This is a genomic window from Streptomyces sp. NPDC107454 (assembly GCF_055582885.1).
Map to the genome: position 1 here is coordinate 414860 of NZ_JBVJPA010000008.1, position 55798 is coordinate 470657.

The window sequence follows — 55798 nt, forward strand, 5'->3', positions numbered from 1 at the left end:
CCGGTCCGCTTTTCTCAGCCCGTCCGGCGTGGTGACGGAACCGTGACAATCGGGCGTGAGCTGCACGGACGTGGCGTTCAGCATGATCTATTCGTGGTGTGTATACGTGCGGTGTATACGCCGTGTGTAGAGTGCTCGGCATGTCCATCGGTCACACCCTCCTAGGACTCCTGGAGTCCGGGCCCCGCCACGGTTACGACCTGAAGCGGGCCTTCGACGAGAAGTTCGGTCACGACAGGCCGCTGCACTACGGCCAGGTCTACTCGACGATGTCCAGGCTGCTCAAGCACGGACTCGTCGAGGTCGACGGGATCGAGGCGGGCGGCGGCCCGGAGCGGAAGCGGTACGCGATCACCGACGCCGGGATCACCGACGTACAGCAGTGGCTCGCGACGCCGGAGAAGCCCGAGCCGTATCTGCAGTCGACCCTCTACACGAAGGTCGTTCTCGCGCTGCTCACCCACCGGGACGCGTCCGAGATCCTCGACACGCAGCGCTCCGAGCACCTGCGGATGATGCGCATCCTGACGGACCGCAAGCGCAAGGGCGACCTCGCCGACCAGCTGATCTGCGACCACGCCCTCTTCCATCTGGAGGCCGACCTGCGGTGGCTGGAGCTCACCGCCGCGCGCCTCGAAAAACTCGCCGAGGCGGTAACCCGATGACCCCCGCAGGCTCCCTGCTCACGGCTCACGACCTGCGCAAGGCGTACGGCCCCACCAGCGCCCTCGACGGCGCCGAGTTCTCCATCCACCCGGGCGAGGTCGTCGCCGTGATGGGCCCCTCCGGCTCCGGCAAGTCGACCCTCCTGCACTGCCTGGCCGGCATCGTGACTCCGGACTCCGGATCCATCGTCTACAACGGCCAGGAGATGGCCACCATGAACGACGCTCAGCGCAGCGCGCTGCGGCGCAGCGAGTTCGGGTTCGTGTTCCAGTTCGGGCAGCTCGTTCCCGAACTGACCTGTGTCGAGAACGTCGCCCTCCCGCTGCGGCTCAACGGCACCGGGCGCAAGGAGGCCGAGCGAACCTCCCTGTCCTGGATGGAACGGCTGGAGGTCGACGACCTCAAGAACAAGCGGCCGGGTGAGATATCCGGCGGCCAGGGACAGCGGGTCGCCGTGGCCCGGGCACTGGTCACCAGCCCGCGCGTACTCTTCGCGGACGAGCCCACCGGAGCACTCGACTCCTTCAACGGCGAACGCGTGATGGATCTACTCACCGAGGCGGCCCGCTCGACCAACGCCGCCGTCGTCCTCGTCACGCACGAGGCACGGGTGGCCGCCTACTCGGACCGCGAGATCGTCGTACGCGACGGAAAGTCCCGCGACATGGAGCGGGTCGTATGAGCGCCGCTCCCATCGTCCGGCAGTGGTCCAGAGACCTGGCCATGGGCGCCAGGTTCGCCTTCACCGGCGGACGCGAGGGCTGGATGCGTGCGGTCCTCACGGCCGTCGGGGTCGGGCTCGGCGTCGCACTGCTGCTGCTCACCACGGCGCTGCCGAGTGCGCTCCAGGCCCGCAGCGACCGCGAGAAGGCCCGTACGGACATCACGTACACCGATGTGGGCATACCCGAGGCGTCCGATCGGACCCTGCTCGTCGCGTCCGTCGACGACACCTACCGCGACAAGGACATCCGCGGACGCGAGGTGCAACCCGAGGGGGCCCGGGCGCCGCTGCCGCCGGGGGTGAAGAAGCTCCCGGCGGTGGGCGAGATGGTGGTCTCCCCCGCGCTGGCGGACCTGCTGAAGTCCGACAGCGGGAAACTGCTGCGCGAGCGGCTGCCCTACCGCACCATCGGCACCATCGGGGAGCCCGGTCTGGTCGGCCCGACCGAACTCAGCTACTACGCGGGCGCCGACAACCTCGCCCCGAGGATCGACGGCTCCAGAGTGACCCGTATCGACCACTTCGGGGAGCCCCTCGGACCGCCCGACAAACTGGACCCCGTACTCCTCCTCCTGATCATCGTCGTCTTCGTGGTGCTGCTGCTGCCGGTCGGTGTCTTCATCGCCGCGGCCGTGCGCTTCGGCGGCGAGCGGCGCGACCGGCGGCTCGCGGCACTGCGCCTGGTCGGCTCCGACAGCCGGATGACCCGGCGGATCGCCGCGGGCGAGGCCCTCGCGGGCGCCGTCCTCGGGCTCGCCTTCGGCACGGTCTTCTTCCTGCTGGCCCGTCAACTGGCGGGATCTGTCGAGATCTTCGGCAAGAGCGTGTTCCCGAGCTATCTGAACCCCACGCCCGCACTGGCCGCCCTGGTCGCCGTCGCGGTGCCCGCGGCCGCGGTCCTCGTCACCCTGCTCGCACTGCGCGGAGTCGTCATCGAGCCGCTCGGCGTGGTCCGTGCGGCCAAGCCCGCGCGGCGCCGACTGTGGTGGCGGCTGCTGCTGCCGATCGGCGGACTCGCGATGCTCTACCCGATGATCGGCAAGGGCAACACCAGCGGAAACTTCAACCAGTACCTGGTGATCGGCGGTGTCCTGCTGCTCCTGATCGGCGTGACGGCGCTGCTGCCCTGGATCGTCGAAACGGTCGTCGCCCGGCTCGGATCCGGCTCGGTGTCCTGGCAACTCGCCATCCGCAGACTCCAGTTGAGCAGCGGAACGGCGGCCCGCATGGTCAACGGCATCGCGGTCGCGGTGGCCGGTGCCATCGCCCTGCAAATGCTGTTCGCCGGAGTCGAGGGCGACTACACCAAGGACACGTCGTACGACCTCCAGCGGGCGCAGATGCAGATCCGCCTGCCGTACGACGTCCCGCTCGACCAGGCCCGCGAGCAGTTCACGCGGACCAAGGGCGTACGACAGGTCACCGCGATCGGCACCGGTTCGCTGGGCGACAAGAAGCGGGACCCCGACACGTCCACGACCGTGACCGTCGGCAACTGCGCGTCGCTGCGCAAGCTGGCCAAGCTGCCGACGTGCCGCGACGGCGACATCTTCCTCGTCAAGGGCTCCGACAGCGACCTGGACGCGCTGAAGCTCGCCAAGCCCGGCCGAACCCTCTACATCGATCCCTCCTACGCCGAGAGCTTCAGGGGCAGGGAGGTCGCCTGGACCGTACCGCAGGGCATCAAGCCGGCCCGGACCCGCACGGACGCGACGAACGGTCTGACCGGCGGCGTCCTGTTCACCCCCAGCGCACTGCCGGCCGGGGCCGCGCGGGCGATCGAGGGCGACGCCTATCTGCAGATCGACCAGTCGGCACCGGACATCTACGACATCGTTCGCAACACCACGGCGAAGCTAAGCCCGCTGGCCCACGCCTGGACCTGGTCGTCGACCCAGGAGGACAACCGCTACACCTCCATCCGCACCGGCCTGTCCGTCGGCGCGGCCTGCGTCCTGTTCCTGATCGGCGCGAGCCTGCTGGTCTCCCAGCTGGAACAGCTGCGCGAGCGAAAGAAACTGCTCTCCGTCCTGGTCGCCTTCGGCACTCGACGCCGCACGCTGAGCCTGTCGGTGCTCTGGCAGACCGCGATCCCGATCGCGCTGGGTCTGCTGCTCGCTTCCGTGGTCGGCGTGACCCTGGGTGTGGTCCTGCAGAAGATGACGAAGGTCTCGGTGCGCGTGGACTGGCCGAGCCTGCTGTCGATGACCGGCATCGGCGCGGGAGTCGTCCTGCTGGTGACCGCGCTCAGCCTGCCACCGCTGCTGCGCCTGATGCGGCCGGACGGCCTGCGCACCGAGTGACGGGGCCCGTGGGCCGGGGCGCTCAGGCGTCCCGGTCCCACACCCGTACCGGCAGTGGCCGCAGCGCTTCTCGGAGCGCTGCGGCCAGTTCCTCGTACTCGCCGCCCCGCGCGGCCCCGGCGCGCATCGCCAGCGCGATCCGCCGGGTCGGCGCCGGGTCCGCGAAGTAGCCGGTGAGGAGCTGGTTGCTGCGCGTCGTCTCGACCTTGACGGCGGTGCGCGGCAGCAAGGTGCAGCCGAGGCCGCCGGCGACGAGCTGGACCAGGGTGGACAGGCCCGCGGCCGTGGTGGTGACCGGCGCGTCCTCCCGGCCCGCCTCGCGGCAGATGTCGAGGGCCTGGTCGCGCAGACAGTGCCCCTCGTCGAGCAGGAGCAGGTTGAGCTCGCGCAGGGCTTCGCGGGGGATTCCCTCCCGGCCGCCGAGCGAGTGGTCGAGCGGGGTGACGAGCACGAAGTCCTCGTCGAACAGCGGGAGTTCGGTCATGCCGGGCACGCCGAGGGGGACGGCGAGCAGCAGCAGGTCGAGACGGCCGGAGGTCAGCCCGTCGAGGAGGTTGGCGGTCTGTTCCTCGTGGACCTGGAGGTCGAGGTCCGGGTAGCGGTCGTGGACCAGGTTGAGGACGGTGGGCAGGAGGTAGGGCGCGACGGTGGGGATGACGCCGAGGCGCAGCGCCCCGGTGAACGGCGCCCGTACCGCCTCCGCCTCCTCCATGAGCGCGCCGACCTCGTCCAGTACCGCCTTCGCGCGTACGGCGAGACGCTCGCCGGCGGGTGAGAGCAGCACCTTGCGGGTCGTACGCTCCAGGAGGGTCACGCCGAGCGTCTCCTCCAGGACGGATACCGCACCCGACAGCGCGGGCTGGCTCATGCCGATCGCGGCGGCCGCGTCACGGAAGTGCAGGTGCTCGGCCACGGCGGCGAAGGCGCGCAGCTGGGCGAGGCTCGGCTGACGGCGCCCGCTCCCCTTGGGACTCATGGCTCCCTTGCCGCTCATGGGGCCCCTGGAGCTTGCATTGCCCATCGGGCTGGCCATGGCCGTACCTCTTACTCATAGTCACTGATAGTTGTAGTCGATCAACACGACCGAGTGTAGCTATTTCCGTAATCAATGCAGCGTGTGCCAACATCAGCTTCGTCCAACCCCCGGGAAACGCCCCCAAAAAGGGCTTTTCCCTGCTGCAAGGAGAGCGCGTGCTCACTGTCGGTGACAAGTTCCCCGAGTTCGATCTGACCGCCTGTGTCTCGCTGGAGAAGGGCGAGGAGTTCCAGCAGATCAACCACAAGACCTACGAGGGTCAGTGGAAGGTGATCTTCGCATGGCCCAAGGACTTCACCTTCGTGTGCCCGACCGAGATCGCGGCCTTCGGCAAGCTGAACGACGAGTTCGCCGACCGTGACGCTCAGGTGCTCGGCTTCTCCGGCGACTCCGAGTTCGTGCACCACGCCTGGCGCAAGGACCACGACGACCTGCGTGACCTTCCCTTCCCGATGATGGCCGACTCGAAGCACGAGCTCATGCGGGACCTCGGCATCGAGGGCGAGGACGGCTTCGCCAAGCGTGCGGTGTTCATCGTCGACCAGAACAACGAGATCCAGTTCTCCATGGTGACCGCCGGTTCCGTCGGCCGTAACCCCAAGGAGGTCCTCCGGGTCCTCGACGCACTCCAGACGGACGAGCTCTGCCCGTGCAACTGGACCAAGGGCGAGAACACCCTCGACCCGGTGGCGCTCCTGGCGGGTGAGTAACCCTCCATGTCCCTCGACGAACTGAAGTCCGCCCTGCCGGACTACGCGAAGGACCTGCGTCTCAACCTCGGCTCGGTCATCGGCAACTCGGACCTTCCGCAGCAGCAGCTGTGGGGGACGGTGCTGGCGTGCGCGATCGCGGCGCGGTCGCCGCGGGTGCTGCGGGAGCTGGAGCCGGAGGCGAAGGCTCAGCTGTCGCCGGAGGCGTACACCGCCGCCAAGTCGGCTGCCGCGATCATGGCGATGAACAACGTCTTCTACCGCACGCGGCACCTGCTGTCGGACCCCGAGTACGGGACCCTGCGGGCCGGTCTGCGGATGAACGTCATCGGCAACCCCGGTGTCGAGAAGGTCGACTTCGAGTTGTGGTCGCTGGCGGTGTCCGCGGTGAACGGCTGCGGGCAGTGTCTTGACTCCCATGAGCAGGTGCTCCGCAAGGCGGGCGTCGACCGGGAGACGATCCAGGAGGCATTCAAGATCGCTTCCGTGATCCAGGCGGTCGCCACGACCCTGGACGCCGAAGCCGTTCTCGCGGAGTAGCCTCCGCGTCTCCTCTCAGGTCCCGTTCACCCTGGCCGGGTGGGCGGGGCCTCGGCTTCCCCTGGGGGCACCGCCCCCAGACCCCCAGGTGGGTCCTTCGGCTGCGGGCGGGTGGGGGCTGGTCGCGCAGTTCCCCGCGCCCCTAAAAGCATGGGGCGCCGGGGCGCAGCCCCACCCGCCCGCGGGCGAAGGAACCGTCCGGAGTGGGTGGGGTCGTCAGGGAGATGGGGGATCGTCAGGGAGATGGGGGGCGTACCGGGGCGACATCCATCGCCGTGGCGCCCCGCGGCTCCGGCGCGTGGTGGAGTCCCGGCTCGCGGGAGTACGAACGCAGGTATCCCACCACCGTGTTGGTGACCGCCACCAGCGGCACCGCCACCACGGCCCCGCCGATCCCCGCGACCAGCCCACCCGCGGCGACGGAGAGGACCACCGCCAGCGGATGGACCCGGACCGCGCGGCCCAGGATGAACGGCTGGAGGATGTGGCCTTCGATCTGCTGGACCGCGAGGACCACGACGAGGGTCATGACCGCGGTGAACACGCCCTGGGTGACCAGGGCGACGACGACCGCGAGCGCGCCCGAGGCCACCGCGCCGACCAGGGGGATGAAGGAGAAGAGGAAGATGAACACGGCCAGCGGGACGGCCATCGGGACGTCGAGGAAGTAGATGCCCAGGCCGATGAAGGTCGCGTCGATCAACGCCACTATCACCGTGCCCCGGACGTAGGCGGTGAGCGTCCGCCAGGCGCGCGGTCCGGCACCGGCGACGCCCGGCCGGGCCGCCGCCGGCACCAGCTTCAGCGTCCACTCCCAGATCCGCTTGCCGTCGTAGAGAAGGAAGAGCGTCGAGAACATCGTCAGGAGGATGCCGGTCAGGGCTTCCACTATGACGGTCACGCCCTCCAGCCCCGCCGACGTGATCTGGTCCGTGTTCGCGCCGATCGCGTCCCGCAGGTTCTTGGCGATCTCGTTGATCTGCTTGTCCGTCACATGGAACGGGCTGTTGAGGAGCCACTTGCGCAACTCGTCGATGCCGTCCTGGATCTGGTTCGAGAGGTTGTCGATGTTCTCCTGGACCTGCCAGACCACGAACCAGCCGACCAGCCCCATGATGACGAAGCCGAGGATCGCGGTGAGCGCGGTGGCGAGGCCCCTGGGGAATCCCAGTCTCTTCAGGCGCGCCACGGTGGGCTGCAGGAGCGCGGTGATGAGCAGCGCGGCGACGAAGGCCAGTACGACCAGTTGTACGGCGCTGATCACCCGCATCAACACCCAGAGGGTGCCCGCGAGAACGAGCAGCCGCCAGCCGGCCTCGGCCGCGACCCGTACGCCCCACGGCACGGCCAGGACGGGATCGGGCCGGGTGTCCGTCTCCGGCCCACGGGTGTAGTGGAGGACGGGGGCGGAAACGGCGGAGGGCTCCGAATCGGAATCGGATCCGGGTTCACGTTCGCCGGGGGTGATTTCGGGGGTGGGTTCGGGGCGGGCGTCGGCAGGGGGTGCGGAAGGCTTCGCGTCCGTCCGTACCGTCGTCGTGGCGCCGCGCGGCGACCGGTCCTCGGTCTCGTCGATCAGGTCGAGCGAGCCCCCCGACTCCTTCTCCACCTCGGCGCGGCGCTCGTCCAGCCGCGCACCCAGCTCGGTCAGCCCGGCGCCGAGCCGGCCGAGCAACCCTGGCACTCTCGACATGATCCGTCCTTTTCCCCCGCTTCTCCCCACCACTCCCCCCTGGAGTCGTCGGTTCCGACCGTACATGGCCGAAGCCCCTCACCCTAGGACGGGGAGGGGCTTCGAAAGGTTGAGCGGCCAGAGGTGACGGCGGCTCAGTAGTTGCCGTGAGCCTGCCAGTACGACCAGGCGTCGCAGGGGCTGCCGTAGCGCTCGTTCATGTAGTTGAGGCCCCACTTGATCTGCGTGGCCGGGTTGGTCTGCCAGTCGGCACCGACGGACGCCATCTTGTTGCCGGGCAGCGACTGCACGAGACCGTAGGCGCCGGAAGAGGGGTTCTGCGCCCGGTAGTTCCAGGTGGACTCGTGGTCCACGATGTTGCTGAAGCACTGGAACTGACCGCTGGGGATGATCTGACGCGCGATGGCCTGGACCTCGGCGACGGTGTACGAGGACTGCGGGGCCAGGCTGACAGCGGCGGTGGCACGCGTCTCGGAGCGGCTGGCCGCTTCCGCTGCTTCCTTGCGCGCCTTGGCCTCCGCAGCGGCCTTCTGCTTCGCGACCGCGTCCTTGGCCGCCTGCTTGCGGGCAGCCTCCTCCGCGTCCTTCTTGGCGCTCGCGTCCGCGGCGATGGCCTGTGCGTCGGCCTGCTGCGTCAGGGACGCGGTCTGCACCTGGGCCTGCTGGCCCGCAGGTATGTCCGCGAGCAGAGTCGAGTCGCTCGCCACAGCCTCGGCGTCGTTCGACGGCTGGCCGGTGTTGCCCGAGGCAACACCACTCACGGCGCCGACAGCGGTGACCGCGGTGGCCGAGGCCACTGCGAGTCCCCGGACCGAAATCCGGCTCACACGGTTTCCTTCCAGCATCGCCCGCTTAGGTGACCCTCGCGGACGCAATCGTGCCCCTGAACGCTGGCCTCCCAACTACGGGGTCACGGGAGGCACGGGCCCGGTGGGCAACTCCCGTGACGGAAGTGCCGCGTGGTGCGCGGGCGGCATACGACGACTCTATGGAGTTCTGGTGTTCCTGAGGTGCGGTACCGCTGGGGGTACACGTGTGTCGTATGCGGGGCCTGACAGGACTGAGACTCTGCCGTAACCCGACGCCGCGAGGCAATTCCCCGTTGCGTGTGAAAGCTCACACCCCGTTTGCCTCAGGAGTTTCGCGGAAACAAGCGCGCACGCAGACGCCGCCCGGCTAGGCTCTTCGCCTTTTGCCGGGCGGCGTCAACTACCGTGCATCCACCACGTTTTGACCAACCAGGTCAAGTGGTCACAGATAGGTCAGATCTGTCCGTCCTCCAGCATTTCGGTCACAAGTGCCGCGATCTGGGACCTCTCGGAGCGGTTCAACGTCACGTGCGCGAAGAGCGGATGACCCTTCAGCTTCTCCACGACGGCGACCACACCGTCGTAGCGGCCGACGCGCAGATTGTCCCGCTGTGCCACGTCATGGGTGAGAACCACCCGCGAGTTGGCGCCGATGCGCGACAGAACGGTCAGCAACACGTTCCGTTCCAGTGACTGGGCCTCGTCCACGATCACGAAGGCGTCATGCAGGGAGCGGCCGCGGATGTGGGTGAGCGGCAGGACCTCCAGCATGCCGCGCGCGGTGACCTCCTCGATGACGTCGCGCGAGGTGACCGCCGACAGCGTGTCGAAGACCGCCTGCGCCCAGGGGCCCATCTTCTCGGCCTCGGAGCCGGGCAGATAGCCGAGTTCCTGCCCGCCCACCGCGTACAGCGGCCGGAAGACCATCACCTTCTGGTGCTGGCGTCGCTCCAGCACCGCCTCCAGACCCGCGCAGAGCGCGAGCGCCGACTTGCCGGTGCCGGCCCGGCCGCCCATCGACAGGATGCCGATGTCCGGGTCGAGCAGCAGATCGAGCGCGATGCGCTGCTCGGCGCTGCGGCCCTTGATGCCGAAGGCCTCCCGATCGCCCCGCACCAGCCGGACGTTGCCCTCGGCGGTGACACGGCCGAGGGCCTTGCCGCGCTCCGACTGGATCGTCAGACCGGTGTGCACCGGAAGGTCGGCCGCTTCGGGGACGTACGCGTGTCCCTCCTCGAAGAGGATGTCCACCTGCTCGCCGGACAGGGTCAGTTCGGACATTCCGGTCCAGCCGGAGGAGCCCGTGATGGCCAGTTCCGCGCGGTACTCCTCGGCGAGGAGGCCGACGGACGAGGCCTTGATCCTGAGCGGCAGGTCCTTCGAGACGACGGTGACGTCGTACCCCTCGGCCTGCAGATTGCGGGCGACCGCGAGGATGCGGGAGTCGTTGTCCCCCAGGCGGTACCCGCTGGGCAGGACGCTGGGGTCCGAGTGGTTGAGCTCGACGCGTACGGTCCCACCGAGATCCCCGATCGGGATGGGGGCGTCGAGACGACCGAACCGCACCCGGAACTCGTCGAGCAGGCGCAGGGCCTGCCGGGCGAAGTAGCCGAGTTCCGGATGGTGCCTCTTGGCCTCCAGTTCCGTGACCACGACGATCGGAAGCACTACCTCGTGCTCGTCGAAGCGGCTCAGGGCGTTCGGGTCGGCCAGCAGGACGCTGGTGTCGAGAACATAGGTGCGCCGGTCTGGCATACGGCGCTTTGTGCTGGTCACCACGGAAGGACGTACCCCCTCGGATGAGGTCGGGGAGCGACGGAGAAGAGCTGGACCGGTCCTGGCCGCATTGCGCGGGCCGGAGACCGGCCCTCCGTCTCGTCCGTACTGACCGCACGGTCGGGCTGGTGCAAAGGGCCTCCCGGGCGGACGGCCCCGTGCCGTCCGCTGAGATACGACACCCGTGGTTCGGGCGTCGACCTGCATGGCTTATGCCCTCGAACATGCGAGGCCATGCAAGAGCATGTGGCCACGCGTTCGTTAACTCCGGATGACGCGCACCCCTCGCATCCCCCTGGGTCAGCCTCCGTAGCGGCGGTGTCGCGCCGCGTAGTCACGCAGGGCGCGCAGGAAGTCGACCTTGCGGAACGCCGGCCAGAAGACTTCGCAGAAGTAGTACTCCGAGTGGGCGGTCTGCCACAGCATGAATCCGGACAGCCGCTGCTCGCCGCTGGTGCGGATCACCAGGTCGGGGTCGGGCTGGGCACTCGTATAGAGGTGCTTGCCGATGAGGTCGATGTCCACCGACTCGGCGACGTCCTCGATCGAGGAGCCCTTGTCGGCGGCGTCGAGGAGCATGGAGCGCACGGCGTCGGCGATCTCCTGGCGGCCGCCGTAGCCGATGGCGACGTTGACCACTATCCCGTCGACGTGCGCCGTGGTCTCCTCGGCCTCCTTCAGCGCGGTCTGCATCTGGGAGGGCAGGATGTCCGGCGTGCCGACGTGGTGCACGCGCCAGCGGCCGTCGGCGGCGAGGGTGCGTACGACGCCCTCGATGATGCCGAGCAGGGGGACGAGCTCCTCCTCGGGGCGGTCGAAGTTGTCGGTCGACAGCAGCCAGAGGGTGACGACCTCGACGTCGGTCTCCGAGCACCAGCCGAGGAACTCCTCGATCTTGTCGGCGCCGGCGCGGTGCCCCTGGGCGGCCGTGCTGCCCGCCGCCTTCGCCCAGCGCCGGTTGCCGTCCATGATGACGCCGATGTGCTTGGGCACCTGGTCGTGGTCGAGGTGGCCCTCCACCCTGCGTGTGTAGAACCTGAGCAGCAGCCGGCGCAGGTTGTCCCGCAGGTTCACGTGTTGTCAGCCCCTCCGTGCGGATCGGACAGGCGCGGCAGAGCGGCCTCGCTCAGCGCAACCCCTGTCCATATGACGGCCCCCGGGGGCGAAGCCTACCCCCGCGAAACCAACGGCCCGGCAAGGGCCTGTCTCGTCGATCACGCTGGAGGAAAGCAGCGGCGCCTCGTCGATACCCGTGAACGGGGTGGGGGCGCTGCGTCACCGAGGCCGGTCGCCGAGGTCAGGGGGGCGCATGGGGGCGCAGGCCGAGGCGGTGGCGGGGTGGGGGGTGGGGGCACAAAAAACGGGCCGGTCCGTGGGGGGGAGACGGACCGGCCCGAGGGGGGGTTTCCACCATAACCCTTCGTAAGTGATGCTGCGTGCATCGGCGTGCCACAACTACTCTCCGAAACCGGACGACGACACCACGGTGGCCCCGGAACCTCTCATTCAGGGCGTGACCATGGCCGAATCACAGCGGATTCAAAGGGAATGGAGAGGTAAACGGAGAGATCCGGAGGGTTTGCGACCAACTGGGTCTTCCCTGCCGACTCGCCCCCACGTACTCCGGGAGAGTGACGCGCCGCCGTGTCGCCGGCTTGACGGCGCCGCTAACTTCGCACCCATGGCCATGCTCACCACGCCGGGGATCCCCGCACCGGTGCCGCTTGAGGTCGCCGCGTCGGCCCGCGCCCGGCGCCGTGGACTGCTCGGGCGCGACGGGATCGACGGGGCCCTGCTGCTCTCGCCGGCCGGTGCGGTGCACACCCTGGGGATGCGGTTCGCGATCGACGTCGCCTATATGGACCGGAAATTCCGCGTCCTGGCGGTGCGGACGATGAAGCCGGGGCGCATGGGGCGCCCCCGTCCACGCTCCCGCCACATCCTGGAGGCGGAGGCCGGGGCGATGGAGCGATGGGGCGTACGGCGCGGGGCGCAGATCACGGTGCACGACCGGTGATGCGGCGTCAGACGGGGCGCAGCACCGCGCAGCCCCCTCCACTGCGCGGTGCCACACGCGCAGCTTTGCTCACGCGAATTACCTTGGTCTGAACTTACGTGAGGCGAACCGCCCGGACGACCCACCACCGATAACGATGTGGAAACCCTGTGCAGATGTCCGTCATGCGGACGGACATCTCGCCCATGACCGATCGCATCAGGGTGTTTTCGGTCAATCGGTTCCCGGGCGCTTCAGCGGACAGGATCTGACCTCATTCCCGCCTACCTTCGCCGCATGACCCTGAAGATCACATGGAACGAGGCGAGCGCGCGCCGCATGGAGCGCCAGTCCCTGGCCGCCGCGGCGCGCGGCGGGACTCCGGTCGCCGACGTCGTCGGCGCGATGCTCGGCGCGCACGCACAAGTCCTGTCGGCGGCCGAGGTGTCCGTGGGCGTACGCGCCGACGGGGTCACGCGGGCAGATGTACGCGCCGCGCTCTGGGAGGACGGCTCGCTGGTGAAGACGTACGGACCGCGCGGCACCGTACATCTGCTCCCCACCGCGGAACTCCCGCTCTGGACGGCAGCGTTGACGGCGATCCCGTCCGGCCGCAGCCCCTCCGCGCCCGCCGTCCGGCTCACCGAGGAGCAGGCGGACGAGGTCGTGGCGGCGATCGGGGACGCCCTGGACGGCGCGCGGCTGACCATCGACGAGTTGAGCGACGAGGTGGTGGCGCGCACCGGGTCCTGGGCCGGGGACCTGGTGATGCCCGCGTTCCAGGGCATGTGGCCGCGCTGGCGGCAGGTCATGCACCGGGCGGGTCAGCGCGGCGCGCTGTGTTTCGCCCCGAACCGGGGCCGCAAGGTGACGTACACCCGGCCCCCGCACTTCGAGCCGCTCGCCGCCGACGAGGGGCTCACTCTGCTCGTGGGGCGCTATCTGCGCGCGTACGGACCGGCGACGCCGGGGCAGTTCGCCAAGTGGGCGGCGGCTCCGCGCGGTTGGGCCACGGAGCTCTTCGCCTCGCTGGCGGGGGCGGGGGTCACCGAGGAGGTCGACTTCGAGGGGCCGGCGTGGGTCGCGGCGGGTGACACGGAGTTTCCGGGGGCGCCGGTGCGCGGGGTGCGGCTGCTTCCGTACTTCGACGCGTACGCCATCGCCGCGGGACCCCGCGAGGTGCTCTTCCCCGGGGCGGCGTACGCGCGTGCTCTCGCGGGCGGTCAGGCCGGGAACTTCCCCGTGCTGCTGGTCGACGGTGTGGTGGCCGGGGTCTGGCACCAGCGCCTCCGGGGACGGCGTACGACGGTCACCGTGGAGCCGTTGGAAGGGCTGACGGCGGAGCGGGAACGGGAGTTGGCGCAGCAGGTGGAACGCGTGGGTGAAATCCTGGAGGCGAGGGCGGAGTTGGTGGTGGGGAAGGTGACGGCGGGCCCGCACGCCTGAGCCCGGACGTGCGCCCCTCGTCAGGCGGAACGACGCGGCTTGCGCGCCTCGATCAGGAAGCGGGCGCTGTGGGCGACGAACGGGCCCTTCGCCTCGATCCGCTCGTGCAGGGCACGCAGCTCGGTCCGGTACCGGTCGACGGTGAAGCCGGGGACCATCCAGATCACCTTGCGCAGGAAGTGGACGACGGCACCGATGTCGTGGAACTCGATGCGCAGCCGCTCCGCGCGCAGGTCGACGACGTCGAGCCCGGCGGCCTCGGCGGCGGCGCGGGCGCGGTCCGGGTGCCGGCCGTTCCTGACGTCCTGCGGCAGCGGGCCGAGGAAGTACTCGACGAGTTCGAAGACGCTCGCCGGGCCGACCTGCTGGGAGAAGTACGTGCCGCCGGGGCGCAGGACGCGCGCGATCTCGGACCAGTGCGTCGTGACCGGGTGCCGGCTGGTGACCAGGTCGAAGGCGCCGTCCGCGAAGGGCAGCGGGGCGTCTTCGGGAGAGGCGACGACCACGGCGCCGCGGGGGTGCAGCAGGGCGGTGGCCTTCGCGACGTTCGGGGGCCAGCCCTCGGTGGCGACGGTGAGCGGGGGCAGCGTCGGAGCGGAGGCCAGCACCTCACCGCCACCGGTCTGGACGTCCAGCGCGGCGGACGCCTGCGCCAGCCGCTCCCCCATCGCCCGCGCATACCCCCACGAGGGCCGCTCCTCGGTGGCACGCCCCTCGAACCAGGAAAAGTCCCACCCCTCGACGGACACCGCCACGCCCTCGTCCACGAGGGCTTCGAAGGTACGGGTGGTGGTCATGGGGGGATCTTCTCAAGGGGGTGGTGGGGAGGCGAGGGGTTTTTCTTCGGGCAACGGGGTTCCGGGCCGGGGGCCAGGGTGCTCGTCGCCCGTGCCTTCACGTCCCGGGGAGTACGAGCAGGTTGTGCTCGTCGTCGCCGTGGTGGACGGTGCCGTGGTGTTGGAAGCCGTGGTGTTCCAGGAGGCGTATGGACGCGGTGTTGCCTGTGAAGGGGTCGGCGTACAGGGGGCGGTTCCTCTCCAGGTCGAGGAAGCGGGCCAGGGCCTTGGTGCCGATCCCCCGGCCCCAGTACGGGCGGCCGAACCAGTAGCCGATGAAGCGCCGCTCGTTCTCCCACCAGGAGACGAGGTTCCCCGCCGGTGCCCCGTCCACGGTGACCGTCTGCACGAGGACGGTGTCGTCGCCGAGGATCCTGGTCCTCCAGTGGGACATGAACGCCTCCCGCGGCCGGGGCTCGAACCTCGACCGCCGGGCCGCCTCGGGGTCGTGCTCGTAGGCCAGGAACAGGTCGAGGTCGGCTTCGACCACATCCCTCAGTCGTACGTCGTCTTCGCTCATACCGCCGAGTGTGGCAGCGGGCACTGACAACGACCGGCCTACCCGATGAGCGGCCGTACTTCCTCCGCCGCGAACCGTACGAGGGCCTCGGGGTCCGGTTCGTCGGCGGTCGGCTGGAGGACCACGGTGTCGGCGCCCGCCTCCGCGAGGCGCTGTACGGCCTTGGCGACCGCGTCCGCGTCCCCGGCGACGCCGTGCTCCGGCAGCGGATCCTCACCGTTCGCCTCGATCTCGGCGCGCAGCCGGGCCGCCGCGTCCGCTCCGGTGGCCGTGTGGAGGTAGACGACCACCCGGTGGTGGTCGGTCCGGCCCGCCGACTCCCGCCCCTCGTCGATGAGCCGGCGTGCCCGCCGTACCCCTTCCGGCGCGGTGGCGGCGGTGAGGACGGTGCCGTCGGCGGCGGCCCCGGAGAGCCGGAGCGAACGCGGCCCGGTGGCACCCGCGAGCACCTCCGGTGCCCCCGTCGGCGGCCAGTCGAGGGCCACGCCGTCCAGCTTCACGTACCGGCCGTCCGTGCTGACCCGCTCGCCCCGCAGCAGCGCCCGCAGCGCGTCGAGGTGCTCGCGCAGCAGCGTCACGGGCGACTCCGCACGCGCCCCGACCTGCCCCATCCAGTCCTGTACGCCGTGCCCGACGCCCAGGATCGCGCGCCCCGGGAACATCCGGTGCAGCGTGGCGGCCTCCATCGCGGTGACGGCGACGTTGCGCAGCGGGACGGGCAGCAGGCCCACGCCGACCCGGACCCGTTCGGTCCAGGCGAGGGCTGCCGCCGCGGCCGAGATGCCCCCTTCGAGGAAGCAGTCCTCCCACAGCCACAGCTCCTCCAGGCCCGCGTCGTCCGCCGCGCGCGCGACGGCCCGCAGACGCTCGGGGGGCAGTTGGGGCCGGAACACGACGCCGAGAACAGTCATGGAGCCTTCCTACCCACGCCCCGGCGCACGGACAACACCGTTACGCCTCGGCACAGGCGGGGGCGGCAGCCGTGGCGGTGCTGTCGCGTTCGTAGCGCAGGAGTACGACCCCGTTGCCGAAGACCCGTGACTCGGCGAACCGGAGACCGGTCGGGGTGCCCGACTCCGGGAACAGGCGTTTACCGCGGCCGATCAGCACCGGATGGACGTACACCCGGAACTCGTCGACCAGGTCGTGCCGCAGGAACGCCGCCGCGAGGTCGGCGCCGCCGAGGCCGAGGTCCCCGCCGGGCTGTTCCTTGAGCGCCCTGACCTCGTCCGGTACGACGTCCCGGACGATCGTGGTGTTCCAGTCGGCCCGCTCCAGCGTCCGCGAGTACACGTACTTGGGGATGTCCCGCCAGATCCCCGCGAACTCGACGACCTCGGCCGTACGGTCCGGGATGTCCGGATCATGGTCGGCCGTCGGCCAGAACCCGGCCATCAGCTCGTGTGTCACGCGGCCTTCCAGCAGACCACCGAGCTTGCCGACCTCCTCGTTGAAGTGGCGGTGCAGCTCCGCGTCGACGCGGTGCCAGTCGATCTCGCGGTTCGGTCCCTCGATGAATCCGTCCAGGGACACCGACATCATCAGGACGATCCTTCTCATCGCATCCTCGCCGGGGTCGTTGCCGGGCCATTCCGGGAGCATGGTGACAGGAGGCTCAGCCAGTCGGCCAGGCCGCGCCGGACCGTGTCACACCCTTGGAATGCAGCCGAGTCGGGGCGCCCACTCCTCCTGTCCCGCACGGTGATTGGCTGATTCCGGCCACTTACCCGGCACCCAGCGCAGTGCCGCCTTGATCCCCGTTGGCCCGAATCTGCCAATCACCCGGCTCCTCAGGCAGCGCGCTCCTCGAAGCGGAACTCGGGGGAAGTAGGTGACGTCGGGTGCACAGCATGGAACCCGCCCGCCCCGCCTCTCCCTCAGCTTGCGTTGGAGCTCGACGTCGCCCCCCTCGGGAACGTCACCTCCACCCGGCGGTTCTTCCGGCGGCCCTCCTCCGAGGTGTTGTCCGCGATCGGGTAGTCCTCGCTGTAGCCACGCACCTCGAACGTGACGTCCGTCGAACCGAGCGCCGCCGCCAGTTCGTCGTGGACGATCTCCGCGCGCTTCTTGGAGAGGACCAGGCCGTGGGCGTACGAGCCGAGGTTGTCGGTGAACCCGAACACCCTGACCGTCGTCGCCTTCTGGTTCTTGATCTCGTCCGCGATCGCCTGGATACGGGACCGGGCGTCGGGGTTCAGCTTCGAACTGTCCTTGGGGAACAGCACCTCTGCCTGCAACGCGAACGTCACGTCGGAGTTGGTGTCCTCGCGCCGTTCCTCGCCGCCGAGGTCTTCCACGACCGACTTGATGTCCAACACCTTGGCGGGCGCGAGCGTGGCGCCGTCGGCGAGCTTCAGGCCGGGGCTGGTGGGGTCGACGGTGGGGGGTGGGGAGGTGGTGACGCTGCCCGGCGGGGCACTGGGACCGGTGCCGTCGGCGTGCGCCGGGCCACCGGTGAGGCTCAGCGCGGCCAGTACGGCGAGGGCCGTGAGCGTGGTCGCTGCGCTGCGGGGTGGGAGGGCCATGGTCACTCGCCGCCGGAGATCTGGATGGAGGCGGGGGGCATGGAGCCGACCTGGAAGTCTACGTTGGTGGTGTCGGCGGGTGGGGCTGGGAACTGGGCGAACCAGTCGGCAGACTGACCCGCTTCGACGCCACCTCCGTCGAACTTCGTGCAGAGGCACCGCCCCTGGGTGTCCCGCAGGACGAGGTACTTCTTCTTGCCCTTGCTGTCGGTCAGGGAGGCACCGGCGAGGGACGCGCCGTTCCCACTCAACTCCCGCTCGTCGCCACGCCAGTTCGACGCGATCCAGAACTGGCCGCCGCCATTGGACACCTTGCCGCTCACGGTGACATATCCGCCCTGGTCACGGACGGCCGAGGTGACGGTGAGCGTGATGTCGCCGCCCTTCACCTCCGCCAGTGCCGCCGCCTGGCTCGGTGTCGAAGACGACTGCGCCTTGTCTCCGCTGCCGCCCTTGCTCGACTGGGAGGTAGAAGTCCCGCTCGGCTTGTCACCGCCGTCTCCCCCGCCGCAACCGGACACCGTGAGGAGCAACCCAGTCGTGATGGCCACTGCGGCCAGTGTCCGTCGGCCCTTCATGGTGTGCCGGAGATCCATCGGTACGGCTTCCTCTCACTCGGCCAGATGCACAGAGAACAGCACGGACGCGTCCGGAAGGTCGACCGGATCGAACTTTCCGGGGTCGATGTCGACGGTCTGTCCGTCACAGTTCAGTTCCACGGGCTTCTTGGGATCCGCGGCCGGATCGAAGTCGCAGCGCGGCTGGATGACAGCAACGGCATGGGCCGTCGCGTGCCTGTCCTCCGTACCGGGAATGATCGACTTGCCAACCGTGTACCGGGTCTCGATATCCACTCGGTAGCCCGGAAATCCGTTCACCGCGGTCGGGGTAAAACCCTGCACGGTCGAGTCGTTCTCGGCGGCCAGCCGATCAGCCGCGGCCGCGGCTCCCGCGCCCTTGAACAGGTCGCCCTTGAGCCAGTCCAGCCAGTGGTCCGTGCCCACGGCCCCCGCCAAGCCCTTCATCAGCTCGTCGCGGGAGTCCCGTGCGGCCGCCAACGCCGCAGCGTCCGCCGCGGATTGAGCACCATTCCGGGCGGACGCTGCTTGGGCGAACACGAAGAAGGCGAGCGCAGCGAAGAGCAGAATCCCCGTCAACCAGATGTAGATGGGGAGGGTCTGCCCTCGGTCGCTGCGGGCCGGCTGGATCAGCCGCCGCCTCCGGTGACCTGGGTGACTGCCGTCCGAATCGCCCCCGAGATCATCCCGTCCAGGCCGATCTGGTCGATCAACGTGAAGATCCCCGCAATGATGATCATCAGACCGGCATACTCCACGAAACCCGCGCCGACGTCCCGCCCGCGGCCCCGCATCCGACCGGCGACGGTCTTCGCCCAGGCCTCCACCCGGACCCCCACCCTCAGCGTCCAGTCCCTCGTCACCATGGCCCCTGTCCTCCCGCCCGACGCCACCACTACCGACCCGAGCACCGTACGTGAGACCGCGCCTACTCCGGGTGGGCCCAGGGGCCCAACTTGCCGTGGGTGGAGTCATCGGCTCCACCCCTCACGTGCCGTGCCCAGCCAGTGGGCGATCGCTTCGCTGCGTGAGGAACTGTGCAGCTTTGCGAAGATGCGGTTGATGTGGTTCTTGACGGTCTTCTCGCTGATGAAGCAGGCGGCAGCGATCTGCTGATTGCTCATGCCGGACGCGATGAGATCCATGACCTCCACCTCCCGTGAACTCAGGCCGAAGTTGAGCCGGTTGGGCACGCGGCGGTGGAGCCTCGCCGCGAAGCCTGACCGGGCCTTTGACGACTGTCCCACAGCCAGTTGCAGATGCGAAGGAAAATCGTTCGGTTCGTACGAAACACCGAGTGAATCCGGGACAGGCGCGGAAGTTGAAGCCGCGTGCCGTACCTCCCGTACGGCGGAGATCAGTTCGGCCGCCGTGAACTCGCCGTGGACGAGATAGCCGACCGCGCCCCGCCGCAACGCCTCGGCCACGACCTCGGGTTCGCGGCTGTAGGTCAGCATCATCACGGGGGCGAGCAGGGAGAGGGCGGGCAGGGCCGTCAGGCCGTCCGTGCCGGGCATGCGGACGTCGAGGAGGACGACGTCCGGGCGCAGTCGGGTGGCGGCCGCGATGGCCTCCTGGCCGTCGGCCGCCTGCGCGACGACCGCGAGGTCCGGGTGGCCGTCGAGCAACGCGGCCAGACCGGCCCGGACGACCGGGTTGTCGTCGGCCACGAGTACTCGGAGGTTCGGGCCGGGAAGTGCCTGGTCAGGCATGTGCGGCCTCCTCTTGGGGGGTGGGGGGACGGTGGGGGACGACGGAGGATCGCGGGAGGGTCAGGTGAATCTCCGCGCCTCCTTGCGGGGAACGGTTCAGGTCGATACGGCCGCCCAGCGACGCGGCTCGCTCGGCCATGCCGAGCAACCCGAAGTGGCCGGATCTGGTCAGGTCGTCGAGGGTCGGGTCGTCGAGGGCGACGGGCGGGGGCAGACCGACTCCATCGTCGCGTACGCGTACGGCGCACTCGGCTTCGGACACGTCGAGTTCCACCGTCACCCGCGTCGCGTCCGCATGGCGGTGCGCGTTCTCCAGCGCCTCGGACACGATCGCCAGGACGTGGTGGGCGGTGGCGTACGGGAGGATCGGGCGCTCGCCGCGGTGGTGGAGTGCCGTGGGGAGGCGGGTGCGGGCCTCGAAGGCCCTCACCCGGGTGCCGAGTTCGGACAGGACATCCGTGTTCGCACTTGTGAGGTCCGTGTGGCGGCGCAGGTCGGAGAGGAGGTCGCGGGACTCCGCGGCCGCCCGGCGGGCCGCGCCCGCGACCATCGTCGCCTGCCGCCCCAGCGTGTGCGGGTCCGCGTCCCCGGCGGCGGCCGAGGCGGCGAGGGCCTCGGCCGCCAGGGCCAGGCCGTGCAGGGTCTTCGCGACCGAGTCGTGCATCTCGCGGGCCAGGCGGGCCCGTTCGGACTCCACCGCCTCGGCGACGGCCAGGCGGGAGTTCGCCTCCGACAGCGCCTGGCTCGCCGTACCGAAGCGGAACATCAGGTTGCGCAGGGTGACGCCGATGATGCCGGCGCCGACGCAGAAGCCCGCGACGAGGAGAGTGCTGGCGCCGGACCCCGGGTGGTGCTGCCAGGCCCTGTACACCGTCACCAGCACGATCAGCTGCAGGCCGGTGAAGATGCCCGAGCCGCGCCAGCCGTACAGCAGGCCGGCCAGAAGCGGGGTGCAGACCGTCGCGTACGCGAGGGGGGACGCGGGGGACGCCGTCAGGAGCAGGACCGCGCCGAAGGTCAGGTCCACGGCCATCAGGGTGGGGTGAGCCAGGAGACGGGGGCCGAAGCGGTCCCAGTCCCTGAGCATGGCGTACGAGCCCATGACGCCGAGGACGGCGGCGGCCAGGACCGTGTAGCGGGGCGGGCCGTTCACGGCGTTGGTCATCGCGAAGGGGGCGCCGATCGCGATCGCGGCGAGGCGGACGCCGAAGGCCTGACGGCACAGTGCCTGGAGGGCGTTGAGCTGGAGGCGGACGCTTCCGGGGGCCGGGGCGTCGTCGGCCAGGTAGCCGTCCTCGGTGCTCGCGAGGTGCCGCCGCTCCCACAGCCGGGTCAGCCACGGCGGGGGCTGTGACAGCCACCGGGGGAGCGTCCAGGGCGGTGACGGCCTCGGCAGGGGAGTACGGCGGCTGGTCATCAGCGGCCCAGGATCGAACCGAAGTTCGTGCCCGACCCCAGGAACATGCCCGTGGCGATCAGGATCATCGTCGCCGGGAGCATGAAGACGAGGGTCACCATCGTCGCCTTGGGGATGGTCTTGGCGGCGCGGCGGCGGGCGTTCTGCGCGTCCGTGCGGCGCATGTCCGTGGCGAGTTGGATGAGGGTCTCGGCGATGGGGGACCCCAGTTCCTCGCCCTGCTGCAGCGCCGAGACGAACTGCGCGACCTGCTCGGAGGAGTTGCGCTTGCGCAGTTCGTCGAACGCCTGGCGGCGGCTGACGCCCATGTCCATCTGGCGCAGTGTGATGCGCAGTTCGTCCGCCCAGGGGCCCTCGTACTTCTCCGCGACCCGGTCCAGCGCCTGGCGGAAGCCGAGGCCCGCCGAGACCACGACCGCGAGGACGTCGAGGAAGTCGGGGAGTGTGCGGTCGATGACCTCCTTGCGTTCGCGGACGGCCTGCCAGATGAGGGCGTCGGCGGCGACGAGCCCGAAGGCCAGGGTGAGGACGGCGAAGAGAAGTTGGCCGTTGGAGAGGAAGACGAGGCCGAGTACGACGCCGAAGACGCCGTACACCGCGCGGCGGGCGGCGTAGCGGTTGAGGGTCAGACCTCCGGGATTGCCCGCCATGTCGATGCGGCGGCGTTTGGCCTCGACACGGCGGGGGCCCATCAGGCGCAGGATGGTGGGCGCGAAGCGCATGCCGAGGCGGTCGACGGCGGACTCGGCCGTGGAGACGCGGGTTCCGCCGACCTCCAGGGCGAGCGCGAGGTCGCTCGGGAGTTTGGCGTCGGCGCGGATCATGCGGATGCCCAGCAGGGCGCCCGCGACGGCCCCGGCCGTCAGGAGGGCGAGCAGCAGCGCGAGCAACGTGACCCCTCCTCTCTCAGACGTCGATCTTGCCGAGGCGGCGGATGACGAAGAAGCCGACGGTGTAGAGGCCGAGCGAGATCAGGACGAGGGTCTGGCCGAGGCCGGAGCCGGTGACCCGGGCGAGGGCCCCCTCGTTCGAGGAGTTGATCAGGAGCAGCGAGCCCAGACCGAGCATCGGGACCGTGAAGGCGGTGGCGTTGACCTCGGAGAGCATGGTGCGGACCTCGCGGCGGGTCTCCTTGCGGTCCTCCAGGGTGTGGGTGAGGTTGCGCAGGGAGCTGACGACCGAACCGCCCGCCTTGTTGGCGAGGACCAGGGTCGTGACGAGGACGATCAGCTCACGGGACGGGAGGCGCTCGGAGAGTTCACCGAGGGCGTCGTCGATGCTGCGCCCCAGCATCAACTGGTCGGCCACGCGGGCGAGTTCCTCGCCTGCGGGGGCTTCGAGCTCCTCAGCGGCCATCGCCAGTGCCGTCCGCAGGGCCAGTCCCGCGGCGGCCGCGTTGGCCAGCAGGCGGGCCACGTCGGGGAGTTGGCCGATGAAGGCCTCGATGCGTTTCTGACGCTGCCAGTTGAGGAAGATGGCCGCGCTCCACACGCCCACAAGCGCGGCGATCGGACCGAAGAAGGGGGCCAGCACCGACGCGGCGATCAGCCACAGCGCGACGACGACGGCGGTGACGTACATGGCGAACTCCCCCGCCGTCACGTCCAGGCCCGTCGCCGACAGGCGCAGGTGGATCGTCCGGCCGAGGCGGGTGCGGCGCAGTCGGCGGTCGATCGCGGCGAAACGGCGTACGCGGCCGGCCGCGGTGCGCAGCGGGCCGCCGCCGGAGAGGCGGTCGACGAGGGCCTGACGCTGGGCACGGCCCGAGGCGTACAGGTGGACGCCCGCGACGGCGAGGGTGCCGCACAGCACGGTGGCGCCGAGGGCGAGGAGTGCGGGGTCGTTCATGGCTGCCTCCCTTCGGGGGCGGGGCTGGTCATCCGATGGCCCGCCTCGTGTCGAGTACGTCGAGGACCTCGGCCACGCCGAACGCGGGCGGCAGCGGTTCGCCTGCGACGTACAGCTTCTCGGCGACCTGGCGCGGCAGCGGAAGGTGCTCGAAATGGCCGTGTACGACACGGTCGGGGCCTGCGGGGCGGGGGACGAAGCGGGTGACGGGGACGACGCGGAACTGTTCGCGGCCGTGCGAGACGACCAGGGCTGTCTCGGTGACCTTGCGGGAGCCGTCGGCGTGGCGGGTGAGCTGGACGACGACGTCCACGGCCGAGTTGATCTGGTCCTTCAGCGCCTCGAAGGGGATCTGGACCTCGGACATCGAGCCGAGCGTCTGGAGCCTCATGAGGGCGTCCTCGGCGGAGTTCGCGTGGACGGTGGCCAGGGACCCGTCGTGGCCGGTCGACATCGCCTGGAGCATGTCGAGGGTCTCGCCGCCGCGGACCTCGCCGACGATGATGCGGTCGGGCCGCATACGGAGGGAGTTGCGGACCAGGTCGCGGATGGTGATGTGGCCCTTGCCCTCGACGTTCGGGGGGCGGGACTCCAGCCGGATGACATGTTCCTGCTGGAGCTGGAGTTCGGCCGAGTCCTCGATGGTGATGATGCGCTCGCGGGACGGGATCAGGCCGGAGAGGGCATTGAGCAGGGTCGTCTTCCCGCTGCCGGTACCGCCGCTGACGATGACGTTGAAGCGGGCCCGCACGAAGGCCGCGAGCAGCATCAGCATCTGCTCGTCGAGCGAGCCGAGGCCGATGAGTTCGGGCAGGGTGTACGCGCGGGGGAAGCGGCGGATGGTCAGGGTGGGGCCGGTGAGGGCGAGCGGCGGGATGATGACGTTGACGCGCTCGCCGGTGGGCAGACGGGCGTCGACCATGGGGTTCGACTCGTCGACGCGGCGGTTGACCGTGGAGACGATGCGCTCGATGGTCTGCATCAGCTGGTCGTGGGAGGCGAAGCGGAGCGGGAGCTGTTCGACCCGTCCCGCCCGCTCCACGAAGATGGAGTCCGGCCCGTTGACCATGATCTCGGTGATGGACGCGTCGGCGAGCAGCGGTTCGAGGACGCCGAGGCCGAGGGCCTCGTCGACGACCCGCCGGATCAGCTGGGAGCGCTCGGCGGAGGACAGGACCGGGCCCTCACGGCTGATGATGTGGCCGAGCACGCGCTCCAGGCGTACCCGGCGTTCGGCTGCCGCCAGGCTCGACATCTCCGCGAGGTCGATCTCCTCGAGGAGCTTGGCTCGGTAGACGGCGACGAGGTGTCCGTCCTCGCGGGCGGGGCCCGACTCGTCGGGGGTGGAGAGTCGGCTGCGCAGGCTCATGGATTCAGCTCCTCCCGGTCATTCGTCGGCTGTCCGTTTCCGGTTCAGTTGTCGGTGGGCATGGTGGCGTGGCGGGTGACGGTGTAGGGGCCGAAGAGGGGGATGACTCCGGGGACACTCACGGTGACCGTCGCCGTGGTGACGTCGGCGCCCTCGTCGGGCCTCACGTCCGGATTGAGCCAGCCGCTCACCGCGGCGTGTCCGGCCGCCGAGCCGTCGCCGCCCTGCGAGGCGACCCGCGCCGCCGCCCGCGCCGCCGTCCCCGCCTGGTTGATCCCGTACCCGATGAGGCCGAGCTGGATGGCGGCCATCCCGATGACGAGCAGGATGGGCAGGAACCCGGCGAACTCCAGCATGGAGACGCCCCGGTCGTCGCGGAACCGACGCCTCAGCCACCGTAGGGGCCTCATCCGTTGTTCCCCTCCAGCGCGGCGCCCGCGTTCCCCTTCACGCGCCACCCGGCGTCGAAGCCGGGGAAGAACAGGGGCACTTTGACGTCGACGGTGGCCTTCATGACCGGGCCCGCCGGGCCGCAGTTGATCGTGGCGCCCTGCCAGGAACCGGGCAGATGCTTGGACCCTGCCGTCTGGCACGCCCCGGACACGTCACCCTTGACCGCGTACGCCGCCGTCGCCGCCCGCGCCGCCTCGTCCGCCGCGTTCCCGGCCAGCGAGTACGAGTACCCGTAGAGCACGCACTGCCACAGGATCGTCATCACGACGAGCAGGATCGGGAACATGCCGGCGAATTCGAGGGTGACCGCGCCCCGGTCGCCGCCCTTGCGCCGCAGGGCCAGTGCGCCCCGGTCCGACGAGGACTTGCGGCGCCTGCCGCCACCCCCGCCGGTCTCCTGGGCGACCACCAGCCCCAGCTCCCCCGCCAGCGCCCACAGCGCCTGCTTGACCGTCGAGCGGGTGTCCAGGTCCTGGAGGCGCCCCGCGTCGACGACGGACTGGAGTTCCTTGAAGGCGGCGGGGACGGGGGTGCGGGCGACCTTGGTGCCGGTGACGCGTTCGACGAGGGAGGGCTGGATCTCCGTGGCGCGGGCGAAACGGTTGACGACCGTGGTCGTCTCCTCCGCCTTGCGGATCTGGAGGCGGTCCCACATGCGGACCATGCGTTTGGCGGCGCGCACGGCGACCACGTCGGGGGTGACCAGGAGGAGGGCCCGGTCGGCCATCTCGACGGCCGCGGCGGTCGCGGAGTTCATCTGGGCGCCGCAGTCGACGACCACGATGTCGTGGCGGGAGCGCAGGGCGCCCAGGACCTGGCGGGTCACCCGGTCGGTGACCTCCTCGCCGCGTTCGCCCTCGGCCGGGGCCAGCAGGAGGCCCACTCCGCTGTCGTGGGTGTAGACGGCGTCCTGGAGGACGCGGGGGTTGATGTCGCTGATCCCGGCGAGGTCGGCGATCGACCGCCGGAACTGGACGTCCAGGTACGAGGCCACGTCCCCGGACTGGAGGTCGAGGTCCACCAGCGCGACGCTGCGCCCCGACGCCTGGGCGGCGAGGGCGAGTTCGACGGCGGTGACCGTCGCTCCGACGCCGCCCTTCGCCCCGGTGACCGTGACGACGGTGCCGCCGGGGCCCGCGTACAGCTCGGGGGTGCCGCTGCCGAGGTGGCGGCGCATGCCGAGCGACCACCCGGCGGCGGCCTGGACGCGTTCGGCGAGGGCGTCGTAGCCCAGCGGGAGGCCGATGATGCCGCGGGCGCCGGAGTCCATGGCGGCGGTGAGGACACCGGTGCTGGTGTCCGCGGTGATGAAGACGACGCCGATCGCGGGGAAGCGCATGACCACGTCGCGGATCAGGTCCAACGCCGGTACGGGACCTATGCGTTCGTGGACGAGGACGACTTCGGGCAGTTCGTCGAGGGACTCGGCGGCGAGCCGCGCCAGGGTGTCGAGGAGCGCCGTGGAGTCGGGGACGGGCGGGGCCGGCTCGGCGTCCGCGAGCTGGCTCAGCAGGGTGGCGAGCGCGCGGGCCGAGTCGACGTCACTGACGGCCGGGAGGATACGGATGGTCATCGGCACAGCCCCGTGGGCGTGGACCTCATGCGCGGCCTCCTACTTGTCCTCGTCGAGGGTGTACGTACGGTCGCCGGGGGCGACGGTCGCGTCGGAGCCGCCCGCGACCAGGGCGAGGCGGACGTGTTCGGCGAACGACTCGGCGTACGCGACGCGTTGGGCGTCGGCGGTGTCGAGCGCGAAGGTGATGGGGACGGCCTGGGTGGCGCTGTTGCGCCGGTCGTTGCTGGACTGGCCGGGGTCGAGGGCGGTGAGCTTGCCGACGTCGATGACGCGGGCGTTCGCCACGATGACCTTGGACTGGTCCTTCTGCTTGTCGTTCTCGGCCTTGAAGGTGGCGTAGATGTTGACCCGGGAGCCGGGGTCGATCTTTCCGGCCACACCGGTCGCCGCGTCGATCATGATCGCGATCTCCTGCTGGCCCGCCTCCAGCGCGGGCCGGTCCACGATCATGTCGGTCTGGAGCAGGGAGCCCTTCTCCAGTTGCGTGACGGCGATCTTCCCGCGGATCTGGCCGAGGTTCGTGACCGCCGTGCTCGACAGCCAGCGCTTGGGCATCGAGACCTTCTGGAACTGGTCGGCCGACAGCTCCTTGTAGGGCGCGATGTCGTCCTTCAGGCGGTACGCCGCCACCTCCGGGCCGACCTTGGAGTTCACGTCGCGGATCACCGAGAGCACTCCGGCGAAGGCGCCCAGGGCGCACAGGACCGAGAGGACCAGCAGGATGACGCCGCGGCGCTGGCGTGAGTTCATGACGCGGACAACCTCGATCGTGGGGCGGGGACGGGCGGGGTCGAGCGGTCGTGCCTGGCGTGGTTCAGCGTGTGTTGTTCGACGTGTCGATCAGCGTGTTGTTCGGGCGTACGGACGTGACTTACGTGGCTCCTCGGGGCAGAGCGCGTACTGAGGATGCTGCCCGCACAGTGGCCGTCGGAAGCTCGGGAGGCGGGGGCAGCGGCGCGGCACAGAACCCGCAGCGGTCACCGATGAGTTCGAGACCGCACCAGTGGCACTCCTCCCGGCGGACGGACGACACGAGCTGGTAGAGCACCGAGACGTCGTACAGACCGGCGGCGAACTCGGCGAGCTTGGTGGTGCCCCACCAGCGGGCCGACTCCTGTGGTAGCGGTACGGTCGCGACGCCCTGCACACGCCAGGCGGGCGCGAGGGTCGCGGTGACCCAGTCGGAGGGCGGCTGGCCCGCGGCGACAAGCAGCCGGGTGCCGAACTCGGGCCCGGGGAGCTCGTCCTGCCCGATCCGGGCCAGCTGCGGACGCGGATGGGACAGTACGGCGAACTGGGCGCCCGGCACCCATGACTTGGCGTGCGACTTCAGCGTCACCGGGACCCGGTCGAGCTTGGCGACCGAGCCGAGCAGGGCCCCGGCGTAGATGTAGTGGGCGAGCAGCCGGGCGGCGGAGGCGAGCACGCCCGGGCTGAAGTCGCAGACCGACAGCTGCCGCAACTGCTGGGCCAGCAGGGCGACTCCGAGCGGCGGCAGGTCGATGCCGAGCAGGGCGATGCGGTCGCTCTCCAGGACGGAGCGGACGGTGTGCAGCCGCCGGGTGACCGCGTCCTCGACCGAGGCCGGGTAGAGGGCGATGACGTACCCGTGCTGCTCGATGAGGGCGTGCATGCCCGTGAGGGAGCTTTCGAGACTGTCGAGGGGCTGGACCACGGCGGGTGGGGTCTGCCGGTCGTGCGGCGGGAGCACCAGATCGGGACTGGTGACGGCTATCGCGGTCGGCACGCTGCACACACCCCGTTCACTGTGGCGGGGTGGTCGACCACCGCCTCAGATGGCCCCTGTGACGTCCTCTTGCATCAGCACCATATCCACGGCATGGCCGCCTCAACACCGAATCTTCCAGATCAACTCACGGAAGGTACGGGCTTGATCAACGGAGAGTGAGACGAATATGCCACAAGTCGCCCACCCTGTGGGCCCGTTGAGGCGTCCGGTCACCCCTGTCACCCACCAGAGGTCTTGACAACCCAATTGGTCTGGACCAACTTGTACGCCAGCAACGTCGACGGTGGCCACCGTTCCGCACCCCGCTCCTCCTCCCCCCTCTTCTCCCCTCCCCTCACCGGAGGTCCCAGTGGACCGCGTCATACGTATGCCCCGACCGCCCCGACGGAGATGGGCGGGCGCCCTCGCCGCCGTCGTCACCGCCTCCGTCCTCTCCCTCACCGGTCTGGCGGGCCAGGCCCAGGCGGCGGACGTCAACAACGCCAAGAACGGCGGCTACGAGTCGGGCCTGAGCAACTGGACCTGTACGGCGGGCAGCGGTACGACCGTCTCCTCGCCGGTGCACGGCGGCTCGGCCGCGCTCAAGGGCACGCCCGCCGGGCAGGACAACGCCCAGTGCACCCAGGCCGTCGCGGTCAAGCCCAACTCGACGTACACGCTGAGCGCGTGGCTGCAGGGCGGGTACGCCTACCTGGGCGTGACGGGCACCGGCACCACGGACGTCTCGACCTGGACCCCCGACTCCGCTTCCTGGAAACAGCTCTCGACCACCTTCACCACGGGCGCGTCAACGACCTCGGTGACGGTGTACACGCACGGGTGGTACGCCCAGGCCCCGTACTACGCCGACGACCTCTCGGTCTTCGGCCCCGACGGCGGCGGAGGCGGCGACCCGGCCCCCACGGTCCCGGCGGCACCCACCGGTCTCGCGGTCTCCTCCACCACGTCCTCCTCCGTCTCCCTCTCCTGGAACACGGTGTCCGGCGCGACGGGCTACAACGTCTACCAGGCGGGTACGAAGGTCCAGTCGACGACGGGGACATCGGCGACCGTCTCGTCCCTCGCGGCCTCCACCTCGTACTCCTTCCAGGTCACGGCGACGAACGCGGCGGGTGAGTCGGCGAAGTCGACGGCGGTGACGGGTACGACGACGGCGTCCTCGGGCGGTGGTGGCGGCACCCTGCCCAAGCACGCCGTCACGGGCTACTGGCAGAACTTCAACAACGGCGCGACGGTCCAGAAGATCTCCGCGGTGCAGTCCCAGTACGACATCATCGCGGTGGCGTTCGCGGACGCGACGGGCACGCCGGGCGCGGTGACCTTCAACCTCGACTCGGCCGGGCTCGGCGGCTACACCGTCGACCAGTTCAAGGCGGACATCAAGGCCAAGCAGGCCGCGGGCAAGAAGGTCGTCATCTCCATCGGCGGCCAGAACGGCACGGTGTCGATCAGCGACTCCACGTCCGCGACGAACTTCGCGAACTCCGTCTACTCCCTCATGCAGACGTACGGCTTCGACGGCGTCGACATCGACCTGGAGAACGGCCTCAACGCGACGTACATGACGCAGGCCCTGAGGTCGCTCTCCGCAAAGGCCGGCTCGTCCCTCGTCATCACCATGGCCCCGCAGACGATCGACATGCAGTCCACGTCGAACGCGTACTTCCAGACGGCCCTGAACATCAAGGACATCCTGACGGTCGTCAACATGCAGTACTACAACAGCGGTTCGATGCTGGGCTGCGACGGCAAGGTCTACAGCCAGGGCTCGGTCGACTTCCTCACCGCCCTCGCCTGCATCCAGCTCCAGGGCGGTCTGGCCCCCTCCCAGGTGGGCCTGGGCCTCCCGGCCTCGACGAGCGGCGCGGGCAGCGGCTATGTGTCTCCGACCGTGGTGAACAACGCGTTGGACTGCCTGGCCAAGGGCACCAACTGCGGTTCCTTCAAGCCCTCCAAGACCTACCCGGACCTGCGCGGCGCGATGACCTGGTCGACGAACTGGGACGCGGCGGCGGGCAACGCGTGGTCGAACGCGGTGGGGCCGCACGTGCACGGGCTCGGCTAGAAAGGCACCCTTCGGCCGGACACGGTGCCGGCCACCCCGCACAGGGGTGGCCGGCGCTCGCCTGTCGGCGTTGGCACGTCGAACGCACCCACGCCTGGCGGAACGTCTTCCACCGGCCTGCCCGTCTCCACCCGCGTCGAGGAATAGCCGCGAGCCCGCCCCGCGTTGCCGCGAGCATGACGACGAATGCGCCGCGGCCCGAGGTCCTGCGATACACCGCCTTCTCCAGCGACCCTGACGGCGGAAACCCGGCCGGCGTCGTTCTGGATGCCACCGGCCTGGACGACAGCGACATGCTGGCCATCGCCGCCGACCTCGGATACTCGGAGTCCGCGTTCCTGACCGCGCCCCCGGAGGGCCTCGGCGGCCAGGAGGGACGGGCGTACAGCATCCGTTACTTCAGCCCCAAGGCCGAGGTGCCGTTCTGCGGGCACGCCACCATCGCGACCGCCGTCGCGCTCGCCGGGCGGACAGGCCCCGGGGAGCTGGTATTCGCGACGCGCGCCGGCGCCGTGCCGGTGGAAGTGGCCGAGGAGGGCGGGAGCGTCAGGGCCACACTCACCAGTGTCGAGCCGCACATCGACGAGATCGCCGACGCCGACCTCACGGAGGCGCTCGCCGCGCTCGGCTGGCCGGCCGCCGAACTCGACCCGGCCTTCCCGCCCCGTATCGCGTTCGCCGGTGCCCGCCATCTCGTTCTCGCGGCGGCGACACGCGCGCGCCTCGCAGATCTCGCGTACGACTTCGCGCGCCTCGAAGCCCTGATGCACCGCTTGGACCTGACCACGGTCCAGTTGGTGTGGCGAGAGTCGCCCACCGTCTTCCATGTCCGTGACCCGTTCCCCGTCGGCGGCGTCGTCGAGGACCCGGCAACCGGCGCCGCGGCCGCCGCGTTCGGTGCGTACGCCCGTGAGCTCGGCCTGGTCCCCGAGGACGCCGTCCTCACCCTGCATCAGGGCGAGGACCTGGGCCGACCGGGCGAACTCACGGTGACGCTGCGCGCGGGTGACCCGCGCGTCCGCGTCAGCGGCACGGGAGCTCGCATCGGCTAGAGCGCCGGCCATGACGGCTGGGCAGACGCAAGTCTCCCCAGCCGTCACAGAGGATTGACGGCGCTCGCGATCCGTATGCGGCCGCGCTCGCCCGAAGGCAACGCCTACGTCGCCATGGTCGGCGCCGAAGACACCTGCCTCACCGGCACCCGCGAAGCGCTCCGCACCATGATCCTCGACATCAAGGCGGGCAGGGCCGACCACCTCCTCCGAGCCGCCGGACGGCTACCCCATCGGCCGGTAGTAGCCCAGCACCCACGCCAGCTGTGCGAACCACCCGCGCAGCAACTCCCGCGGCTTCGCGTTCACCACGCACTCGTAGACCCTGCTGTCCAGGTGGACCACGGCGACCATCAGGGCCTTGCCGTTGGGGCTCGCCTTGTAGTGGACGCTGCGGATCTCGGCCCAGGGGAAGTCGACCGTGATGTCGTACATCTCGAAGGCCACACCCGACACGTCGACAACGACCGAGTTGTGCTTGTCGACCGCCAGGAACTCCGGTCCGGGCGCCGAGGGCTGGGGCGGCTGCGGGGCGTACTGCGGCGGGGGCGGGCCGAAGCCCGGTGGGGTGGAAGCGGGCGGCTGGTCTGTCACTCCGGCAACCTATCCGAACCTTCTCTCCGTCCCTTGAAACATTTCCGGGGGGCCGGCGCATCAATGAAGTGAAGGCGGCGGGACCGAAGACACGGGGGCGGGATGAGACAAGTCCGGGGGGACGACTACGCCGAGTTCGCGGCGGCGCGGGCGGGGCATCTCTACCGTTCCGCCTGTCTGCTCACCGGCGGGGACACCCACCTCGCCGAGGACCTGGTGCAGGAGACCCTCGGTCGCCTGTACGTCCGCTGGTACCGGGTCTCTCGCGTCGGCAACCCCGCCGGATACGCGCAGACCGTCCTCACCCGCACCTTTCTCGCCCACCAGCGGCGCCGCAGCAGCCGGGAGCGCGCCACGGACGAGTTCCCCGACCTTCCCGACCCGCGCGCGGCCGACACCGACACGCCCCTGCGGCTGACCCTGGTCGAGGCACTCGGCCGGCTGTCCGCCAAGGACCGGGCCGTGGTCGTGCTGCGCTACTGGGAGGACCGCAGCGTCGAGGAGACCGCCGAGGCCATGAACGTCAGCTCGGCCGCCGTACGTACCCGCTGCACCCGCGCGCTCGCCCGGCTGCGGCTGCTGCTCGGGGACGCCCTCGGCGAGCGCGCCACACCCTGACGCCGCCCCGGCGCCGACGACCGTACCGAGACTTCCGATCCACAGCTCCGACCCACAGCTCCGACCCACAGCCCTTACGGAGAGCAGAGAGGGTGATTCGCCATGCCCGTTGACGACCACGACCACGACCGGGGCCCCGACCCCGAGGACCGTTTCGAGGAACGGCTCGGCGAGGCCCTGCAGCACGCGGGCGGGGCCTACGAGACCGACCGGCACGCCCTGGTCTCCGCCGGCCGGACGCGCGGCCACAGGCTGCTGCTGCGGCGCAGGGCCGCCGTCGTAGCGGGCGTGGCCTCGGTCGCGCTCGTGGGCCTCGGCGGGGCACTCCTCGTACCGGGCGGCGACCACGGGCGGCAGTCCGTGGCCACCGGCGCCAGGACCCCCGTCGCTTCGGCCACCCCCAAGGCGTCGTACACCGGCGACCAACTGATCGGCATCCTCGAGAAACTGCTCCCCCAGGGCGAGTTCACCTCGGCGCAAGCACGCGGCACGGACGACGAGCTGCCGCCGTACGCACAGGTCGTCTACAACGACGGCAAGGGCAAGGCGGCCATCGCCGTCGGCTTCGACCGGGTCCTGCCGGGCAGCGAGCAGGCCCGCCAGACCGTCGAGTGCCCGGACAAAGTAGTGACGCCTCACGACAGTTGCGTCGCGACCAGGCTGCCCGGCGGCTCGGCGCTCAAGATCGTCCAGGGGTACGAGTACCCGGACCGCCGCGCGGAAACGAAGCTGTGGACGGCGGACCTCGTCACCCCCAAGGGTCAGCACGTCGGCGTGAGCGAATGGAACGCCGCCGCCGAGAAGGGCGCGCCGGTCAGCAGGGCCGAACCACCCCTGTCTCCGGCGCGGTTGAAGACCCTCGTCACGGCCGCCGCGTGGCTGGGCGTCGTCGACGCGATCCCGGTGGACCCCAGGGCCCCGACGGCGCTCCCCGCACAGCCCTCGGGCATCGACGGCCGCGCGGTCACCTCCACGCTCGTCTCGCTGCTCCCCAAGGGCGTCAAGGTGGTCGCCAAGAGCGGCCCGGACAGCGGGTACGGCTATGTCGTCGTCGACGACGGCAAGGGCAGGAGTCTGGTCCAGATCAACGTGCAGCCGAACATGTCGGACGTCGAGCACCAGCTCTTCGGGGCGGGCACGGAGACGCTGGCCGACGGCACGAAGGTCGTCACGCACAAGAAGCCGGGCGAGAAGGGCGGCGCCGGCGTCGTCATGTGGACCGCCGACACCATCAGGACCGACGGGTTCCGTGTGGTGGTCAGTGCCTTCAACTCCGGCAGCCAGGAGACGGCCGCGACGCGCCCCGCCCCCGCGCTCACGACGAAGCAGCTCCGGGCGATCGCCCTCAGCGCGAAGTGGCGCGGCCTGGGCTGAGTTCCCTCACCTCCTTCCCACTCGGGCCCCGTCGGGCGGACCTGCCGACGGGGCCCGAGGCATGACCGGTTTCCGCCACCGGCCCTTTAGCGACTCTTGACCTGACCATGCCAAACACTCACCATGAGCGCCACACCCGCATTCCGTACGTCGCACCGGTTCCACCCCCCACACTCCGCCAAGGAGACTTCATGCGACTTCACCGACGCGGCAGGCGCACCGCCACCCTGGCAACCCTGTTCGCACTCGCCCTCGCCGCCCCGATCACCGCCACCGCCACCGCCACCGACGCCACGGCGACGGGAGCGAAGGCCCCCGCACCCTCGGCCGACGACATCCGCCAGTACGAGATCCACCAGAGCACCACCCCGGTGACCCGCACCGCCATCCAGCGGACCGGCGTCACCGTGGACGAGGCCGACGAGGAGACCGTCGTCGTCTCGGGCCGCGCCGACCAGGTCAAGGAGCTGCGCCGACTCGGCTACGAGGTCTCCCTGTTGGGGTCCGCGCCGAACCGGTCGAACGGCGCCGGTGACGTCCGCCTCCTCGACTTCCCCTCGGCCGACGCGAAGTACCACAACTACGCCGAGATGAACACGGAGATCGACCAGCGGCTCGCGGCCTACCCGAGCATCATGAGCAAGCGGGTGATCGGGAAGTCGTACCAGGGCCGGGACATCGTCGCCATCAAGGTCAGCGACAACGTGGCCACCGACGAGAACGAGCCCGAGGTCCTCCTCACCTTCCACCAGCACGCCCGCGAGCACCTGACCGTCGAGATGGCGCTGTATCTGCTGCGCGAGCTCGGGGCCGGGTACGGCAGCGACTCCCGGGTCACCAGCATGGTGAACAACCGCGAGATCTGGATCGTCCCGGACCTCAACCCGGACGGCGGCGAGTACGACATCGCGACCGGTTCCTACCGCTCCTGGCGCAAGAACCGCCAGCCCAACTCCGGTTCCTCGTACGTCGGTACGGACCTCAACCGCAACTGGAACTACAAGTGGGGCTGCTGCGGCGGCTCCTCCGGCTCCACGTCCTCCGAGACCTACCGCGGCGCCTCCGCCGAGTCCGCGCCCGAGGTGAAGGTCGTCGCCGACTTCGTGCGCGGCCGGGTCGTCGGGGGGAAGCAGCAGATCAAGGCCGGGATCGACTTCCACACGTACAGCGAGCTCGTGCTGTGGCCCTTCGGGTACACCAACGCCGACACCGCGACCGGCATGACCGCGGACGACGCCGCCGCGTTCAAGGCCGTCGGCCAGAAGATGGCGGCCAGCAACGGGTACACCCCGGAGCAGTCCAGCGACCTGTACATCACCGACGGGTCGATCGACGACTACCTCTGGGGCAGTCAGAAGATCTTCGACTACACCTTCGAGATGTATCCGACATCCAGTTCCGGAGGTGGTTTCTACCCGCCCGACGAGGTCATCGAGCGGGAGACCTCACGGAACCGGGACGCCGTGTTGCAGTTGCTGGAGAACGCGGACTGCATGTACCGGTCGATCGGGAAGGCGACGCAGTACTGCAGTTGACCGGGGCGGTGCGGTGTGGGGGGAACTGCGGGCCCGTTGTGGCCGGTCGCGCAGTTCCCCGCGCCCCTACGGGGCGCTCTCCTCACCGTCTTCGAAGTAGGCGTCCAGGACCGCGTCCAGCTGGTCCTCCCACTCCTTGAAGCGCGCCCGGGCCGTCGCCTCGATCTCGATCGGGTACCAGCGGCGGTCCGGGGTGTGGACCGTGATGGTGAACCGCTTCCCGAAGCGGGGCGACTCCGTCTCGACGGCGCCGATCTCGTCCCAGCGGAACTCCGCCTCCTGGTCGTCCAGACGCAGCCGTACGCCGCTGTGGTCGGCCTTGATCGAGGCGCGCCGGTCGGACGCCTCGAACACCGGCCCGTCCGGGTCCGGTTCGGGCTCGGAGTCCGAGTCGGGTTCGGATTCGGAGATGGCCTCCTCTTCGGGTCCGGCGGGCGCCTCCTCGGAGACCTCGTCCCCGGGGGCGGCGTCCTCGACAACCGCCTCCTCGGACACGGCCTCTTCGGAGGCGGTCTCCTCGGACTCGGCCTCCTCGACGGCCGCGTCCTTGGGCTCCGCCTTCGCGGGTGACGTGAGCCCGGGGATGTACGCCGGGTTCACCGCGGCGGCGTCCAGGGGCTGGCTCTTCGAACCTATGCGCTGCTCCACAGCGGGCAGTATGGTCGAAGATCCTGTGTCGGACACAGCCAGCCCCCAAGTTGGCAACGCGACTGTTGCACGAAGACGCCCCGTACCTACACGAACAGGCTCACCACCGCCGCCACCGCGAAACCCGCCACCGACAGCACCGACTCCAGGACCGTCCAGGTCTTGAGGGTGTCCCGTTCGGAGATGCCGAAGTACTTCGCGACCATCCAGAAGCCGCCGTCGTTGACGTGCGAGGCGAAGATGGAGCCCGCCGAGATCGCCATGATGACCAGGGCGACGAAGGCCTGGGAGTGGTCGCCCTCGGTCAGCAGCGGGGCCACGATGCCGGCCGTGGTGACGATGGCGACCGTCGCCGAGCCCTGGGCGACACGCAGGACCAGGGAGATGAGGTAGGCGAGGACGATCACCGGCAGGCCGACGTCGTTGAAGGTGTCGGAGAGGGCCTGGGCGACCCCGCTGCCCTTGAGGACCGCTCCGAAGACCCCGCCCGCGCCGACCACGAGCAGAATGTTGCCGACCGGCTTCAGCGAGGCCGTGGACACCGTCTCCAGCGACTTGCGGGACCAGCCGCGGCGGATGCCGAGCAGGTAGTACGCCAACAGCAGTGCGATCGTCAGCGCGACGAAGGGGTGGCCGAAGAACTCGATGACCGAGCGGCCCGTGGAGGGGTCGAAGGCGATCGAGGAGAAGGTCGCGAGCAGGATCAGCACCAGCGGCGTACCGATGATGGCCAGGACCGTGCCGAGCGGCACCGGCTTCTCCTGCGGCGCGACCCCGGCGGCCCGCTGCTCCTCGGCCAGCGCTGCCCTCGCCTCGTCGGCGGCCTCGGCCATGTCCTGCGGTACGGGGACGAAGATCCGCCTGCCGATCCACGCGGACCAGACCCAGGCGGCGAGCACGGCGGGGATGCCGCAGACGATGCCCATGAGGATGACCCAGCCGAGCTGCACGTGGAGCAGTCCCGCGGCGGCGACCGGGCCCGGGTGCGGCGGCAGGAACGCGTGGGTCATGGAGAGACCCGCGAGCAGCGGCAGGCAGTAGAGCAGGATCGACTTGCCGCCGCGCTTGGCGGCCGCGTACACGATCGGCGCGAGGACGAAGATGCCGACGTCGAAGAAGACCGGGATACCGAAGATGAGGCCGGTGAGGCCCATGGCGAGGGGCGCCCGCTCCTCGCCGAAGAGGTTCAGCAGCCGGGACGCCAACACCTCGGCCCCGCCGCTGACTTCGAGGATCGCGCCGAGCATCGTGCCGAGCCCGATGATGATCGCGATGTGGCCGAGGGTGCCGCCCATGCCGGACTCGATGAGGGAGACGGCGTCGGAGCGCTGGACCGTGCCGAAGAGTTCGGTGACGGAGAGACCGGCCGCGAGGCCGACGGCTATGGAGACCGCGAGCAGCGCCACGAAGGGCTGGAGTCTCGCCTTGATGATCAGGACGAGGAGCAGGGCGATGCCGAGCGCGGCGACGGTCAGCAGACCGGCGGTGCCGTGGATGAGGGCGATCAGGCCGCCGGTGTGGGGTGGGGCCGGCGGTGCGGTGGCGGCGAGCAGGGGCAGGGGCGAGGACATGAGCGGGGGACCTCTGCAGTCGGGTAAGTGGGGCATGCGGCTTTCGGGCAGGGGGGATCGCGGCACGGCGTCCCATGGGGGACGCCGTGCCGTGATGACGTACGGGGTGCGGGAGTTCGAGGGGGTCGCTCAGCCCAGTACGGCGAGCGCGTCGATCTCGATGAGGAGGCCGGCCGGCAGGCCGACGTAGACCGTCGTGCGGGCGGCGGGGGGCGCGGTGAGGCCCTGCTCCTCGAAGTAGGTGTTGTAGATCTGGTTCATCTCGGCGAAGTGGTCGACGTCCGTGAGGTAGACGCGGATCATCATCGCGTCGTCCCAGCTCGCGCCGCCCTCCTCGAGGATCGCCCGGACGTTGGCGAGGGTCTGGAGGGTCTGTTCACGCAGGGTGGGACCGGCGGGCGTGGGCGGCTTGCCCTCCTCGGCCGGGAGGAAGCCGACCTGTCCGGCGACCTGGAGGATGTTCCCCTTCTTCACGCCGTGCGAGAACTTCGCGGGCGGCGTGGTGTGGGTCTTGGGGGTGAGGGCGGTCTTCTCGGTCATGGACGTCGGGCACTCTCTTCCTTGGCTGGGGGCTTGCCGGAGTACTCGTGGCTGATGGCGTCGGCGGTCCGGCGCACCAGCGGGAGCAGGGTGAGGAGTTCGTCGGCGGTGACGACGACGTTCGGCGCGGAGACCGACATCGCGGCGACGACGCGTCCGTCGGCGCCGCGGATGGGGGCCGCGACGCAGTTGATGGACTCCTCGTGGCCACCGAGGTCGGTGGCCCAGCCCTGTTCGCGCACCGTGGCCAGCTCCTTGAGGAAGGCGGGCGCGCCCGGGGTCGAACGGGCCGTGTACATGGGGTAGTCGAGCTTGTCCGCGAGGGCGCGGCGCTCGGGCTCGGGGAGATCGGCGAGGAGGAGTTTGGCGACGGCGGCGACCGTGATGGCGACCGGCTTGCCGATCCGCGAGTACATGCGCACCGGGTAGCGGCTCTCCACCTTGTCGATGTAGAGGACCTCGTTCTCCTCGTACACCGCGAGGTGGACGGTGTGCCCGCACGTCTCGTTGAGCCGCACGAGATGGGGGTGGGCGATCTCGCGGACGTCGAGGTTCTCGACGGCTTCCTGGGCGAGGGCGAAGAGGCGGGCGCCGAGGCGGTAGCGCTGGTCGGACTGGCGGTAGACGAGGCCGTGCTCGTGCAGGGTGCGCAGGAGGCGGAGCGCGGTGGACTTGTGGACGCCGAGGCGGTCGGCGACCTGGCCGAGGTCGGCGGGGCCCTCGGCGAGCAGCGGCAGGATGCTCAGCGCTCGGTCGACGGTCTGGCTCATGGGGTACGTACCTCCTCCTGGGCCCGCGTGACGGCTTCGGTCCAGCCGGGGCCGAGTCGAAGTGTCTCCCACGCCTCGTCGTCCAGGGCGGCCAGCCGGTCGGCGTGGTCGCGGGAGGGGGGCGCGGCGAGGTCGCCGTGGACGGTGAGGGCGGCGGCGGCCATGAGGTGGCCGTGCCTCAGCCGCTCCCGGGCGGGCAGTGCGCGCAGAGTGGCGGAGAGGAACCCGGCGGCGAAGGCATCGCCCGCGCCGACGGCCGCGATCACGTCGACGCGCAGGGCGCGGACGAACGTGGCGGTGTCGGGGGCGTCCTGGGCGGACCCCGACACCGCGCGGCCCGCCGTGGCCCTCTCGAACACGGTCGCCCCGTCCCCGCCCTGCTTGACGACGAGGACGGCCGGTTCCGGCAGCGCGTCGCGGATCGCCCGCGCCCCGCGCAGCCCCCAGGCCGCGCGGGCCTCGTCGTCCCCGACGAACACGATGTCCGCGCCGCGCGCGAGGTCGAGCAGGACGCGGGGTCCGTCGGCGTCGCGCCACAACCCGGCGCGGTGGTTGACGTCGAAGGAGACGAGGGGGCGCCGCGCGCGAGGCGCGGTGAGTTCACGCATCAGGCCGAGGCAGTCCTCGGAGAGCGCCGCGGTGATGCCGGACAGGTGCAGTACGCGGCCCGAGCGCAGGGCGTCCACGTCCACGTTGTCCACGGTCATCGCGGAGGCGGCGGATCCGGCCCGGTAGTACGCGACCTCGTGGGCGTCGCTCGCCCGGTCGCCGGCCGTGCGGAAGTAGACGCCCGTCGGGCGCGCGGGATCCCGTCGTACGGCGGAGGTGTCGACGCCGTACGCGGCGATCGCCTCGACGAGGTGGTCGCCGAACCCGTCGGTGCCGACCCGGCCGACCCAGCGCGCGGTGTGCCCGGCCGCGGCGAGCACGCACGCCACGTTGGACTCGGCTCCGCCGATCCCCCGTTCGAACGACGGCACATCGGCGAGGCGCCCGGGCCGGGTGGGCAGGAACGTGACCATGGACTCGCCGAGCGCGACGACATCCACGACGTCCGGGGCGTCGACAGGTCCGTTGGGGGTCACGATGTCTGGGGCTCCTCGTTCTCGCGGCCGACGGGACTCAACGGCACCGTTGACCCTGCGTTGGCTGGGATGTTAGACAGCAGTAAGCGACATACGCAATGAGCGTTGCACATGATGCAACACAGTGCAGCACCCTTGAAGGGATGGCCCCCATGACCGCCTCCGATGCCGCCGCCCGTCCGGCGGCGGACCGTCTCGCCGCGGACCGCGTCGACCACCGCTTCAAGGGCCTCCCCCCGGACGCCGAGGGGCTGACCGTCGGCGAGCTCGCCGCTCAGCGCCGCGACCTGTTCACCGGCGGCTTCACCACCCCCGTCCTCGCCCTGTCCGCCGAACGCCTGACGCACAACCTCGAACTGATGGAGACGTACGCCGACCGCCACGGCCTCGTCTTCGCCCCGCACGGCAAGACCTCGATGGCCCCCCAGCTCTTCTGGCGGCAGATCGAGCACGGTGCCTGGGGCATCACGCTCGCCGTGCCCCACCAGGTGTGCGTGGCGCGGGAGTTCGGGATCGAGCGGATCTTCCTCGCGAACGAACTCGTCGACGCGGCGGCGCTGCGCTGGATCGCGTCCGAGCTGGCGGCCGACCCGGACTTCCGCTTCGTCTGTTACGTCGACTCGGTGCGCGGCGTCGAGCTGATGGACGCGGCACTGCACGGCTCCACCCGTCCGGTGGACGTGGTCGTCGAGCTCGCCGCCGGCGCGGGGGCCCGCACCGGGGTGCGTACGGAGGCCGAGTGCGCGGCGGTCGCGGACGCGGTGGCCGCGACGCGGACCCTGCGGCTGGTCGGCGTGGCGGGCTACGAGGGCGAGGTACCGGGGGCGGACCCCGAGCGCGTGCACGCCTGGCTGCGGCGGCTGACCGCGCTGGCGGTGGACTTCGACAAGGCGGGCCGGTTCGAGGGACTGACGGAGATCGTCGTCAGTGCGGGCGGCAGCGCCTGGTTCGACGCCGTCGCGGACGTCTTCTCCGAGCTCCCCGACCTCTCCCTGCCCGTACTGAAGCTGCTGCGCTCGGGCGCCTACGTCTCGCACGACGACGGCCACTACCGCCGGCTGACCCCCTTCACCCGGGTCCCCGAGGAGGGCGCCCTGCACCCCGCGTTCCGCCTCTGGGCCCAGGTCGTCTCCCGGCCCTCCCCCGAGCAGGCCTTCCTCAACGCGGGCAAGCGGGACGCGGCGTACGACCTCGATCTGCCCGAGGCGCAGGTGGTTAGGCGCGGCGGTGCCGAGCGGCCGGCGACGGGTCTGACGGTGACCGCGCTCTCCGACCAGCACGCGTGGCTGCGCACGGACCCGGAGGCGGACGTGCAGGTCGGGGACTGGGTGGGCCTCGGGCTGTCCCACCCCTGCACGTCCTTCGACAAGTGGCAGCTGATTCCGCTGGTGGAGACGGACGGCACGGTCGTGGACTACATCCGTACGTTCTTCTGAGAGGCCGTTGTGACGAACGTTTCCAGGAGGCCCCTGTGATGGATCTCGTCATCCGCGACGCGGAGGTCGTCGACGGCACCGGAGGCCCCTCGTACCGCGCCGACGTGGGCATCGAGGGCGGCAGGATCACCACCGTGCTCAAGGAGGGGGCGGCGGCCGGCTGTCTGCGGCCTCTCGCCCGGCGGGTCCTCGACGCCGAGGGCCTTGCCCTCTCCCCCGGCTTCGTCGACATGCACGCCCACAGCGACCTCGCCCTCCTGCGCGACCCGGACCACAGCGCGAAGGCGGCGCAGGGGGTGACCCTGGAGGTCATCGGCCAGGACGGGCTGTCGTACGCGCCGGTCGACGACCGCACGCTCGCGGAGGTCCGGTCCACGATCACCGGCTGGAACGGACCCGGTGACGACATCGACTTCAGCTGGCGTTCGGTGGGCGAGTACCTGGACCGGCTCGACCACGGCTTCGACGGCGAGGGCATCGCGGTGAACGCCGCGTATCTGATCCCGCAGGGCACCGTCCGGATGCTCGCCGTCGGCTGGGAGGACCGCCCGGCGACGGCGCGGGAGCTGGAGCGGATGCGGCGGCTGGTGGCCGACGGGATGCGCGAGGGCGCCGTCGGTATGTCCTCCGGCCTCACCTACACCCCCGGCATGTACGCCCAGGACGCCGAACTCACCGAGCTGTGCCGGGTGGTGGCGCAGTACGGCGGCTACTACTGCCCGCACCACCGCTCGTACGGGGCGGGCGCCCTCGCGGCGTACGAGGAGATGGTGGCCCTCACCCGCGAGGCGGGCTGCCCGCTGCACCTCGCCCACGCCACCATGAACTTCGGCGTCAACGAGGGCAGGGCCCCGGAACTGCTGGCCCTCCTGGACGACGCCCTCGCCGCGGGCGCGGACATCAGTCTCGACACGTACCCCTACACCCCCGGCTGCACCACGCTCGTGGCGATGCTGCCGAGCTGGGCGAGCGAGGGCGGCCCGGAGGCGATCCTCGCGCGCCTGAAGGACGAGGAGACGGCCGAGCGCGTCCGGCACCACATGGAGGTGATCGGGGCCGACGGCTGCCACGGCGTGCCCATCGAGTGGGACACGATCGAGATCTCGGGAGTCACCGACCCGTCGCTCGCGTCGTACGTCGGCAGCACGGTCCGCCAGTCCGCCGACCGGCTCGGCGACAGCCCCTGGACGACCGCCCGCCGCCTGCTCCTCGACGACCGGCTGGGCCCGACGATCCTCCAGCACGTCGGCCACGAGGAGAACGTCCGCGCGATCATGCGCCACCGTGTGCACACCGGCGGTTCGGACGGCATCCTGCGTGGCGACAAGCCGCACCCGCGCGCGTACGGCACGTTCCCGCAGTATCTGGGGAAGTACGTACGGGAGTTGGGCGTCCTGTCCCTGGAGGAGTGCGTCGCCCATCTCACCGGCCGCCCGGCCGCCCGGCTGCGGCTGCCCGACCGCGGCCTGGTCCGCGAGGGGTACCGCGCCGACCTCGTCCTCTTCGACCCGGCCACGGTCGCGGCGGGCTCGACGTTCGAGGAGCCGCGCAGACTCCCCACGGGCATCCCGTACGTCCTGGTCGACGGCCGGTTCGTGATCGAGGACGGGCGGCGCACGGACGTACTGGCGGGGCGGGCGGTCCGCCGGACTCCCCGGTGACCGCCCGCCGCCGCACAGGGGTCACGGCTTGGGCAGGGTGCATCCGCTCGCGCTCAGGTTGAGCTTGTTGCCGGTCGTGAAGCACGCCGGGATCTGATAGGTCTCCTCGGCGTAGTTGATGCCCGGGTGAATGGTGACGTTGCCGCTCGCGTCGACCTCGCAGGGGTTGTTCACCGTGCAGGTCTCGCCGTCCTCGTTACCGGTGTTGTTGACGGCGACGACCTTGCCGGTGGCCTGGTCGATGACCGGCGAGCCCGAGGTGCCGCCGATGGTGTTGCAGGCGGAGGTGTAGCGAATGGAGTCCTTCCAGGTCCAGTCGCCCTCCTTGAGGCGGTACGCGAACCCGTCGATGCTGCAGTTGTAGAGCCGCTTCCAGTATCCGGAGGCGACCGTGATGGCGGTGCCGACGGTCGGGTGCGTGTCCTGCACGGTCAGCGCGCTGATGCCGTACGAGTTCTTGATCGTCGTGTAGGTGCTGGTGAGCTGGTAGATCGTGACGTCCGTGTCGGTCATCGTCGAGTACGCGACCTTGCTGGCCCGCAGGGTCGCCACCCGGGTGCCGGCGGAGTTGAGCAGGCCGAAGGTACGGCTGGACGCCTGGCCGACGATCACTTCACCGGGCTCCGGGAAGCCCGTCTCCAGGCAGTGGCCGTTGGAGAGCACGAGCGCCGGGTCGCTGTCCGCGGAGTTGGGGAAGCGGATGACGGAGCCGGAGCAGTTGCTGAGCGCGACGGTCCCGGCGAGGCTGACGGCCTGGAGGGTCGGCGCCGCCGCCTTCGTGTCCGCCTTGACCGCGGACACGGACGTGGACGTGGACGCCGCCGCGGGTGCGGGTGCCGCGACCGCGGGTGCCACGCCCGCCCCGGTGATCACCAGGGCGAAGAGCGCGGCGACGAGAGGCTTTCTCATGTGGGGGTCCCCTCTTGCGACTTGGGCGACCGGAGATCTTCCGGCCACTTCCAGTTTTGTCATGCGCATTGTCAATCGGGGGGACGGGAGGGACAAGGAGCGGTTTCCGGCCATGGGCATGCCGGAGCGACGGGACGGGGCTTGTCGTATACGCGGGCGGGCCGACGGGGGGGAGAACCGCCTCGGGGCCTGCCGCGGCCCGGACAGCGGCCGTCGGGACCGGCGGCTACTTCGGGCGCTTGGTGGCGCCCCGGCCGTGGCCCGGGTTGCCGTTGGCGGCGCCGCGGCCCGTGGTCGCGGTGGGGCTGGTGAGGGAGGTGGCGGGAGTGGTGGAGGTCCCTGCCGACGGGGACGGCGGCGCCGTCGTGGACGGCGTCGCCGAGGTGGACGCGGACGCGCCCGGAGAGGTCCGCTCGGCGCTCGCGCCGGAGGCGGCGGGCGAGTCGCCCGGCGTCGTCACCGCCGCGCCGGCGGTCGAGCCACCCACCGATGCCTTCGGCTCCGGGGACGCGGACGCACCCCGGCCGTCACCTTTGCTCCGCCCCGAGGGCGAGGAGCCCCCGGACGGCCCGGAGTCGAACAGTCCCACGACCACCGCGCCGAGGACGACCGCGCACACCGCGCCGCCGGCCACCGCCACCCGCCGCCGCGGGATCCGCTCCCGGCGGCGCCGCGAGCGGTCACGGCGCCCGGCCCCGGCACGCACCAGGGCTCCGTCGTCGCTCTTCCCCGCACCCGGCCCGTCGTCATCGGCCGTCCGGACACCGGGCCCGTCGTACGCACCCGGCCCGTCGTACGCGTCCTGCCAGCCGTGCGCCGCCGCCGGATCCGCGTACGCCTCGTACGCCGGAGGCGCCTCACCGTCGCCGCTCGGGAGGTACACCCTCGGCTCGGCCTCGGTCTCACCGTTCTGCCAGGACATGGGCGCGGATTCTATGGACCGCAAGGGCTTACGACACAACGCGAGGGAAGAAAGCGACGCAAAACGCCACGTCTCACGTGGTGGAAAACACCCCCCGCCGAGCGTTACGCGGCCGTAAGCTCACCGTCATGCAGGTGATCCAGTCGACCAAGCTCGCCAACGTCTGTTACGAGATCCGGGGCCCGGTGCTCGAGGAGGCGATGCGGCTGGAAGCGGCAGGTCATCGGATCCTCAAGCTGAACACCGGCAATCCGGCCGCGTTCGGTTTCGAGTGCCCGCCCGAGATCCTGGAGGACATCCTCCGGAACGTGTCGACGGCGCACGGCTACGGCGACGCGAAGGGTCTGCTCGCCGCCCGCCGCGCCGTCGTGATGCACAACCAGACCCTCGGCATCGAGACCGACGTCGAGCACGTCTTCATCGGCAACGGCGTGTCCGAGCTGATCGTGATGGCGATGCAGGGCCTGCTGGACGACGGCGACGAGGTCCTCGTACCGGCGCCGGACTACCCGCTGTGGACCGCCGCCGTGTCCCTGTCCGGCGGCACCGCCGTGCACTACCACTGCGACGAGCAGTCGGACTGGATGCCCGACCTCGCGGACGTGGAGCGCAAGGTCACCGACCGCACCAAGGCGATCGTCATCATCAACCCGAACAACCCGACGGGCGCGGTGTACGACGAGGCGATGCTGCGCGGGCTCACCGACATCGCCCGCCGCCACAACCTCCTGGTCTGTTCGGACGAGATCTACGACAAGATCCTCTACGACGGCGCCACCCACACCCCGACCGCCTCGGTCGCGCCCGACCTGCTCACCCTCACCTTCAACGGCATGTCGAAGGCGTACCGGGTGGCGGGCTACCGGGTGGGCTGGATGTCGATCTCCGGCCCCCGCGCGCACGCCGACTCCTACATCGAGGGCCTGACGATCCTCGCGAACATGCGCCTGTGCGCGAACATGCCCGGTCAGCACGGCGTGGTCGCGGCGCTCAGCGGGCGGCAGACGATCAACGACCTGGTGCTGCCCGGCGGCCGGCTGAAGGAACAGCGGGACGTCGCCTACGAGCTGCTGACCCAGATCCCGGGCGTGAGCTGCGTGAAGCCCAAGGGCGCGCTCTACCTCTTCCCGCGGCTCGACCCGAAGGTCTTCAAGATCAAGGACGACCGCCGGATGGTCCTCGACCTGCTCCGCCAGGAGAAGATCATGGTCGTCCAGGGGACCGGCTTCAACTGGCCCGAATCGGACCACTTCCGGGTGGTCACCCTGCCGAGCGTGGGCGATCTGACCGACGCGGTGACCCGGATCGGGAACTTCCTGGACGGTTACAGCCAGCCGTGACACTCACACAGGGTGCGCGGAACGACAAGATGTGCGACATGGCTCAACTTTAGACGAAATCCAAGCTAGGATGGCTTCCTGAAAGAGCACAGGAGGCCGTCCCCATGTACGAACCGATCCGCACCAAGTCGGTCCACACGACGGCCGGTACCCCCTCCGGCTTCCCCCACCGGTCGCGCGAGGAGGAGCTGGACATCCAGCTCGCCGGACACCTCGCGGCGCTCCTCGCGGTGACCGACGAGATCCGCGCGATCGAGCCGTCCGCCGACCTGGACGCGGCGGCCGAGCGGCTCGCCGGGCAGGTGGCGCGGCTGCGGGAAGGAGTGGCGCCGGTCCGCGCGTCGTCGGCCGCCGCCGTACGCGAGCCGCACGTCGTCGCTCTCCACCAGCGGGCCCACGCCCTCGCCGGCCGCGCCCTCGTCGTCGCCGCGTCCCGCGCGGACACCGCGGTCGCGATCCTGGCCGCCGAGCGCATGGACGCCCACGCCCCGGCCGCCGAACCCCGCGAACTCGCGGCTCACTGAGAGCCCGCGTCCGAGCCCCCGGGCTCCCCTTGTACGGCCCCGGTCCGCGCGCACCCGCAGCGACGTGCGGACCGGGTGCCACACACCCGTCGGTCAGCCGAGAGCAGTGGCCGTCGTCTGCAACCCGAGCGTCGCGAGCAGCGCCAGTTGCCGTGCCGCCTCCGTGCCCGGCGCGGCCGGACAGATCGTGATCCGCAGGTCCCCGCCCGGCACCGCGAGCGTGTCGCAGTCCAGGACGATCGTCCCCACCTCGGGATGGCGGACCGTCTTGGCCTCGCCCGTGTGGAACCCGACCGTTCCTGATGATCTCGAAGGTCTCGTTGGCTCACCCCTCCATGGTGCTCCCCCGGCGCCGCCACAGCCTGGTACTGGCAGTCCCCCGACACGGCCGGCTCGAAGCTGCCGTTCCGGTTGCATACCGGGATCGGTCGGACACCCTCCGTTCACCCGGCACGACCGGGAATGTTGGGTTCCGGGAGCACTCTCCTCGGTGTGAGACGCATCGCGGGAATCGTCCTGGCGGTCCTGCTGATCGGCGGCGTGGTAGCAGCCGTCGTCGCAGGCCGCGAAGGTCAGGACAAGGGCACGGCAACGAAGACCGTGCAAGGAGTGATCGGATCGGAGAAGGCGGAGTTCTTCGCCGATCCCGACGTGGTGAAGGCCCTGGCTGCCAAGGGCTTCACCGTGAAGACGGAGACCTCCGGGTCCTGGGCCATGGACGGCCTGGACCTCAAGGGGTACGACTTCGCCTTCCCCTCCAGCCAGGCCCCGGCCGACGAGCTGGCCGCCAAGTTCCACGTACGGAAGCCGCTGCCGCGCCCGTTCTACTCGCCCCTCGTGGTCGTCGCGCACCGCAGCGCCGCCGAGGTCCTGGCGGCGAACGGGCTCGCGACCGTCGGCAAGGGCACCGGCACGCTCAAGATGGCCGCCTATCTCAAGGCCGCCGGGCAGGACCGGACCTGGCAGCAGCTCAAGGGGGCCGCGGCGCACGGCGAGCTGACCGGCACGCTCTTCATCGCCAGCACCGATCCGAACACCTCCAACTCCGGCGCGCTCTACCTCGCCGCCGCCTCGTACGTCGCCGACGGCGGCCGGGTCGCTTCCGACACCGCCGCCGTCGGACGCACCGCGCCCCTCATGCACAAGCTCGTCAGCGTCCAGGGCGCCCAGCAGTCCAGCACGGACGCGGCGTTCCGTGACTTCATCAGCGGGGCCGGGAACCCGCTCGTGCTCGTGTACGAGTCGCAGGTCGCCGCGCTGCTCAACCAGGGCCAGGACGTCGGTGACCTCACCGTCCTCTACCCGGACACCACGGCGAACAGCGACCACACCGTCGTACCCCTCACTCCCGAGGGCCGCGCGCTCGGTGACCTCCTCAGCAGTGACCCGACCCTGCGCAGGCTCGCCGTCAAGCACGGGTTCCGGCCGCAGGGCGCGACCGGGGAGTTCACGGCGGCCACCGCCGCCCACGCCACCTACCTCAACCAGAAGCTGACCGGCGTCCGGCAGGCGCCCGTGCCCGCCTACAAGGTGCTGCACGAGATGGCGCGCCGGGCCGGGAACTAGGGGGAAAAACAAGTGACGACCGAAGACACCTTCACCCTCACACCGCCCGAGGCCGTCGCGCCCGTGCCCCGGGAGAAGGCGGGCGGGCTGGTGCCCGTCGACCCGTCCGTACAGGACGAGATGGCCCGCCGGGCCGCCGAGTACGTCGGTGGCCTCGCCGCCCTCGACGCCCGCTCACCCGAGTTCGCGGGCAAGGTCGGGGAGATCGCGGGCCTCGGCGCGAGCGAGATGCGGGGCGCCGCCGCGCAGTCCAACCGCATGCTGGAGCGCACCCTGCGCAGCCTGCCCGACAAGGGCGGGGACGCCCAGTCGCACGTGGCGGGCTCGCTGGTCGAACTCCGCCGTGTGGTCGAGGACCTGGACCCGCGCGACCTGCCCGCGAGCAAGGGGCGGAAGTTCCTGTCCAAGCTGCCCGGCGGCAACAGACTGCGTGACCACGTCGCCAAGTACGCCTCCTCGCAGACCACCCTGAACAAGATCGTGGGCTCGTTGCGCGGCGGCCAGGACGAACTGCGCCGCGACAACGCCGCGTTGCAGACCGAGCGCGTCCGCCTCTGGGAGACGATGGGCAAGCTCCAGGAGTACGTCGTCCTCACCCAGGCCCTGGACACGGCGGTCGAGGAGCACATCGCCGCCGCCGAGGCCGTGGACCCCGCGCAGGCCGACACCCTGCGCGCCGACGTCCTCTTCCCCGTCCGGCAGAAGCACCAGGACCTGCTGACCCAGCTCGCGGTGTGCGCGCAGGGCTATCTGGCCATGGACGTGGTCCGGCGCAACAACGACGAGCTCATCAAGGGCGTCGACCGCGCCGCCACCACCACGGTGTCCGCACTGCGCATCTCCGTGATGCTGGCCTCCGCCCTCGAGAACCAGCGCAAGGTCGTCGACCAGGTCAACGCCCTGCGCGGCACGACCGAGGACCTGATCCGCGGCAACGCCGAGATGCTCGCCACCCAGAGCGGGGAGATCCAGCGCATCGCCGCCGACCCGGCCGTCGGCGCGGAGACCCTGCGCACCGCCTTCCAGCAGATCTACCGCACCCTCGACGCCATCGACACGTACAAGGTGCAGGCGACCGAGTCGATGGCCGCGACCGTCGAGTCCCTCACGTCCGAACTCCAGCACGCGAGCGCCTACTTGGAGCGCAGCCGCTCGCGGGGCGCCCTGGAAGGAGGCTCCGCGTGAGACGTCGCACGGCCTATGCCCTCGTGTCCCTGCTCGCCGTCACGGCAACCGCCGCGGTCACCGGCTGCACGGCGCAGGACCAGAAGCAGCACTCCGACAGCAACGCCCCCGAACCCGGCACCCTGCGCGTCCTCGCCTCCAGCGAACTCAGCGACATGGCGCCGATCCTCGAACAGGTCCGCAAGGACACCGGAATCAAGGTCCGTCCCACCTACATGGGCACCCTCTCCGCCGTCGACCTGCTCGCGAAGGGCAAGGTGGACGGCGCGTACGACGCGCTGTGGCTGTCGTCCGACGACTATCTGCGGCTGCGCCCCGAAGCGGCGAAGAAGGTCGTCTCGGAGACGCCGATCATGTCGAGCCCGGTGGCGATCGGGGTGAAGCCCGCGACCGTGAACGCGCTGGGCTGGAAGCCGCAGGACGTCACCTGGTCGCAGGTCGAGCAGGCCGTCGCGGACGGGAAACTGACGTACGGCATGACCGACCCGGCCCGCTCCAACTCCGGTTTCTCCACGCTGATCTCGGTGGCCTCGGGCCTGTCCGGGGCGCAGTCGGCGCTCACCGACGCGGACGTGGCGAAGGCGACCCCGCGGTTGAAGGAGTTCTTCAAGGGGCAGAAGCTGACGTCGGGGTCCTCGGGCTGGCTGGCGACGGCGTACGAGCGGCGCGGCACCGTGGACGCCCTGCTCAACTACGAGTCGATCCTCACGGGCATGAAGGGGCTCACGGTCATCCGCCCGCGCGACGGCGTGGTGACCGCCGACTACCCGCTCTCCTCGCTCGCCTCCTCCAGCAAGGACACCCGCGAGAGTGTCCGCCGCCTCACCGAGGCGCTGCGCGCTCCGGCCGTACAGCGGGAGATCACGCAGCAGACGCGGCGCCGCCCGGTCGTCGCCTCCGTCGCCCCGGCGGCCGGCCTCGACACCGGCCGCCGGCGTGAACTCCCCTTCCCCGGCAGCCGGTCCGTCGCCGACCACCTCCTGGACTCCTACGAGAACAAGCTCCGCCGGCCCTCCCGGACCGTCTACGTCCTCGACACCTCCGGCTCGATGGAAGGCGGCCGGCTCGACCGGCTGAAGAAGGCGCTCACCGGGCTGACGGGCGACTTCCGCGACCGCGAGGAGGTGACGCTGATGCCGTTCGGCTCGAAGGTCAAGAGCGTCCACACGCACGTGGTGCGGCCCGAGGACCCCAGGGCCGGTCTCGACGGCATCCGCAAGGACACCGAGGCCCTGAGCGCCTCCGGCAACACCGCGATCTACACCTCGCTGGAGAAGGCGTACGAGCATCTGGGCGCGGGCGGCGACACGTTCACGTCGATCGTGCTGATGACGGACGGCGAGAACACGAGGGGCGCCGACCCCGAGGACTTCGACGGCTTCTACGGCCGGCTGCCGGGCGGGCAGAAGGAGATCCCGGTCTTCCCGATCCTGTTCGGCGACTCCGACCCGGGCGAGCTCCAGCACATCGCCGACCTGACCGGCGGCCGCCTCTTCGACGCCCGCAAGGGCTCGCTCGACGGCGCCTTCGAGGAGATCCGTGGCTACCAATAGGAACCCCCTGAAGTATCTGGAGTCCCGCAAGAACCTCACCGGCAGCGCCTGCGGGCTCGTCGGTCTGGCCCTCACCTTCGCGGGGGTCGCGGGCCCGTACTGGCCGATCGTCGTCGCGGGGCTGTACGGGGCGGGCGCCCTGATCGCCCCGCCGGAGCGGCCGTCGCTGCCGGACTTCCCCGACCCCTCCGCCCAGCTGGAGGAACTGCGGGGTGACTTCGGCCGACTGCGGGAGTACCTGGGCGGTGTGGAACTGCCCCCGGCGGCCGCGGGCCGGCTCACCGAACTGACCGAGCTCCTGACCGCGCTGCTCGATCCCGGCTGGGTCGCCGAGGTGCTCGCGCAGGACCCGGAGGGCGTGCACGCGCTGTCCCGTGCCCTACGGCAGGACATCCCCGAGGCCGTCGACACCTTCGTACGGACCCGGTGGTGGACCCGGCTGGCGCCCGGCACCGAACCGCCGGAACGCCACCTGGAGCGCCAGCTCACCCTGCTGTACGAGGAGGCGGACCGGCTCGCGGTGGCCCTGCGGGAGGTCGAGGCCCGGCGCCAGGAGTCGCACACGCGCTATCTGGAGGACCGCGGCCGCTCGCAGTGATCAACTGCCGCCCAGGTGATTCGCGACGACCGCCAGGGCCACCACCAGCGCGACCAGCAGGGCGATCTTCAGTGCCGGGCTCAGGCGTCCGTCCGGCCGCTCCTCCTCCCGCGGCGGCGGGTCCGGCAGCGGGAGTGGCGCGGGCCCGTTGAACACGTCGTGGCCCGTGGTTGCCGCCCGCGTGCACCACGGGCAGGACGTCAGATGGGAGCCGTACGCGTGCAGTGGGCGCAGCGCGCAGATCCGCACCTGGGAGCGCTCCTTGTTCAGGGCACGCAGCCAGGCCTCCGCGGGGGGCCGGGCGGCGGGGGCGAGGACACCGGGGCCGAACGCGGCGCGGGCCAGGGTGAGCAGGTCCGGCGGCAGGACGGAGGGGTCGACGGTCCCGCGCGGGATGACGACCCGCTCGGGGCGGACCACGTACGAGCAGCTGGCGGCGATGTTGTCCTTGACGGTCGACTCGGACGCGCTGTCGTGCGGGACGCCCCCGAAGGGGTGGTTGCCGGCCGTCAGGAGCTGGTAGACGAGGACCGCGAGGGCGAAGTCGTCGGTGGCGCGGCCGGCCGGGCCGCCCGCCTGGCGCTCGGGGGGCGAGTAGTCGGTGGTGTGCATCAGGCAGGGGAAGAGTTCCCCGGTCGCCGGGTCGGTGAAGGCGATGGAGTCGCAGTCGAGGAACGTGACGAAGCCGTTCGCGTCGACCACGACGTTGCTGCTGGAGAAGTCGCCGATGACGAGCTTGTCGTGGTGCATGCGGGCGGTCATGAACGCGAGGTTCCAGGCGACACCGAGCAGGAAGCGCCAGTCGGCCCGTTCGGGGAAGAGCTTGCGCCGCTGGGCACGGGTGAACAGGCCGATCAGCTGGATGTGCCCGGGTTCGCCGAAGCGCCGCATGGCATAGCCGAGGAGCTCCCCCCGCGCGCCGCGGGCGAGGGCCGTGGGCCAGGCCAGTTCGGGCGGCTGGAAGGCGTTGGTGGGGCGGGCGGCCAGCGGGGACATGGCCAGCATCCGGGTCAGCCGGCGCTCCTGCTCGGGACCCGGTGGGTCACGGTAGAGCTTGACGACGATCCCGTCGTCGCCGACCACCGGGAAGACGGCCGCCTGGCCGCCGCCCTTGAGAGGCAGTTCCGCGAGGGTGACGGGCTTGCCGTCCAGGAACACGGTCAGGCCACTCATGGGCGCGCCTTGCGGACGGCCCGCAGCAGGGTCTTGTCGTCGGCGTTCAACGCGGTCAGCCGGTCCGACCTCAGCAGCGCGGCCAGTGCCTCGTGCGCGTTGTCCGACACCGGTCCCGGAGCGTCCAGGGAGCGGAAGACGGCGTCGGCGAAGGACGCGTTGGGGCTCGACGCGCCGCCGGCCGAGCGGTTGAGCGCCGCCTGCGCGAGTCCGTCGGTGGACAGCAGCACCCCGTCGATCCCGGGGTCGCAGACACAGTCGGTCCGCACCCAGCGGGCCGCGTCCGGTGAGGTGAGGAACACCGTCTCGTTGCTGTACTCGCTGGCCTCGGCGGCCTGCGGCAGCAGATGGAACTGCCGCTCGCCGTCCTCCGTACCGGCGCGTACGACGACGAAGCCGTCGCCCAGGGTCAGATGGCCCAGCCAGCCCGGAGTGAGCACCACGACGGTGAGGGTGGTGGCGAAGTCGGGGGCGTCCGCGCCGGTCGTGTCCAGAAACACCTTGCTGACGTCGTGGAAGGCGTCCACGAGCAGTTCACGTACGGCGGTTCCAGGTCCGCTGTCCGCCGCCGCGGCCGCCCGCCGTCCGAAGTGCTCGGCGGCCAGTTCCACCGCGAGCAGGGAGCCCTCGTCGGAGCGCGGCCGGCTGCCCGCGCCGTCCGCGACCGCGAGCACCACCACCGACGGCGACTGCGTGTACGCGCAGGCGTCCTGGCAGGGCAGGCCCTGGCGGCGGTGCCGGTAGCCCTCGACGCTCATGCCGTGCACGCGCCATGGCGACTCCCGCTCGCCCTTCCTCGTCCCGCCCCTGGCCGCCATCGGTCAGGATTCCCAGGCCGGACGCTGGGTCTTGAACTGGCTGAAGATCTTCTCGAAGACCTCGTCGCCCGCGCCCTTCTGCTCGGCGTTCGCGCTGGCGGACATCATCTGCAGCAGCTCGCGGAAGGGGAAGCCCTGGAGGCGGGCGTGGAACTTGGGCGCGAAGGCCTGGAGGACCTGTTCGCCCATGTCGGTGATGCCGCCGACGCCTATCGCGTAGAGCCGGAAGCGGCGGGCGCGCTGTTCCTCGGCGAGGACGGGGATCAACCGGTGCCAGGAGTCGGTGAGGTGGCCCGTGCCGTCGGTCGGCAGCCCGTCGGTGACCAGGCAGATCTGCGGCCGGTAGTACTGAAGGCCGGAGGCGCGCAGCTCGGCCTTGCGGGCGGCGACGATGTGCATCGACAGCTCCAGCGCCTGGGTCATCAGCGTCACCCCGGCCGCGGTGAGCCGGGGCGGCCGGAAGAGGTGGGCCGGCACGAAGGGGCTCACCGGGGCGCGCGGGTCGAGGAGTTGGGGTCCGCGCCAGGCGCCGACGCCCTGGCCGCCGAAGGTGATGACGGCGACCTCGACGCTGTAGCTGAGGCTGACGTCGTCGTGCAGTTCCCGGGTCCACTCCATGAGCGCGTTGTTGAGCGTCTGGACCGGCGCCCCCGCCATGGAGCTGGAGGTGTCGAGGCAGAGCACCAGCGGCAGGCGCTGCGCGTTGTTCTCGAACTCGATGTCGGCGTACTCCGCCGGCAGCGTGGGCGGGTATTCGCTGTGCATCTTCGTCTCTCCTGGTGTGCGAACTCAGGGCCGCGTGTGCTGGTCGTGGCGCCCGGTGGCCGTGGGGAAGGCGTGCAGGACGTCGGAGTCCCGTTCGCGTGCGTCGGTGACGTCGACGAGTGCGCCGGGCAGGGGCGGCGGACTCCCCGGGTCGGACCAGACCGCGCGGTACAGGACGTGGTCCAGTTCGACATAGCCCTGGGGGTGCAGTTCGGTACGGACGACGGCGGTCCGCGGGGGTTCCTTCCCCTCGCCGGTCTCGCGTTCGTGGCGGGGGGCGGGTGCGGCCCTGAGCCGGGTGGTCGGCTCGTCGGACGCCCGGGGTCGCGGGGCCGGTGCGGCGGCCTGTGCGGCGGGCTCGGCGGCGGACGAGGTGGAGGGCGTGGAGGAGGCGGGCGAGGTGGCGGGCGTGGCGTGGTGGGGGGCGGCGGTCGCGGTCGCGGGGCCCCGGGAGGAGCGGCGGACGAGGACCAGGAAGGCGGTGAGGAGCAGGACGAGCAGGGCGCAGAGGGCGGTGAGCGCGGTGGTCTTCCTGTCGAAGAGCGGGCCCGTGGACTTCGTGTCCTTGGCCTGCCCGGAGGCGGCGTGGGTCGCGGGAGGCGTGCCGGTGGCCGGGTCGGCGGGCGCGTCGACGGAGTCGGCGTGCTGGGAGCGGTCGCTCCTCGCGTCCGCCCTGATCAGGTCGCTGCCGCGCAGGGAGCGGGTGGCGAGGCGGGCACACAGGTCGTCGCGGTTGTCGACGTCGCAGGCGCCCACGGCCTTCAGGTCCTGCACGGCCTCGGGCGACAGCCGGTCGATGTAGGCGCTCGCCTCCACCCAGCGGACCCCCGCGAGCAGCAGCAGGGCCGTGCCGCCCGGCCCTGTGTGCTGGTTCGCCGGCACCTCGACGATGAGGTGGCTGCGGCTGGTCGTCATCACTTTCCGCGCGACGCTTTGGCGGGCCCGCTCGTCCCCGTCGAACGGCAGCGCGTCGTTCAGGGTGACCACGAAGGTGCCTGCGCCGATCCAGCGGAACCAGCAGTTCAGGCGCGCCGGGAAGTCCGTTTCGCAGGACGCCGCGGCCGCCGTGGTCGTCCCCGTCGACACCAGAGTGGCCAGCATTCCCAGAATCCCGATGAAGTACAGCGAACGCCTCATGGGCAACCCCCCGTGGCCTGAAAGGCACTCGCCCAATAGTGGGGGCAACCGGCGTGCGCCCGGAAGGGGTTCGGGG

Annotated in this window: 55 protein-coding genes; 20 read left to right on the forward strand and 35 right to left on the reverse strand. The window is 70.7% G+C overall.

Going from position 1 to position 55798, the window contains the following annotated elements:
* Positions 1-140 precede the first annotated feature (140 nt).
* From ACZ69M_RS22705 to ACZ69M_RS22715, 3 genes are read left to right on the forward strand one after another with little or no spacing between them, the layout of a single operon-like run.
* Positions 141-665, forward strand: a complete 525-nt coding sequence (locus ACZ69M_RS22705) for a PadR family transcriptional regulator (protein ID WP_067368291.1) — start codon at positions 141-143, stop codon at positions 663-665.
* The gene (locus ACZ69M_RS22710; RefSeq protein WP_470052232.1) at positions 662-1348 is read left to right on the forward strand and encodes an ABC transporter ATP-binding protein; all 687 of its coding nucleotides are present in this window, start codon (positions 662-664) and stop codon (positions 1346-1348) included. Before ACZ69M_RS22705 ends, ACZ69M_RS22710 begins: the two co-directional genes overlap by 4 nt.
* A complete protein-coding gene (locus tag ACZ69M_RS22715) occupies positions 1345-3693 on the forward strand; it encodes an ABC transporter permease (protein ID WP_470052234.1) in 2349 nt (782 codons plus the stop codon). The genes ACZ69M_RS22710 and ACZ69M_RS22715 overlap by 4 nt, the downstream gene beginning before the upstream one ends.
* Before the next feature lie 22 nt (positions 3694-3715).
* On the opposite strand, the gene ACZ69M_RS22720 is transcribed toward ACZ69M_RS22715, so the two are convergent.
* Positions 3716-4669 carry a LysR substrate-binding domain-containing protein gene (locus ACZ69M_RS22720; protein WP_470052236.1) on the reverse strand — a complete coding sequence of 318 codons (954 nt, stop codon included), beginning with the start codon at positions 4667-4669 and terminating at the stop codon, positions 3716-3718.
* Between the two features lie 215 nt (positions 4670-4884).
* On the opposite strand from ACZ69M_RS22720, the gene ACZ69M_RS22725 reads away from it, so the two are divergent.
* Both ACZ69M_RS22725 and ACZ69M_RS22730 read left to right on the forward strand, forming a co-directional pair.
* Positions 4885-5439, forward strand: a complete 555-nt coding sequence (locus ACZ69M_RS22725) for a peroxiredoxin (protein ID WP_054235005.1) — start codon at positions 4885-4887, stop codon at positions 5437-5439.
* Positions 5440-5445: 6 nt separating this feature from the next.
* Entirely contained in the window at positions 5446-5979 is a 534-nt protein-coding gene (locus ACZ69M_RS22730) for an alkyl hydroperoxide reductase (RefSeq protein ID WP_060894603.1), read from the forward strand.
* A gap of 235 nt (positions 5980-6214) precedes the next feature.
* On the opposite strand, the gene ACZ69M_RS22735 is transcribed toward ACZ69M_RS22730, so the two are convergent.
* The 4 genes from ACZ69M_RS22735 to ACZ69M_RS22750 all read right to left on the reverse strand — a co-directional run bounded on the left by ACZ69M_RS22735 (position 6215) and on the right by ACZ69M_RS22750 (position 11331).
* Positions 6215-7672 carry an AI-2E family transporter gene (locus ACZ69M_RS22735; protein ID WP_470052238.1) on the reverse strand — a complete coding sequence of 486 codons (1458 nt, stop codon included), beginning with the start codon at positions 7670-7672 and terminating at the stop codon, positions 6215-6217.
* Between the two features lie 134 nt (positions 7673-7806).
* On the reverse strand, positions 7807-8499 hold the full coding sequence (locus ACZ69M_RS22740; protein WP_470052240.1) for an aggregation-promoting factor C-terminal-like domain-containing protein: 693 nt from the start codon (positions 8497-8499) through the stop codon (positions 7807-7809).
* Positions 8500-8934: 435 nt separating this feature from the next.
* Entirely contained in the window at positions 8935-10260 is a 1326-nt protein-coding gene (locus ACZ69M_RS22745) for a PhoH family protein (protein WP_470052242.1), read from the reverse strand.
* A 297-nt stretch (positions 10261-10557) separates the two neighbouring features.
* The gene (locus ACZ69M_RS22750; RefSeq protein ID WP_470052244.1) at positions 10558-11331 is read right to left on the reverse strand and encodes an isoprenyl transferase; all 774 of its coding nucleotides are present in this window, start codon (positions 11329-11331) and stop codon (positions 10558-10560) included.
* A gap of 607 nt (positions 11332-11938) precedes the next feature.
* Between ACZ69M_RS22750 and ACZ69M_RS22755 the strand changes: the two genes are divergently transcribed.
* The gene (locus tag ACZ69M_RS22755; protein WP_470052245.1) at positions 11939-12274 is read left to right on the forward strand and encodes a DUF192 domain-containing protein; all 336 of its coding nucleotides are present in this window, start codon (positions 11939-11941) and stop codon (positions 12272-12274) included.
* 276 nt (positions 12275-12550) lie between these two features.
* On the forward strand, positions 12551-13699 hold the full coding sequence (locus ACZ69M_RS22760; protein ID WP_470052247.1) for a winged helix DNA-binding domain-containing protein: 1149 nt from the start codon (positions 12551-12553) through the stop codon (positions 13697-13699).
* A gap of 20 nt (positions 13700-13719) precedes the next feature.
* On the opposite strand, the gene ACZ69M_RS22765 is transcribed toward ACZ69M_RS22760, so the two are convergent.
* The 17 genes from ACZ69M_RS22765 to ACZ69M_RS22845 all read right to left on the reverse strand — a co-directional run bounded on the left by ACZ69M_RS22765 (position 13720) and on the right by ACZ69M_RS22845 (position 28280).
* The gene (locus ACZ69M_RS22765; protein ID WP_470052249.1) at positions 13720-14496 is read right to left on the reverse strand and encodes a class I SAM-dependent methyltransferase; all 777 of its coding nucleotides are present in this window, start codon (positions 14494-14496) and stop codon (positions 13720-13722) included.
* Between the two features lie 97 nt (positions 14497-14593).
* Entirely contained in the window at positions 14594-15055 is a 462-nt protein-coding gene (locus tag ACZ69M_RS22770; protein WP_470052251.1) for a GNAT family N-acetyltransferase, read from the reverse strand.
* 38 nt (positions 15056-15093) lie between these two features.
* Positions 15094-15966: an LLM class flavin-dependent oxidoreductase gene (locus ACZ69M_RS22775; RefSeq protein ID WP_470052253.1), complete on the reverse strand. Its 873-nt coding sequence runs from the start codon at positions 15964-15966 to the stop codon at positions 15094-15096.
* 40 nt (positions 15967-16006) lie between these two features.
* On the reverse strand, positions 16007-16615 hold the full coding sequence (locus ACZ69M_RS22780; protein WP_470052255.1) for a dihydrofolate reductase family protein: 609 nt from the start codon (positions 16613-16615) through the stop codon (positions 16007-16009).
* Positions 16616-16932: 317 nt separating this feature from the next.
* Complete coding sequence (locus tag ACZ69M_RS22785; RefSeq protein ID WP_470052257.1) at positions 16933-17580, reverse strand: OmpA family protein; 648 nt, start codon at positions 17578-17580, stop codon at positions 16933-16935.
* 2 nt (positions 17581-17582) lie between these two features.
* Positions 17583-18176, reverse strand: a complete 594-nt coding sequence (locus tag ACZ69M_RS22790; RefSeq protein ID WP_470052259.1) for a hypothetical protein — start codon at positions 18174-18176, stop codon at positions 17583-17585.
* 15 nt (positions 18177-18191) lie between these two features.
* Positions 18192-18791, reverse strand: coding sequence for a pilus assembly protein TadG-related protein (locus ACZ69M_RS22795; protein WP_470052454.1), 600 nt, complete (start codon positions 18789-18791; stop codon positions 18192-18194).
* Positions 18788-19024 carry a hypothetical protein gene (locus ACZ69M_RS22800; protein WP_470052467.1) on the reverse strand — a complete coding sequence of 79 codons (237 nt, stop codon included), beginning with the start codon at positions 19022-19024 and terminating at the stop codon, positions 18788-18790. The genes ACZ69M_RS22795 and ACZ69M_RS22800 overlap by 4 nt, the downstream gene beginning before the upstream one ends.
* Before the next feature lie 105 nt (positions 19025-19129).
* Complete coding sequence (locus tag ACZ69M_RS22805; RefSeq protein WP_470052261.1) at positions 19130-19870, reverse strand: response regulator; 741 nt, start codon at positions 19868-19870, stop codon at positions 19130-19132.
* Positions 19863-21287, reverse strand: a complete 1425-nt coding sequence (locus ACZ69M_RS22810) for a sensor histidine kinase (RefSeq protein ID WP_470052262.1) — start codon at positions 21285-21287, stop codon at positions 19863-19865. Before ACZ69M_RS22810 ends, ACZ69M_RS22805 begins: the two co-directional genes overlap by 8 nt.
* On the reverse strand, positions 21287-22177 hold the full coding sequence (locus ACZ69M_RS22815; RefSeq protein ID WP_470052264.1) for a DUF5936 domain-containing protein: 891 nt from the start codon (positions 22175-22177) through the stop codon (positions 21287-21289). The genes ACZ69M_RS22810 and ACZ69M_RS22815 overlap by 1 nt, the downstream gene beginning before the upstream one ends.
* Positions 22178-22193: 16 nt before the next feature.
* Entirely contained in the window at positions 22194-23135 is a 942-nt protein-coding gene (locus tag ACZ69M_RS22820) for a type II secretion system F family protein (protein ID WP_470052266.1), read from the reverse strand.
* A 28-nt stretch (positions 23136-23163) separates the two neighbouring features.
* The gene (locus ACZ69M_RS22825) at positions 23164-24504 is read right to left on the reverse strand and encodes a CpaF family protein (RefSeq protein WP_470052268.1); all 1341 of its coding nucleotides are present in this window, start codon (positions 24502-24504) and stop codon (positions 23164-23166) included.
* A gap of 44 nt (positions 24505-24548) precedes the next feature.
* Positions 24549-24914, reverse strand: coding sequence for a TadE/TadG family type IV pilus assembly protein (locus ACZ69M_RS22830; protein WP_470052270.1), 366 nt, complete (start codon positions 24912-24914; stop codon positions 24549-24551).
* A complete protein-coding gene (locus ACZ69M_RS22835) occupies positions 24911-26530 on the reverse strand; it encodes an AAA family ATPase (RefSeq protein WP_470052272.1) in 1620 nt (539 codons plus the stop codon). Before ACZ69M_RS22835 ends, ACZ69M_RS22830 begins: the two co-directional genes overlap by 4 nt.
* Positions 26531-26569: 39 nt before the next feature.
* A complete protein-coding gene (gene cpaB / locus ACZ69M_RS22840; RefSeq protein ID WP_470052274.1) occupies positions 26570-27283 on the reverse strand; it encodes a Flp pilus assembly protein CpaB in 714 nt (237 codons plus the stop codon).
* A gap of 121 nt (positions 27284-27404) precedes the next feature.
* Positions 27405-28280 (reverse strand): hypothetical protein, encoded by an 876-nt coding sequence (locus ACZ69M_RS22845; RefSeq protein WP_470052275.1) that lies wholly within the window; start codon positions 28278-28280, stop codon positions 27405-27407.
* Positions 28281-28650: 370 nt separating this feature from the next.
* Here ACZ69M_RS22845 and ACZ69M_RS22850 point away from each other — a divergent pair, with 370 nt between their 5' ends.
* Together ACZ69M_RS22850 and ACZ69M_RS22855 are read left to right on the forward strand one after the other, a co-directional pair.
* Entirely contained in the window at positions 28651-30348 is a 1698-nt protein-coding gene (locus tag ACZ69M_RS22850; protein ID WP_470052277.1) for a chitinase, read from the forward strand.
* Between the two features lie 176 nt (positions 30349-30524).
* Positions 30525-31400, forward strand: coding sequence for a PhzF family phenazine biosynthesis protein (locus tag ACZ69M_RS22855; RefSeq protein WP_470052279.1), 876 nt, complete (start codon positions 30525-30527; stop codon positions 31398-31400).
* A 225-nt stretch (positions 31401-31625) separates the two neighbouring features.
* On the opposite strand, the gene ACZ69M_RS22860 is transcribed toward ACZ69M_RS22855, so the two are convergent.
* Positions 31626-31994: a hypothetical protein gene (locus ACZ69M_RS22860; protein WP_470052281.1), complete on the reverse strand. Its 369-nt coding sequence runs from the start codon at positions 31992-31994 to the stop codon at positions 31626-31628.
* A 102-nt stretch (positions 31995-32096) separates the two neighbouring features.
* Here ACZ69M_RS22860 and ACZ69M_RS22865 point away from each other — a divergent pair, with 102 nt between their 5' ends.
* The 3 genes from ACZ69M_RS22865 to ACZ69M_RS22875 all read left to right on the forward strand — a co-directional run bounded on the left by ACZ69M_RS22865 (position 32097) and on the right by ACZ69M_RS22875 (position 35521).
* Positions 32097-32612 (forward strand): SigE family RNA polymerase sigma factor, encoded by a 516-nt coding sequence (locus ACZ69M_RS22865; protein WP_470052283.1) that lies wholly within the window; start codon positions 32097-32099, stop codon positions 32610-32612.
* Positions 32613-32714: 102 nt separating this feature from the next.
* The gene (locus ACZ69M_RS22870) at positions 32715-33986 is read left to right on the forward strand and encodes a hypothetical protein (RefSeq protein ID WP_470052284.1); all 1272 of its coding nucleotides are present in this window, start codon (positions 32715-32717) and stop codon (positions 33984-33986) included.
* A 191-nt stretch (positions 33987-34177) separates the two neighbouring features.
* Positions 34178-35521 carry a M14 family metallopeptidase gene (locus ACZ69M_RS22875; protein ID WP_470052285.1) on the forward strand — a complete coding sequence of 448 codons (1344 nt, stop codon included), beginning with the start codon at positions 34178-34180 and terminating at the stop codon, positions 35519-35521.
* 66 nt (positions 35522-35587) lie between these two features.
* Here ACZ69M_RS22875 and ACZ69M_RS22880 read toward each other — a convergent pair whose 3' ends face one another.
* From ACZ69M_RS22880 to ACZ69M_RS22900, 5 genes are all read right to left on the reverse strand, one after another.
* Complete coding sequence (locus ACZ69M_RS22880) at positions 35588-36169, reverse strand: hypothetical protein (RefSeq protein WP_470052286.1); 582 nt, start codon at positions 36167-36169, stop codon at positions 35588-35590.
* A gap of 86 nt (positions 36170-36255) precedes the next feature.
* A complete protein-coding gene (locus tag ACZ69M_RS22885; RefSeq protein WP_470052287.1) occupies positions 36256-37740 on the reverse strand; it encodes a GntP family permease in 1485 nt (494 codons plus the stop codon).
* Positions 37741-37869: 129 nt separating this feature from the next.
* Positions 37870-38280: a RidA family protein gene (locus ACZ69M_RS22890; RefSeq protein ID WP_095852823.1), complete on the reverse strand. Its 411-nt coding sequence runs from the start codon at positions 38278-38280 to the stop codon at positions 37870-37872.
* On the reverse strand, positions 38277-39050 hold the full coding sequence (locus ACZ69M_RS22895) for an IclR family transcriptional regulator (RefSeq protein WP_352049849.1): 774 nt from the start codon (positions 39048-39050) through the stop codon (positions 38277-38279). Before ACZ69M_RS22895 ends, ACZ69M_RS22890 begins: the two co-directional genes overlap by 4 nt.
* Positions 39047-40072: a sugar kinase gene (locus tag ACZ69M_RS22900; protein WP_470052455.1), complete on the reverse strand. Its 1026-nt coding sequence runs from the start codon at positions 40070-40072 to the stop codon at positions 39047-39049. Before ACZ69M_RS22900 ends, ACZ69M_RS22895 begins: the two co-directional genes overlap by 4 nt.
* A 215-nt stretch (positions 40073-40287) precedes the next feature.
* On the opposite strand from ACZ69M_RS22900, the gene ACZ69M_RS22905 reads away from it, so the two are divergent.
* Together ACZ69M_RS22905 and ACZ69M_RS22910 are read left to right on the forward strand one after the other, a co-directional pair.
* A complete protein-coding gene (locus tag ACZ69M_RS22905) occupies positions 40288-41571 on the forward strand; it encodes an amino acid deaminase (RefSeq protein WP_470052288.1) in 1284 nt (427 codons plus the stop codon).
* Positions 41572-41609: 38 nt separating this feature from the next.
* A complete protein-coding gene (locus ACZ69M_RS22910) occupies positions 41610-43232 on the forward strand; it encodes an N-acyl-D-amino-acid deacylase family protein (RefSeq protein ID WP_470052289.1) in 1623 nt (540 codons plus the stop codon).
* A gap of 21 nt (positions 43233-43253) precedes the next feature.
* On the opposite strand, the gene ACZ69M_RS22915 is transcribed toward ACZ69M_RS22910, so the two are convergent.
* Both ACZ69M_RS22915 and ACZ69M_RS22920 read right to left on the reverse strand, forming a co-directional pair.
* The gene (locus ACZ69M_RS22915; protein ID WP_470052291.1) at positions 43254-44141 is read right to left on the reverse strand and encodes a S1 family peptidase; all 888 of its coding nucleotides are present in this window, start codon (positions 44139-44141) and stop codon (positions 43254-43256) included.
* Positions 44142-44367: 226 nt separating this feature from the next.
* Entirely contained in the window at positions 44368-45063 is a 696-nt protein-coding gene (locus tag ACZ69M_RS22920; RefSeq protein WP_470052293.1) for a hypothetical protein, read from the reverse strand.
* Positions 45064-45191: 128 nt separating this feature from the next.
* Here ACZ69M_RS22920 and ACZ69M_RS22925 point away from each other — a divergent pair, with 128 nt between their 5' ends.
* Entirely contained in the window at positions 45192-46403 is a 1212-nt protein-coding gene (locus ACZ69M_RS22925) for a pyridoxal phosphate-dependent aminotransferase (RefSeq protein WP_099920887.1), read from the forward strand.
* A gap of 104 nt (positions 46404-46507) precedes the next feature.
* Complete coding sequence (locus ACZ69M_RS22930; protein ID WP_470052295.1) at positions 46508-46927, forward strand: SCO4983 family protein; 420 nt, start codon at positions 46508-46510, stop codon at positions 46925-46927.
* A gap of 93 nt (positions 46928-47020) precedes the next feature.
* Here the strand turns inward: ACZ69M_RS22930 and ACZ69M_RS22935 are convergent, their stop codons facing one another.
* Positions 47021-47344 carry an MmyB family transcriptional regulator gene (locus ACZ69M_RS22935; RefSeq protein WP_470052297.1) on the reverse strand — a complete coding sequence of 108 codons (324 nt, stop codon included), beginning with the start codon at positions 47342-47344 and terminating at the stop codon, positions 47021-47023.
* 75 nt (positions 47345-47419) lie between these two features.
* Between ACZ69M_RS22935 and ACZ69M_RS22940 the strand changes: the two genes are divergently transcribed.
* Genes ACZ69M_RS22940 through ACZ69M_RS22955 form a run of 4 tightly spaced genes read left to right on the forward strand, consistent with a single transcriptional unit; the run spans position 47420 to position 51829 of the window.
* Positions 47420-48493 carry a hypothetical protein gene (locus ACZ69M_RS22940; RefSeq protein ID WP_470052299.1) on the forward strand — a complete coding sequence of 358 codons (1074 nt, stop codon included), beginning with the start codon at positions 47420-47422 and terminating at the stop codon, positions 48491-48493.
* 12 nt (positions 48494-48505) lie between these two features.
* Entirely contained in the window at positions 48506-49678 is a 1173-nt protein-coding gene (locus tag ACZ69M_RS22945) for a toxic anion resistance protein (protein ID WP_470052301.1), read from the forward strand.
* Positions 49675-51231, forward strand: a complete 1557-nt coding sequence (locus ACZ69M_RS22950) for a substrate-binding and vWA domain-containing protein (RefSeq protein WP_470052303.1) — start codon at positions 49675-49677, stop codon at positions 51229-51231. Before ACZ69M_RS22945 ends, ACZ69M_RS22950 begins: the two co-directional genes overlap by 4 nt.
* 7 nt (positions 51232-51238) lie before the next feature.
* Positions 51239-51829 (forward strand): hypothetical protein, encoded by a 591-nt coding sequence (locus ACZ69M_RS22955; protein WP_470052457.1) that lies wholly within the window; start codon positions 51239-51241, stop codon positions 51827-51829.
* Here ACZ69M_RS22955 and ACZ69M_RS22960 read toward each other — a convergent pair whose 3' ends face one another.
* Genes ACZ69M_RS22960 through ACZ69M_RS22975 form a run of 4 tightly spaced genes read right to left on the reverse strand, consistent with a single transcriptional unit; the run spans position 51830 to position 55722 of the window.
* Positions 51830-53002 carry a hypothetical protein gene (locus tag ACZ69M_RS22960; RefSeq protein WP_470052305.1) on the reverse strand — a complete coding sequence of 391 codons (1173 nt, stop codon included), beginning with the start codon at positions 53000-53002 and terminating at the stop codon, positions 51830-51832. It abuts the gene before it with no gap.
* The gene (locus ACZ69M_RS22965) at positions 52999-53820 is read right to left on the reverse strand and encodes a PP2C family serine/threonine-protein phosphatase (RefSeq protein ID WP_470052307.1); all 822 of its coding nucleotides are present in this window, start codon (positions 53818-53820) and stop codon (positions 52999-53001) included. Before ACZ69M_RS22965 ends, ACZ69M_RS22960 begins: the two co-directional genes overlap by 4 nt.
* 3 nt (positions 53821-53823) lie before the next feature.
* Positions 53824-54585 carry a vWA domain-containing protein gene (locus ACZ69M_RS22970; RefSeq protein WP_470052309.1) on the reverse strand — a complete coding sequence of 254 codons (762 nt, stop codon included), beginning with the start codon at positions 54583-54585 and terminating at the stop codon, positions 53824-53826.
* Between the two features lie 24 nt (positions 54586-54609).
* On the reverse strand, positions 54610-55722 hold the full coding sequence (locus tag ACZ69M_RS22975) for a hypothetical protein (protein WP_470052311.1): 1113 nt from the start codon (positions 55720-55722) through the stop codon (positions 54610-54612).
* Between the last annotated feature and the right edge of the window lie 76 nt (positions 55723-55798).

Excerpts from the sequence above, each read along its gene's own strand:
- ACZ69M_RS22705 (WP_067368291.1), top strand. The coding sequence starts at position 141 with ATGTCCATCGGTCACACCCTCCTAGGACTCCTGGAGTCCGGGCCCCGC.
- ACZ69M_RS22710 (WP_470052232.1), top strand. The coding sequence starts at position 662 with ATGACCCCCGCAGGCTCCCTGCTCACGGCTCACGACCTGCGCAAGGCG.
- ACZ69M_RS22715 (WP_470052234.1), top strand. The coding sequence starts at position 1,345 with ATGAGCGCCGCTCCCATCGTCCGGCAGTGGTCCAGAGACCTGGCCATG.
- ACZ69M_RS22720 (WP_470052236.1), bottom strand. The coding sequence starts at position 4,669 with ATGAGTCCCAAGGGGAGCGGGCGCCGTCAGCCGAGCCTCGCCCAGCTG.
- ACZ69M_RS22730 (WP_060894603.1), top strand. The coding sequence starts at position 5,446 with ATGTCCCTCGACGAACTGAAGTCCGCCCTGCCGGACTACGCGAAGGAC.
- ACZ69M_RS22735 (WP_470052238.1), bottom strand. The coding sequence starts at position 7,672 with ATGTCGAGAGTGCCAGGGTTGCTCGGCCGGCTCGGCGCCGGGCTGACC.
- ACZ69M_RS22755 (WP_470052245.1), top strand. The coding sequence starts at position 11,939 with ATGGCCATGCTCACCACGCCGGGGATCCCCGCACCGGTGCCGCTTGAG.
- ACZ69M_RS22760 (WP_470052247.1), top strand. The coding sequence starts at position 12,551 with ATGACCCTGAAGATCACATGGAACGAGGCGAGCGCGCGCCGCATGGAG.
- ACZ69M_RS22765 (WP_470052249.1), bottom strand. The coding sequence starts at position 14,496 with ATGACCACCACCCGTACCTTCGAAGCCCTCGTGGACGAGGGCGTGGCG.
- ACZ69M_RS22770 (WP_470052251.1), bottom strand. The coding sequence starts at position 15,055 with ATGAGCGAAGACGACGTACGACTGAGGGATGTGGTCGAAGCCGACCTC.
- ACZ69M_RS22775 (WP_470052253.1), bottom strand. The coding sequence starts at position 15,966 with ATGACTGTTCTCGGCGTCGTGTTCCGGCCCCAACTGCCCCCCGAGCGT.
- ACZ69M_RS22780 (WP_470052255.1), bottom strand. The coding sequence starts at position 16,615 with ATGAGAAGGATCGTCCTGATGATGTCGGTGTCCCTGGACGGATTCATC.
- ACZ69M_RS22785 (WP_470052257.1), bottom strand. The coding sequence starts at position 17,580 with ATGGCCCTCCCACCCCGCAGCGCAGCGACCACGCTCACGGCCCTCGCC.
- ACZ69M_RS22790 (WP_470052259.1), bottom strand. The coding sequence starts at position 18,176 with ATGGATCTCCGGCACACCATGAAGGGCCGACGGACACTGGCCGCAGTG.
- ACZ69M_RS22800 (WP_470052467.1), bottom strand. The coding sequence starts at position 19,024 with ATGGTGACGAGGGACTGGACGCTGAGGGTGGGGGTCCGGGTGGAGGCC.
- ACZ69M_RS22805 (WP_470052261.1), bottom strand. The coding sequence starts at position 19,870 with ATGCCTGACCAGGCACTTCCCGGCCCGAACCTCCGAGTACTCGTGGCC.
- ACZ69M_RS22810 (WP_470052262.1), bottom strand. The coding sequence starts at position 21,287 with ATGACCAGCCGCCGTACTCCCCTGCCGAGGCCGTCACCGCCCTGGACG.
- ACZ69M_RS22820 (WP_470052266.1), bottom strand. The coding sequence starts at position 23,135 with ATGAACGACCCCGCACTCCTCGCCCTCGGCGCCACCGTGCTGTGCGGC.
- ACZ69M_RS22825 (WP_470052268.1), bottom strand. The coding sequence starts at position 24,504 with ATGAGCCTGCGCAGCCGACTCTCCACCCCCGACGAGTCGGGCCCCGCC.
- ACZ69M_RS22830 (WP_470052270.1), bottom strand. The coding sequence starts at position 24,914 with ATGAGGCCCCTACGGTGGCTGAGGCGTCGGTTCCGCGACGACCGGGGC.
- ACZ69M_RS22835 (WP_470052272.1), bottom strand. The coding sequence starts at position 26,530 with ATGACCATCCGTATCCTCCCGGCCGTCAGTGACGTCGACTCGGCCCGC.
- cpaB (WP_470052274.1), bottom strand. The coding sequence starts at position 27,283 with ATGAACTCACGCCAGCGCCGCGGCGTCATCCTGCTGGTCCTCTCGGTC.
- ACZ69M_RS22850 (WP_470052277.1), top strand. The coding sequence starts at position 28,651 with ATGCCCCGACCGCCCCGACGGAGATGGGCGGGCGCCCTCGCCGCCGTC.
- ACZ69M_RS22855 (WP_470052279.1), top strand. The coding sequence starts at position 30,525 with ATGACGACGAATGCGCCGCGGCCCGAGGTCCTGCGATACACCGCCTTC.
- ACZ69M_RS22865 (WP_470052283.1), top strand. The coding sequence starts at position 32,097 with ATGAGACAAGTCCGGGGGGACGACTACGCCGAGTTCGCGGCGGCGCGG.
- ACZ69M_RS22870 (WP_470052284.1), top strand. The coding sequence starts at position 32,715 with ATGCCCGTTGACGACCACGACCACGACCGGGGCCCCGACCCCGAGGAC.
- ACZ69M_RS22875 (WP_470052285.1), top strand. The coding sequence starts at position 34,178 with ATGCGACTTCACCGACGCGGCAGGCGCACCGCCACCCTGGCAACCCTG.
- ACZ69M_RS22885 (WP_470052287.1), bottom strand. The coding sequence starts at position 37,740 with ATGTCCTCGCCCCTGCCCCTGCTCGCCGCCACCGCACCGCCGGCCCCA.
- ACZ69M_RS22890 (WP_095852823.1), bottom strand. The coding sequence starts at position 38,280 with ATGACCGAGAAGACCGCCCTCACCCCCAAGACCCACACCACGCCGCCC.
- ACZ69M_RS22895 (WP_352049849.1), bottom strand. The coding sequence starts at position 39,050 with ATGAGCCAGACCGTCGACCGAGCGCTGAGCATCCTGCCGCTGCTCGCC.
- ACZ69M_RS22900 (WP_470052455.1), bottom strand. The coding sequence starts at position 40,072 with ATGGTCACGTTCCTGCCCACCCGGCCCGGGCGCCTCGCCGATGTGCCG.
- ACZ69M_RS22905 (WP_470052288.1), top strand. The coding sequence starts at position 40,288 with ATGACCGCCTCCGATGCCGCCGCCCGTCCGGCGGCGGACCGTCTCGCC.
- ACZ69M_RS22910 (WP_470052289.1), top strand. The coding sequence starts at position 41,610 with ATGGATCTCGTCATCCGCGACGCGGAGGTCGTCGACGGCACCGGAGGC.
- ACZ69M_RS22915 (WP_470052291.1), bottom strand. The coding sequence starts at position 44,141 with ATGAGAAAGCCTCTCGTCGCCGCGCTCTTCGCCCTGGTGATCACCGGG.
- ACZ69M_RS22920 (WP_470052293.1), bottom strand. The coding sequence starts at position 45,063 with ATGTCCTGGCAGAACGGTGAGACCGAGGCCGAGCCGAGGGTGTACCTC.
- ACZ69M_RS22925 (WP_099920887.1), top strand. The coding sequence starts at position 45,192 with ATGCAGGTGATCCAGTCGACCAAGCTCGCCAACGTCTGTTACGAGATC.
- ACZ69M_RS22930 (WP_470052295.1), top strand. The coding sequence starts at position 46,508 with ATGTACGAACCGATCCGCACCAAGTCGGTCCACACGACGGCCGGTACC.
- ACZ69M_RS22935 (WP_470052297.1), bottom strand. The coding sequence starts at position 47,344 with ATGCAACCGGAACGGCAGCTTCGAGCCGGCCGTGTCGGGGGACTGCCA.
- ACZ69M_RS22960 (WP_470052305.1), bottom strand. The coding sequence starts at position 53,002 with ATGAGTGGCCTGACCGTGTTCCTGGACGGCAAGCCCGTCACCCTCGCG.
- ACZ69M_RS22965 (WP_470052307.1), bottom strand. The coding sequence starts at position 53,820 with ATGGCGGCCAGGGGCGGGACGAGGAAGGGCGAGCGGGAGTCGCCATGG.
- ACZ69M_RS22970 (WP_470052309.1), bottom strand. The coding sequence starts at position 54,585 with ATGCACAGCGAATACCCGCCCACGCTGCCGGCGGAGTACGCCGACATC.
- ACZ69M_RS22975 (WP_470052311.1), bottom strand. The coding sequence starts at position 55,722 with ATGAGGCGTTCGCTGTACTTCATCGGGATTCTGGGAATGCTGGCCACT.